The sequence below is a fragment of the Rhodanobacter sp. ANJX3 genome (assembly GCF_014200755.1).
Taxonomy (GTDB): domain Bacteria; phylum Pseudomonadota; class Gammaproteobacteria; order Xanthomonadales; family Rhodanobacteraceae; genus Rhodanobacter.
In genome coordinates this window covers 286,785-344,455 of the sequence record NZ_JACHCM010000004.1, presented here as the reverse complement: position 1 = coordinate 344,455, position 57,671 = coordinate 286,785, and the positions used below count along the sequence as shown (strand labels likewise).

Sequence of the window (57,671 nt, the reverse complement as noted above, 5' to 3'; positions counted from 1 at the left end):
CGGGCTCGGGCGATGCGGGATCGTCGGTCAGCGCGACCGCGCTCAGGCCTTGAGCCAGGCGCGCCGAGGCCGCGGTCCACGCGCGCAGCAGGGCGACCACGTCTACGCGTTTTTCGGTTGTTAGATCGAATGCAGCGAAATACACGTTGGCTTGTGGCATCGTGGCCACACCCGCTTGGTGCAGGCCGAAGAACGGCTCCCTGTCGCCGCCGCTCTCGCTTGAGCTTGAGCTTGACGATGTTGCAGCGCGCCCGTGCGCCGCCGCCGCAACCGGTGCCGTGGCGGCCACCGCCGCCGCTGTCGCCGCCGACGCCAGAAAACGGCGTCGACTGCGCAGCTTGGGATCGTCTGATTCGCTCATTTTCCTGCTCGCATCAAGGTGTTCATATCATCTTCGACGTAATAAAAGCCGGCGCCATCCGGCGTCATCGCGATGCCGAAAAGATCGCCATTGCCCGGTGGCGACTGTGCCTGGTCGGAGTCGATCCACTGGCTGTAAATCTGCTTCCCGGTGCTTGTATCAACCTCGACTACTTGGCCGTCTTTGCCGTTGCAGGCCAGCAGGTGCCCGGCCGGGGTGTAAACCATCGCCAGCGGCCAGTTGAGCAGGCCGCCCTGAGTGACGACCTTGCCGGTGCCTGCGCTGGATGTGCGGCTAAGCGCGTCGGGTATCGCGGTGATGATGTTGTCCAGGCCATCGGTGACGTACAGGGTGTGGTCGGGCCCCAGTGCGAGACCGGTGGGCCCGAGCAAAAAGTTGTCGCGGTCGGCGCGCTGCGAGAACCCGTCGCCCACGACCGTCTGGCTGACCAGCACTGGCGGCTTACCCTGCGGAATCTGCAGCTCCAGGCGCAGCACGGTGGCTTTCTTGATCCTTACCGGAAACTTGGTGGCAGGGTCGATCACGTCCGGGCTCTGCAGCCCGAAACCCGCCATGCTGATAAACAGCGTGGCCGTATTGCCGTTGTCGACCACCGCCATATTGCCCCACGGGTCGTTGATGTTGGCACCGGACCACGTGGCCGCGACCTGGCCGTTGGGGTCCAGCACGATCACGCAGCCATCGCCTTTGGTGGCCGTCGTGCCGTCGGTACTTGGCGTGCTGCCGACAATGATCCAGCCGGTTTTCAGCATGGTCATGGCCGTGGTCAGGCCCACACCGCCGGGACACTGCGGCAGATTTTGTGGCAGCTTGGCGAATAGGGTGGTCTGCTTGGTCGAAGGCCGGTAGTCGACGATCGTAGTGCCGGTGCCCTGCAGGTTGGACAGGTTGTTGAAGTTGTCGACCAGCACGTCGTCTTTGGCGATTTTGCCCGCCGATACCGGCGCCACGACGATGGCATAGGGGTTGAGGTCGCCGTTGTCGGTGACGGTGGAGGCAAGCGTCACGTGGCGATGCACGGTTTCGAGGAAGCCGATTGGCGCCTTGTCGGCGAGGGCATTGCTCACACTGAGAACAGCAACGGTAGCAACAAGCGCGCGGGCGGTCAGGCGGTGGATCTTATTCATGGCGTGGCTCATGTCGATCACTATCAGAAAAGGATATTGGTGCGCAGGCCGAGCACGAGCTCGTTGCCCACGCGTCGGTTGGGCTGGTTCGGATTGAAGATGCCGCCGCCGGGGTTGAAAACGTATTGCAGGTCAGGTTGCAGCTGCCACCACGGGCGCAGCTGATACTGATACGTGGTCTCTACATACGTTTCGGTGTGGCGCACGATGTTGAGACTGCCCGGGTCGACAATCGCGGCAAAGCTCGCGGTATCGCGATCGAGCCCCGACACATTGCTGCCGACCTTGACGTAGCCCATGCCCACGCCAAACGTGTCATCCGCGCGATTGACGAACGGCTCGTGGTACACGAAGCCGGCGTTGGCGCTGAAGCGGATAAAGTTGCGGTCGTTTTGCGGCGTACCCATGACACGCACAAAGCCACTCAGCGAGTTGTTCGGGTCGTCCTTGTTGCGCCAGAGCATCTGGTCGGCCACCGCGTATAGCGAGAAGTCGCCGCGATGATTAGCCGGTACGCCGTTGCTTGCCGGGTTGGCCAGCGACAGGCCGTTGCTGTCGTAGCGCTGGTCGGCAAAATTTTCGGTGTCGTACCAGGCGCCCAATTTATAGGTGCGTGATAGCGGTGCCGATTCGCCGGGATAGACCATGCTGCCCAGCGAGGGATACGCATACTGCAACTCGGCCATGATCAGCCGGCCGCCGCCGAGCGGAAAGTCAGTCCCGTTGTGGTCGCTTCGCTGAGGATCACCTTCATTGCTGCTGGCCGGGCTGCCGTTGAAAACGCCGAGCAGCAGATTGATCGAATCGACCGGCCGATAGCGCAGGCGGACGCCCACCGCCGACAGGGGATACGCCGGGCCACCGCCGGGCATGTCGTAAGAAGGCAGCGCCGGCCAGCCAAACATCGTGTTGACGAAGTAGGCGGCGTTGGTGCTGACCATGAATTCCTGGTCGACGCTCTGCTGGCCGACCTTGATGTCCAGCCGATCTTCGTCCAGAAATTTCTGGTCGTACCAGAGCTCCCATAGACGCGTTCCGCGGTCGGCCTCGATGCCGCTGGAGGTCTGGATGGTCGACAGGTTGTCGGCGCTGAAATTCTGGCCGTGGATTTGCAGCGCGCTGATGTTGAACAGGCCGCCGTAGAGGCCGAAGGCACGCTGCGTATTGAGCTGCATGATGACCTGCGTGAGCCCGTCGTACTGCGCGCCTTTTTGCGTGCCACCCTTCGGGTTGCCCAGCACCTCGCTGGTTTCCTGCGCGACCAGCGTGATGCCGTACTTGCTCAGAAACGTACGCAGGCCAAACATGTCACCCAACAAGTAATTGCTGCGCCGGAGATTGGTCAGAAACGTGGCCTGATCGGCAGGCTGGCCATCGGCAGATTGCTGGCTGACGGGCACCGCGATGCGCTGCGCGGTGGCTTCTTCCGCAGGAGCGGCGAGCAAGGCCAGGCCGACTGTCAGCGCAGCAGCAGACACTCCACAAAAACCGCGCCGAGATTTTCGGTGGCGATTCATTTCCCTTTTCATAATGACCCTTTGCTCAGATGGTTGGGCGCGTGGCGTCATGAACCGAGACAGTCATGAGTGGCTGGCTGAGCAGATATGATGATGCGAATCATTATCAAAAACAATCAGGCTATGGGTCATCCGCCGCCGGGCAGTGGCCGGTGCCCGGGGTTATCGATCGCGCTAAGCGTATTATATTTCGAAAAAGATTTTTATTTTCTTATAAATCATGGGTATTCAGTTTTCCAAGCCGGAACTAATCGTAAGTAGATGCGCCTAAAGTCGCGTTCGGTTGGCGCTGGGGTACCACGCGGTAAGAAATCTCCGTTTCATCGCGAGCCCAACAGCACTATGCGCGAGAGTCCGACGGTCGCGCGAACTAGTGGCTGGAAAGCTTGGCTGCGTCCGGCGAGCTTCGCGATTCTGAAAGTGAATGGCGGCGGAGACGATCCGTCCCGTCGAATGCTTTAACAACATACAGAATGGCCAAACCAGTCAAGCTCGCCCTTTGATGGTTCGCATGGCCTTTGCGACATGGCCGCCTCGGGGTAACGCGTGAAACGACTTCTTCCCCGTCCCAGGGCAGATGCCATACCTGGCAACGAGATCTATCGCATCCTGGTTTGCCGCCCGAATCATCGGCTCGGCAATATGATTTTGGTGACGCCGCTGATCGCCGAGCTGGAACGGCTTTACCAGGGCGCCGAAATCGACATCGTCGCCGAGGGAAACGCGGCAGTCGACGTTTTTCAGACATTCTCCAGCGTTCGACATATTTATTGTTTGTCGCGCCGAGGCTTTAAGCATCCCTTCGTTTTTCTCTCGAAAATACTGAGAATTCGCAGAACGGATTACGATTTGATTATCGATCCTTGCCTGGGTTCCGGTTTCAGCCGCCTGCTGGCACGATTATTTAAGGGGCGCCGCAAGCTTGGCTTTGACGACGGGGCGCGCCGTAGCCGCGGCATGACGCATCTCGTACCAGCCTCGATGGCGCCGCATCACATGGCAAAACGTTCGGTGATGCTGGTGCGCTGGTATGCATCGCACCAGATTAACGAGGCCGAAGATTTTCCCGCGCTGGACCTGCGCCTGACCGCGGCGGAGAAACAGCACGGTGAGCAGCTGATCCGCCGCCTCGTCGTGGCGTCGGACCAACCCTGCGAGGGTGGCGTGATCGGACTGTTTGCCGAGGCGACGGGTAAAAAGCGCTATTGTCAGGCGTGGTGGAACGATTTTGTCTCGGCCGTTCGGCTGGCGATTCCGGAATGCAGCCTGGTTGAAATCATTCCCGCGCATGGCCGCTCGATGCTGGATTCAAAATGGCCCGGCTACTACTCCACCAGCATTCGTCGGATGGCGTCGGCGATGGCCGGCGTCGACATGATGATCAGCGCAGACTGCGGCGTGATGCATCTGGCGGTAGCGTCCGGAACGCCGACGATTGGTATGTTCTCGGTTACCGATGCGAAGATCTACGGACCCTATGGATCGCACAACGCGCATGTGGCCACGCAAGGCATGAGCCCGCAGCAAGCGGCGAAACGAGCGGTCGCTCTCTACCGAGAATCGTTCCGGCTACGAAGCATGCCGCAGGCCAGTCATCGACTAGAAGCCGCGTTGCTATGAAGTGGGCCAGCGGCTTTCGCCCACGGCCAGCGCAAGCTTATTTGGAAGATTCGTCCCGTCGAACAGCCGGACGGTTGGCCGCGGCATAGGCCTGCGCGGGTGCGGAATGAAGCGTCACCACAGCCACGTCGTCGACGATGCGCAGGCTGTAGCCGCTGGTCGTGCGGACGAATGATGTGTGGCTGGCCCTAGCGATAATGCCCGACTGAATCCGCAAACTGGCCGGATCGGTGTGCCGGCCCAGGTTGTCGACGCCATCGACGTAATACATCAGGAAATCGGTGGTGTGGAACCGATCCCCGGATTCGATATACGGCGATATCAAGAGCTTGATCATGGGAAACTCGTCGGCCACATGCTGGGTGATCGGCGAGAAGCCGATCGCGCCGTCGAGCAAAAAGTGGCGAACGCCATGACTCGCCTTCAGTTCGAGCAGGTCGTCGGCCAAGCTGGAGGCGATATGGTCCTCGTAGGCTTTTTGCTCGCCCAATGCATTGCCGTAGGCGCTCGCCAGTACGCACATGCCCAAAGCGAGCATGCACGCAGCAACAAGCGTCCAGCGCGGTGAGTAACGCCACTGCGTCAAGGCAGCCCGCATCAGGATCAAGCCGGCCACAAGCAGCGCGCCGACGCCCATCATCACTCGCGGCTCAAGCTCGGGAGTGAGCAGGATGAGCATGGGTCCGGCCACGCACAGCACGGCGAGTAGCGGCAACAGAACGCCCGCGAGTACCAAGGCCGTCGTCATCCAGCGTGGCTGTCGCAAGCGTTGCCCCAGCGCGTAGCGAATACCGACGATGATGGGAAACGCCGCCAGCACGAGCAGCAGCGGCAGAAAATAATTCCACCACTGCCGGTCGAAGCAGCTTTCAATGAACCGATAGAAGCCGGCAATATTGGTCGCCACCAGCGGCAACTGGCTCAGGCTGTGGATCTTCTGGCTCTCGCGGCCGACCCAGCCGTGGATATGGATGCCGATAATCAGCTGATACGCGAGTATAGCCACGCCGATCTGCAGAACGCGCAGAAAGAATGCCTTCAGCCATGGACGAAGCGGCTCGTCCTGCAGCTGCGCCAGAGCCACATCCAGCAGCACGAATATCAGATACAGGTTGATCGCCGGCTGATAGAAACCAAGGCTGCCGAACAGCGCCAGTACGCCGAGCCACCATCCGCGGCGGCTCTGCCCGATGCTGAGCAGAGGCAGCAGTGCCAGCCATATCGCCACGCTCATGCTCAGCGCGTCGAATTTGTACGACAGGTTTTCCAGATAGAACGGCTGCGCGCCGAGCGGGAAGACGATCAATGCCGCCAGCCACGGCGAACGCAACGTGTAGCGCCGGGCGATCAGTACGCCGACCCAGGCCAGCACCGCGACTGCGCCAATCTGCGTCAGCGGCGAGACGTCGACCAGCGCGCTGTCGTAGCACTGCAGCAGCCGCATCAGCAGGGTGGTCAGCGGTCGGCCGTTGGAATCCCAGCCGGTGTGGCCGATGAGCGCGCGCTTCAAATCATCGTTGTAGTAACGATTGGCCCGCAGGATCGGGTACAGAATCAGAAAATACAGCGCCAGCAGGATGGCGAAGAGTTTGCTATCGCCGCGTCCCGGCAGTGCTTGTGTTTCGCCATCGAGTTTGTGCTGGAATGGCGCGGTCACGGGGTCGAGTCTCTGGCATGCGCATCGGCATCGCGGCGAATCGCCATGCGTCCCCGAAGAACAACGCGCGTAGGCGCCTGTTGGAGGACAGAGGCGAAAACGATCGTATCGGGCTTGGCAAGTAGCGGGAGCAACGGCTATGCCCCTGCTCGGCGACTGACACGTCGAACGTGGTCAGCGACGAGCCTGCGGTCGCCGTGCGCAAGCAACGGGTCGCCATACGCGGCAAGCCGAACGCACAGATGGCGCGGGATAAGGCATGAGCGACGCATCAGCGGATTCCAGGTAGCCGAACCTGAAGAGATTCAGCTCCTTATCGTGCTGAGGCAATCTTACGATTTGCTTTCAATCGGAGAGAGCCTCATCCGACCTTGCCAGACATACCGAGCGGCACTAGCGGTTTGCAGGGGCTGACTCGGCAAGCGCCGGTGCTAGCGTCGACTGCCGCGCAGGCTGTCGACCGAAAAGCTGGCGATTTCGCCGCCGTCGGTACCGCGGCGGCCTTGTCCGGGCGGCGGCCCCCAGGCATGGGCGGTAACGACTTCCCAAGTGGCGGGGATGCGCCCGTCAATGCGCATGCTTTCGTAGGCGGCGAGCATGCGCTTGTAGCGCGCCTTGCCGGTCAGGCCGCGCTCACGTGTCTGGTCGGCGTTGGTGGCGCCCAGACCCTGCAGTTCCTCCAGCAGCTTGCGCGGTTCGCTGTAAGTCAGCGTGTAGCGGTGCACGTCGAGTACCGGATCGCGCAGACCGGTGGCGAGCATCGCATCGCCGACGTCGTGCATGTCGAGAAAGCGGCTGACGTGCGGCTGTTGATCCGCCTCAGCCCAGGAGGCACGCAGTTCTTTCAGCGTGTCTGGACCGAAGGTGGAGAAGGCGAGTAGCCCGCCGGGCTTCAGCACGCGCACGCACTCGCCGAACAGAGCCTGCAAATCGTCGATCCACTGAAAGCAGAGGTTGGAGTGCAGCACGTCGACGCTGTGATCGGCCAGTGGCAGCGCCGTGGCTTCGGCGCAGACGCGCTGAAAGGGTTTGAGCCAGCTCGCGTGCTGCTTGGCGGCGCGCAGCATCGGCAAGGCAAGATCAACCGCAATCACCTCGGCTTTGGCATAGCGTTTTTTCAGCAGCGCCGTACCGCGGCCCGTACCGGCGCCCACATCCACAATACGGCCAGGATCGGCCGTATAGAAGTTCAGACGTTCGAGCAGCGTGGACTGCACTTCCTGCTGCAGCACGTCGTGTTTTTCATAGCTGGTGGCGGCGCGGCCGAAGTTCTGCCGCACCTGCCGCTTGTCGAGATGAAAATCGCTCATGGAATTCGCTCTAAAGTCTGTTGTAGCAACGGCTCGAGCGCCTGTATCAGCGCGTCGACGTGGCCGAAAAACGGCGCATGCCCGGCATGTTCGATTTCCGCAAAGCGGCCGCCGCACCGATCGGCCGACCACTGCATGGCGCGCGGTGGAATCAGCCGGTCGCGGCGACCGGCAATCCATGCGCTGGGTATGCCGAGATTGGGCAGGTCGGGGCGCCGGTCGCCTTCTTCGAGAATCCGAATGCCCTCCTGCAGTACGCGCAGATCCGGCTCGCCGCGGTCGAACACCAGCGTGCGCAGATGCCGAAGTTCGGCGCGCGGATCGGCGCTGCCCATCGTCTCCAGCGCCATAAAGCGCTCCAGCGTGGCGTGATAGTCGGTTTCCAGATCGGTCGCCAGATGACGTACCTGCTTGGCGTCGCTGCCGTAAGGCCAGCTGTCGTCGCGCACGAATTTCGGCGTCGCGCAAAGCATCGCCAAGCTGAGTACCTGCTGTGGCAGCTCCAGCGCTGCCGTGAGCGCGATCAAACCGCCCATCGACCAGCCCAGCCACATCGCCGACGGCGTCGCTGCGGCAATCGCGGCAGCGCTGGCGCGCGGCTCCAGCGGTAGCGTGCAATCGCGCGAATAGCCGTGCCCCGGGAGATCGACCACGTACATGGTGCAACGTTCCTTCAGCGCATCGACCAGCGGCGACATCACGCCGCCGTGCATGGCCCAGCCGTGCAGAATGACCAGCGGGATCGGGCCGTCGCCGACGACGTCCATGTAAAGCTCGGTCATGCCGAAACGTCCTTCTCATTGTCGAAGAGAAGACGCGCAGGCTGCAGCGACTTGTCGATCGCGCCGCGCTCGTCGAACACGAAGCAGTCGCCGTGCCAGTGTGCACCGTCGGTCTGTTCGAGATATTTCAGGATGCCACCTTCGAGCTGGTAGACGTGCGGTATGCCGAGGTCCTGCATATGCAACGCGGCCTTTTCACAGCGGATGCCGCCGGTGCAGTACGACACCACGGTCTTGCCGTCGTAGCGTTCGCGATCGGCGGCGACGGCAGCGGGAAAGCCGGTAAAACTGGTCAGCCGGTAGTCCACTGCGTCGTCGAAGGCGCCGACTTTGGTTTCGTAGTCGTTGCGCGTGTCGAGCATCAGCAGTGCGCGGCCGTCGTCGTCGTGACCCTGCGCCAGCCAGCGCTGCAGCGTGGGCGCGTCCACTGCCGGCGCGCGGCCGCCTTCGGGGCGGATCGTCGGCAGCCGCATGGTGATGATTTCCTTTTTCAGCCGCACGCGCATGCGGCCGAACGGCGGCGCCTCGGACAGCGATTCCTTCGGCGCGATATCGGCGAAGCGATGATCGGCGTGCAGCCATGCGATGAAGCCCTCGATCGCTTGGCGCGTGCCGGCCAGGAACAGGTTGATGCCCTCCGGCGCCAGCAGCACGGTGCCCTTCAGCGCCAGTGCGGTGCAGCGTTCCAGCACGCGCTCGCGCAGCGCGGGCAGGTCATCCAGGCTGATGAATTTGTAGGCGGAGATATTGACAGTGGACATGCGCGGTCAGGGTTGGAGCAGCGTGTAATTATACGGGGCGTGTTGGTGGCGCTCTTGCGTCAGCTTGTCGCCGGCGGCAGCCGCAGCGCTTCCAAGGCGTCGAGCAGCTTGTCGACGTGCGCGTCTTCGTGCGCTGCCGACAGCGTGATGCGCAGGCGGGCACTGCCGGCCGGCACCGTCGGTGGTCGGATCGCGGTAACCAGCAGGCCGCGCCATTCCAGCGTGTTGGCGGCGTCCAACGCGGCCTGCGCGTCACCGAGCACGATCGGTTGGATCGCGGTCGTCGACGATGACAGCGTGAGCCCGAGCTGGCCTGCGCCCGCGCGAAAACGTGCGATCAGCGCGTTGAGTTTTTCGCGGCGCCAGGTTTCGGCCTGCGCCAGCTGCGTGGCGACCAGCGCCGCCGCGGCCAGCGCCGGAGGCATCGCGGTGGTGTAGATGTACGGCCGCGCAAACTGCATCAGGCCCTGGATCAGCGCATGCGAGCCGGCGACGAAGGCCCCGGCGCAACCGAGCGCCTTGCCCAGTGTGGCCATCAGCACCGGCACCTCGTATGGGTTCAGCGCGGACGCTTCGAGGCTGCCGCCGCCGCTGTGGCCGAGCACGCCAAAGCCATGCGCATCGTCGACCATCAGCGTCGCGTGCTCGCGCGTGCAGAGCGCCGCCAGCTCGCGCAGCGGCGCCACGTCGCCGTCCATGCTGAAGACGCCATCGGTAGCGAGCACAGTGGCGGCGCTGTCGTTGCTGGTCAGCTGGCGCGTGGCGGCGTCAACATCGGCATGCGGGTAGCGCTTCAACTCGGCGCCGCTCAGCCTGGCGCCGTCGATCAGGCAGGCGTGGTTGAGCTTGTCTTGCACGCAGACGTCGCCACGTGCCAGCAGCGCCTGCATCACGCCTAGATTGGCCATGTAGCCGGTGGAAAACAGCACGGCGCGCTCGCGGCCGGTCCAGGCCGCCAGTGCCTCTTCGAGCTCAGCGTGTTCGGTGCGGTGACCGCAAATCAGATGCGCCGACGTGCTGCCTACGCCGCATTCCGAGGCCGCGCGGCGCAGCGCAGCGATCAGCTGTGGGTGCTGCGCGAGACCGAGATAATCGTTGCTGCAGAACGAGAGCAGGCGCTTGCCGCTGATGTCCAGCCAGGGTCCGTCGGCCTGATCGACGGTACGAACGCGGCGCAGCAGGTTCGCCCGTTCGCGTTCGGCCGTCTGGGCGGCCAAACGCTCGAGCAGATCAGGCCGCGGCGGTGCAGCCACAGCCTTGCCCGCAACCCGCTTGCGCAGCTTCCGTTTCGAGAATGTCGGCGTGCACGGTGCTGTCGGTCTCGACGATCTCCAGCGGGTGCAGGTCGAGCCGGCGGAACAGCGCGCGGTCGTCGGCCACGTCCGGGTTGCCGGTGGTCAGCAGTTTTTCGCCATAGAAAATCGAGTTGGCCCCGGCCAGGAAGCACAGCGCCTGGATGCCGTCGCCCAGCTGCTGGCGGCCGGCCGACAGCCGCACCATCGAGGCCGGCATCAGCAGGCGCGCCACGGCGATCGTGCGCACGAATTCGAACGGGTCGAGCACCTCGGTGCCGGCCAGCGGTGTGCCTTCGACCTGCACCAGCTGGTTGATCGGCACGGACTGTGGATGCTCGGGCAGGTTGGCCAGCGTCTGCAGCAGGCCGGCGCGCTGGCCGCGCGATTCGCCCATGCCGACGATGCCGCCGCAGCAGGTTTTCATGCCGGCCGCGCGCACGTGTTCGAGCGTGTCCAGGCGATCCTGATACTGGCGCGTGTGGATCACCTCGCCGTAGAACTCCGGCGCGGTGTCGAGATTGTGGTTGTAGTAATCCAGCCCGGCCGCCTTCAGCGACTGCGCCTGGGTGTCGCTGAGCATGCCCAGCGTGGCACAAGTTTCCAGGCCCAAGCCCTTCACCGCGCTGACGATTTCGGCGACCTTGACCACGTCGCGATCCTTCGGGCTGCGCCAGGCAGCGCCCATGCAGAAGCGGCTGGCACCGGCGGCCTTGGCCGCCTTGGCGCGCTCCAGCACCGCCTCCACGCTCATCAGCTTCTGCGCCTGCACGCCGGTGTCGTAGCGCGCGGCCTGCGGGCAGTAGGCGCAGTCTTCCGGGCAACCGCCGGTCTTGATCGACAGCAGGGTCGACACCTGCACCGCGTTCGGGTCGTGGTGCTCCCGGTGCACGCTTTGCGCGCGGTGCATCAGCTCGTTGAACGGCAGGGCGAACAGCGCAGTCACTTCTTCGCGGGTCCAGTCGTGGCGGATCACAGCTTCGGCCATGGAAAACTCCCATCAGTAAGCCGGGAAGTGTGTGAGCGAACCGGCCACCAGTCAACCGCGCAGGCTGATTTCGAGTTGACGTGACCCCGCGCAGCTGCTGCGGCTACCATCGTGTATTCAAAGAATGGGAGCTATAGACATGAGTTCTGGACAAGGTAGCGGCGGCAACGTGCTGGCGGCGATCTGCAGCTTTTTTATCCCCGGCCTCGGCCAGCTGGTGCAGGGACGACTGCTGAAGGCCCTGCTGATGTTCGTGCTGGCCGGCTTGTTGTGGATCGTCTGGATGGGCTGGATCATCCATATCTGGTCGATCATCGACGCGGCGATGTTCAAGCGCTGAGGGCGGACCATGACCACGCGCAGGGAGGCGCTTTCGAACCTCGGCAGGCGGCTGCAGCACTGGCTGTTGCCGCTGCGTTGCCTGCTCTGCGGCGCGCCGGGTAGCAATGGCATCGATCTATGCGCTGGATGTGTCGCCGACCTGCCGCGAAATCGTTCCTGCTGCGCACGCTGTGCCCTGCCGTTGGCCGTTCCCGCAGCGCTGTGCGGGGAATGCCAGCGTCGGCCGCCGCCATGGGACGCCGCGTGGGCACCGTTCCGCTACGCCTGGCCGCTGGATCGGCTGGAATCGCGCTACAAGTTCGGCCGCGACCTCGCCGCCGGTCGCGTATTGAGCACACTATGGCAGGCCGAACCAAGAGCGGTGCTACTGCCCGATCTGATCGTGCCCGTGCCGCTGCATCGCGGTCGCCTGCGTCGGCGCGGCTACAACCAGGCGCTGGAACTGGCCAAGCCGCTGGCCAAAGCGTTGGGCATCCCATTGCGGCACGATCTGCTGCAGCGCCAGCGCGCTACCCCAGCGCAGACCGAACTCGATGCCGTTGCCCGGCGCCACAACGTACGCGGCGCCTTTGCCGTGCGCTCGGCTGTGCCGCTGCCGAAGCACGTAACCATTCTCGATGACGTGATGACCACCGGCGCCACTCTGGCCGAATGCACCCGCGTCCTGAAGCGCGCCGGCGCAAAGCGCGTGGATGTATGGGCACTGGCGCGGGCGCCGTCGCCGCGCGGGCAACCCTAGCTGGGTGCGTCGATCGTCCGTAGAAAGTTCGACACGTCTCGCGACAGCTGGCCCAGCGCAGTGAAGTGGTTCTGATCGAAATGACCGGAGTTCTGCTCGATCTGGATCAGTTCAAAACCGGCTAGCGTCTCGCGCTTCAGCTTGTCGTAGAGATCGACGGCTTCGGCGACCAATGGACGATGGGGTTCGGGCACCGCCGTCAGTTCGTAGTGACGCACCTTGCTGCCGCTGTAATAGTCGCCGGCGTGCGGCAGTGGCGTGGCCAGCCAGCTTTCCAACTTTCTGAAAGTGGCCGGCTCCACGGCTTCATGAAAAACTACCTCGACGTGCGGCAGGTTGCGCAATACGCGGAAGAACAGCTGCACAACCACGAAATAGCCTTTAATCACCTCGGCATACGTCGATACCGTGCCGCCGTTGAGTTCGGCCAGACCACGCGTCGACATCAGCACGTCCAGCGGGTTGCGGAAGGTGAAAAGGTAGCGCGACGCGTAGAAGTGACGGCAATGAAAGTCGAAAAGTTCGCTCGCGCGATCTTCAGCCTCCAGAGGATTGATCACGATCTTGGACCCGACGTAGCGATACGTCTGGGCCAGGCGCGCAAGATATGCATACCAGCTCGCGTCTTCTTCAAATAGCGGCGGGCAATAACTGCTCTTGTTTTCCTGATTGCCCCAGCTTCGGTGCATGGCGTTGTAGCGTGCTGCGAAATCCTCACTGTCGCCTTCGTTATGAAAGGCGGGTTCGCCGAAGAGAAAAATCGCGTGCGAATCGTTTAGCGCATTCTGCAGAATCGTCGTTCCGGTGCGCGCCGCGCCGATGACGAAAAGCCCCTGCGATTCGATCCGGCGGCAGACGCCAGCGAGCGACATATCCGGCATCGGTACCTCGAAGACTTCCGCGCCAGCCGATGCCAAGTGGATACGCTGCCGTAGCTTGTCAATGATGGAAGGCAAGGCGCAGGTTCACTCAATGCTTGATTGGGCGGATCCAGCGGGTTGATCCGGACGCCGCAGTCTCGCATGGTCAGCCGAAACGTGCAGGCTCGGACTCGAACTCGCCGCCCACCGATCACGGAGCGGGCGTCATTGCGCGGCAGGTTCGCCGCCGGTTCCGGCAAGGATAGTCCCCGGCCTTACTGCCCGCTTCACCAGAGCTTGAAACGCCGCCAGCGGGCAGACGTCCGACGGCGGGCAACCGGGCATGCGCAAGGTGGCCAGATGCATGGCGCCGGCGCCGCTGACGTCAGCGGCGCGCAGCGCGGCGAGCGTGGGCAGAGCGACCTGCAGACGCACGCCATACTCACCGTGCGTTTCGACCAGCTGAAAAATCAGCGCGCCGCCGGGCGGATAGTCGTCTGGCTGTGTGGTGTTGTGCCAGTCCAGCCCGAGCAGGCCGGCCTGGCTGGCCAGATCGGTGTCGTGGCCGAGCAAAATCAGCGCCCGGGTATCGGCCGGTGCCAGCGGCGGCAGCTTGGGCGGCTGTCCGGCCGCTGCGGCCAGCGTGGCCGCGATATGGGCCAGCATATTGCCGCCGCGGGCATTGGCGGCGGCGGGCGTCTTCTTGGCCAGCGCAAACTGCAGGTTGTGCAGGGTGATTATTTTTCCTACGCCGGTGGCATCGAGCCGGCCCCAGCCGACCTGCGCCGCAGGAAAATCCTGGGCGTATTCCAGCATCAGGTTTTCCGATAGCGTGCCGGCGCTCTTCAGCGCCTTGGCCGGGGCCGTGCCGAGCAGCAGTTTCTTGCCGCTGGCCGCTGCCTTGCCGAGACAGGACTCGTCGTGACAGCCCAGCAGCACCTGCTGCAGATCGGTCAGTGCGGGCATGGCCGGTGGGTTGGTGACCGGCGTATCGGCGTCGTCATCGCCGTTGCCGCGAAACAGCGGGTCGGGCTGATTGGCGGCAAAGGCAAAGTAGCCGCGCGCACACGACGGCGACAGTCCGGCCTGCATGGCGGCGGCACTGTCGCGATTGCGAGGCGTGCTGTCGGCAATCAGCTTGATCCTGGCCGGCGTGTCGCAGGCGCCTGTCGTGACGCCTTCGGACATCAGCCGCTGGCGATACCAGCTGCCCAGCGAATGCATCAGCTGGGCACCGTGCGGCGTGAGCTGCCCCGGTTCGACCGGCCACGCCGGCCACGGTTCGGACGCATAGACGGCCAAAGCATCCGGCGAAGCCGTGGGTGAACGGATGCCGTGGCGGATCAGCACGATCTGCTGCACGATCCGCTCCGGCGTCGCCGCGTGCGCGGCCTCGGCATAGGCAGATGCGCCGCCCGATGCAGCAAGCAGCGCCAGCGCGATGCCATAAAAACGGCTTGAGCGAAAATAGCTAGTCATAGGATTTCCTGAGTGCGGATCGCGATCACGGCGAGGTAGCCTGCCCCGTAGAAAGGCCGAAGGATGGCGCATGCTAGAGCTTCATCGATAGATCGAGAAACACGCCGCGGCCGGGCAGGCCGAAATACAACGCATTGCCGCTGACCGACTGCGTGCCCGCGTAGCCGGTCAGCTTGTGCACGTTGAACAAGTTGTTGACGTCCACGCTGATCGAGTAGCCCTTGTTCGACACGCCGCCGTGCTCGGAGCGAAAGCCCAGCGCCGCATCTACCGCGACATAGCCACCCAGTCGCTGGCCGTTGGCGAATACCGTATCCCCGTTGGCGTCGGTGGTGTTGTCCAGTCCGTACTGTTTGCCGATGAACTTGCCCATGAGTGAACCGAAGTAGCCGCTTTCGCCGCTGTAGAGCAGGCCCAACGCCGCGGTGACCTTGGGCGTGGCCGCTACCTGCACGCTACTGTGCTTGTAGGTGGCCTCGTTGTAGCTGGCGTTGCCGTACAGGCTCCACTCGTGGTTCAGCGCGTAGGTGCCCTCCACTTCGGCGCCCTGGTAAATCGCGCCGCCGCCGTTGATATAGGTCAGCTCGTTGCCCTCGGTCGTGGCTACCTGAGTTTCGGTGAGATAGTTGGTGAAGTCGATGTAGTAGACGTCCGCGCCGAAGGTGAAGCTGCGGGAGGCGAAGCTGGTACCGAGCTGATAGTTGGTGGTCTGTTCCGGCTTGAGCCCGCGCGAGGCATTGGTTTCGATCACGTCGATCGGTGGCGCCAGAAAACCTTTCGCCGCCTGCGCGTAGGCCGCCCACTGATCGCTCAGTTGGTCGTGCACGCTGAGCGAGGGCAGGGTGGAGTGATAGGTCGCCTCGGCATCCAGTGGCACTGGCGTTGTCTTGTTGATCGCCGCGTTGATCGAACGGGTCACTTCCGAGTAGCGCAGGCCGGGGCTGACCGTAATCTGGTCGCTGACCTTCCAGTCGTATTGCAGGTAGGGCTGTACGGTGTCGGTACGATCGCCGAACAGGTAGTTGTCGAGATAGCCGTACTTGGTGCCTGTCTGTTGGCCAGTCGTGAGGTCGAGCGGATATTGGTAGCGCGCGTCGATGTTGCGCTCCAGCCACGCACCGGCCTGCACGGTGCCCGGCCCCAGATCGCGGCTCAGCCGCAGTACGTCGCCGAATGCATGGAAGCCGGCGTCGGCGAGCTTGCCGGGCACGTCATTGGCGGCCTTGCCGACCTTCTTGCCGGCGGCGTTGTAGAAGGTCACGCCGTTGTCGGCGGAGTTGTTGTCGCTGGCATCGGTGGTCTTGCGCGACCAGTGATCGAAGCTGTTGTAGTAGACCTTGTTGTCCACGCTCCAGTCGCCGATGCGGCTGGTGAGGCCGAGGTAGTTGAAGCTGGAGTAGTACGCGGCGTTGTTGTAGCCGCTGTAGCTTTGAAGCGCGGGGTTGTCGGACAGGCCGTAGCGCCAGCCGAACTGCGCGATCTCCTGTTTCGTCGCGCCTTGCACGGTATTCTGGTGTTCCTCGTTGTAGCTGGTGACGAAGGTCAGCGCGGTGTCGGCGCCAAGGTCGGTGATTGTCTTCAGGAAAATATGGTTGCGCTGATCGTCGGTGCCGTTCAGATAGGTGTCGCTGGACTCCTTGGAGACGTCGGCGAATACCTGGGTGTGTGCGCCGAGCTGACCGTCCGCGCTGATGCCGCCGGCGCGCGTGTTCCAGCTACCCAGCGTGAGATACGCGGTGACGCCCGGTACGCTGCTGGGATCGCGCGAGCGCAGGCCCACGGTGCCGCCGAAGGTGGCGTTGCCGATCGTGCTGCCGCCGCCCGGGCCGCGGTCGATTTCGGCCTGCCCCAGCACGTGGTTGTTGAAGTACGCCGAGGTGGTGTGGTGCAGATCGCTGGCGTCGCCGAAGGGAATGCCGTCGAAGGTGATGTTGAACTGGCCGTCCTGAAAGCCGCGGATGCTGATGCCTTCGTTCTTGCCCAGGCCCGGGCCTTCGGGTGATGTCACCGTCACGCTGGGCGCGTACTTGATGATGTCGTCGAAGTTGGCGTTGAAGCGCAGGCCGTCGCGGATAAAGCGCTCGTCGATCACCGAGGTGGGCTGGATGGCGTCCAGCGGTGCGGCGCTCGGCGCCAGCGTATCGACCGCATTGGCGCTGACGCTGACCGGTGCCAGGTCATGCGGAACATTGGCCGCAGCCTCGATCGGCGGAATGCTGCGCGGCGCCCGCGCGCTTGCGGCGGGCGCGTTTCCCGCCGTGTGCGCCGCCACGATGGTCACCGTAGTCGGTGTGACGAAGCGGTAATCCAGTCCGGTGCCTTTCAGCAGCAGATGCAGCTGCTGCCTCGCACTCAGGCCTGCCGCCGCACCGTTGCTGCGCACCGTGCTGGCAACCTCGGACTGATAGACCAGCTGCAGGCCACTGCGTCGGGCCAGCACGTCCAACGCTTCGGTCAGCGGCATGGCGCCGATCGCTTGGCTCTGGCGCGAATCCGCCGTCTCGGCTGGCAGGCTCTGCGCCGATGTAAGAATGGGCAGCGCACTGCCGAGCAGTAGCGCGATATGGATGGCGAGTTGTCTACGCATGGCGGTGACCCTTGATGGTTGAATGCATGGCTGGCGACAGCGCGCGACGCGCGGCTTGCCGCCACATGACCATCTACGAGTGCCCGGCCAGCGAACCGGGTACCGCTGATTTGATGAATTTTTTCTTACAGCCGACGGTGTCAGCGTTTCGACGAAGCGGCCGCGACCACCCGTACACGGGCGCCATCGCGCTTCACTTGCACGCCGTGCAGGCTGGACAAGTACGCCAGAAAGGCATCGACATCGTGCGCGTGGAAGCGGCCGCTGATCCGCATGCGGGAAACCTGCGGATCGTCGATCATCAGCGCAGTGGTGGTGTACGCATTGAAGCGGCGCGCCACGTCGCCCACCGTGCTGTTGCGGAACTGGATATCCGCCGGAAGCCACGCCGTGGCCCGATCGATATCGGCGCGTTTGTTCGAGGCGATCACAGCACCGTCGGCGGCAACTACGGCCTGCTCGCCGCCGCCGAGATTCGCGACCACGTGGTTCGGCCCGGACGAACGGCCAAGCCGGCGCGCCAGCGCATCCAGCCATGGATGGGTGGGCGAGAGCACGTCGACCCGCCCGCTGATGACCGTCACCGCATTGCCGGCATCGTCGCGGCGCACTGCGAACACGGTACCGATATCCCGCAGCATGCTCGCGCCCAGACGTACCTGCAAAGGCCGCGAAGGATCCTTGCCTACGTCGAAGAGCGCATTGCCGTGCAGCAGCTCGATACGGCGCAAGCTTGGGCCGAAGTCCACCGCAATAGCGCTGTTGCGGTCCAGCTGCACGAGAGTGCCATCGGGCAGTTCCAGGCTATGCCCCTGGCCATTGGTCGAGGCGTAGACATCGCCGCTTGGCCGGCCGGGCGTAAACAGCAGCGCACCGCTCGTGAAAAGTCCTAACGCAGCGATGCCTGCGGCAGCCAGCCAGCGTTTTGATCGACGACGGCGAGGGCCCTCGCCGCGCGTCCTTTGCTTGGCCGGGACGCACGGCGTCTTGCGTTCGCCGTGCAGCGTGACGACCGCCGGCTCGCTCGCCGCCAGCGTGCGCAGCTCGGCGGTATCCATCGTCTCCATCGCGGCGGCGCCGCGCAGGTCGCCGTGCATGCGGGCGATGGCGAGGTATTCGCCCACATGCAGGGGCGACTGCTTCAGCCAGAGCAGAAATGCGAGCTGCTCGGTTGCCGACAATCCTTGGCGTTGATCCAGATACCAGCTGGCCGCCTGCTCGGTCGCGCGGCGCATATCGGCGCCGGAGACATCCCGTGTGGATCGATCAGTCATAGCGGCCCATTCCCTGACGGCACACGGCAAGCGCCTTGACGATATATTTCTTCACCATGCTGGCTGAAATGGACAGCTGCTCGCCGATTTCGCGATAGCTGAGTTCGTCGCGGTAATGCATCACCAGGACCGCCCGACATTTCGGCGACAGCCGTCCGATCAGTTCGCCCAGGCGCTGTCGTCGCACCTCGCGATCCACACCGGCGGCCGCGTCGCACGGCGTGGCCAGTCGCTCGATGATGTCCTCCAGGCCCTCAGTTCCCACGGGCGCACTGCGCCGCATCACCGCATGTTTCTTCATCAGGTTGGCGGCGATGGTATAGAGGTAGGCTTCGGGATTGCGGATGCTTTCCGCGCCGTGCTGATCGGCGGCGAGCAAGCGCAGATAGGTTTCCTGTACCAGATCCTGCGCGTCCCACGCGTGCGCCGTGCGCTTGAGGAAATAGCTGTTCAGCGGCGCGCGCTGTTCGGAAAACAGGCGCGAAAAGCCGTGGGCATGGTCCAGCTTCAAAGGCATGTCCACAGGGGAGAGATCGACCGGCAACTGTTTCCGAATCCACAAATCTAATGAGCCTTCATGACAGCGCCATGAAATAGCCGCCGACACACGCTCGAACAAGGTGCGATCTTGGTGGCGACAGTCGACAAGCGCGCAGATGCCAAAGGCCGCGCCGTGTGTTGTCCAAGCATGCGCGGGCGGCCTGCCACGGGTTCACGTCCTTGCGGTGGGGCATGGTCCCAAGTGGTTCAGCCGAACCTGTTCGCAATCGTTCAAGGCTTCAGTATGCTGACGAGCGAATTTACAGATTCGCGCTGTGTATGATGCTGTTTCTCTCGGCGGAATCGTTGCGAGCCGGCAGCGGATTGATTCCCTGCAGGGGTCCGTTCGGAACATTCACCGAACAATCCATCGGAACGACCGACGTTGATGAAAGTACAACTATCTTTTGACGCAGAACAAGAGCGGGTCGTGCAAAAACTGGCGCTTGTCGCCGCTCTGACGGGCGCGATCGTTTTCACTCTGCTGCTCGATCCGTCGATTGTCGATCCCTTCCGGATTGGATGGCTGGCCAGTGGCGACCCCGCGCAAAGTTATCTGGGTTGGCTGTTTTTTCGGCACGAGCCGTGGTCGCTCCCGCTGGGCCTCACGCACACGATGGGTATGGAGCAAGCCGGTTCGATCGTCTATTCCGATTCCATCCCGCTGCTGGCTATCACATTCAAGTTGCTGCGTGCATGGCTGCCGGAAGCATTTCAGTATCACGGATTGTGGCTGTGTGCCTGCTATGCCCTGCAGGGCTATTTTGCGCTGCGCCTGCTGGCGTTGTTTACCAGCCGTCGATCCGTGCTGGTTCTAGGCGTTCTGCTTTTTCTGCTCAGCCCGATCATGCTCTTCCGGGCGCAGTGGCATCTGGCGTTGACGGCGCACTGGTTCATTGTGGCGGCGCTCTATCTCTACTACGCGCCTCCACAAGGACGGCGGACCCTGCATTGGCTCGCCTTGCTTTGGCTGGCGCCATTGGTACACGCCTATCTTATGTTCATGGTGTACGCGATCTGGGCAGCTTACCTGCTTCGATACGGCGTGCTGGATCGCCGGTGGTCGATCGGCCGCGTGGCAACGGCGGCAGTCCTTTCGGTCGCCGGTTCGGTCTCGATCATGTGGCTGGCCGGCTATTTCCTCGACATGGATGTATCGAGCGGCGGCTTTGGTTATTTCTCGATGAATTTGCTTGCGCCCTTCTCGTGGATAGGTGCGGGGCCGGTTCTGCCGAACTCGCCGCAGGGCGCCACCTCGGGCCAGTACGAGGGTTTCAACCATCTCGGTATGGGTATCTTGATGGCGTTGATGCTTGGGATTTTTCATGCCATCGCCACACACTTTCGGCAACCCGGCAGCGCGGCGGGAAACTGGCAAAAAGCACCGGAATTGGCGCTCATCCTCAGCTGCGCCGTTCTGACATTGCTGGCGATAAGCAATGAAGTGACGTTGGGCTCCCGCGTGCTTTTTGTCTTGCCGATGTCCGCGAAAATCACATCGGCGATGAACGTATTTCGGGCGTCGGGAAGGTTGTTCTGGCCCGTTTACTATCTGTTGATGCTGGCTGCCGTACGAAGCACGTTGCGCTTTTCACGGCCTGTCTGCATCCGTGTATTGCTGTTGTTTTTTGTCGTACAGCTATTTGACCTGTTTCCTTTTTATCATGCGATCAATCGTGCTTCCACAGCCACGGTGGCCAACAGTAAATTTCCTGTCTTTCCGTCGGCGTTCTGGGCGCAGGCCCGATCGCGCTACGCGAATATCTACGTGATCCCCGGGCAATATAAAGACGGCGAGAATATTGCTTATGAGTCCTTGGCAGGCGCACATGGCTTTGCCATCGATACAGCGTATGCCGCGCGGCTACCTGCCGCCGCGTTGCAGGAGCCTCGTCAGATCCGACACGAACGGTTTTTCGAGGGCCTACTCGATCCCAATGGTCTTTATCTGATGCAATCATCAGCCCTTGGGTCGCTGAAAACAGCGCAGCGGTTATTTCCGCCAGACACCGGCATGGGGCTGATCGACGGAATGACGATCGTTGCTCCCGGCTGGTTCAAAAACGCGTCAGCCCCTTATCTGCATCGATTCGACATTAACGATTTTGCCGATGCCGCGATCGGAGAAACCTGCGTATTCGGTAAAGACGGCAATGGCATACCGTATATGCTGGCCGGATGGGGCGAGCCAGGGGATGACGCTACCTGGTCGGTGGGACCATCGGCAATTCTGGCTTTTCATGTGCCGCCGGGCGATGCTGACTTGAAGATTGTTCTGAATGTGGATGCCTATCTGCCAGAGGCTTTTCCACACCTGACAGTGAACGTGGACATGAACGGGCATCGTCTTGCGCGCTGGCAGTTCGAGCGAGGCAAGCCACCGCCGGATACGACCTTGCCGCTGCCGAGCGCCCTGAACCAAACGGACGGCAACATCGCATTACGCTTCACGTTCGACCAGGCCCGATCACCTTCTGAAAGTGGCGAGAGTGTCGATGCGCGCAAACTTGCCCTGCTGTTGCGCAGCGCCTCCATCCAGCGCAAGTGATCCTGATGCCGCGAAGCGTCTACGTGGCCGCTGTGTTGGCCGAAGATCAGCGCACGGCCAGCGCCAGCACGATGCCGATCCACAGCGTCACGCCGAGCCAGTTGTTGTGACGAAAGGCCGCGAGGCAGGCGTCCCTGGCGCGGTGGCGGATCAGCCATAGCTGGTAGCCGAATAGGGCGGCAGCGATGAGCAGCCCGACCCAGTACGGCCACCCCAGCGCGGCGCGCTGGCCGACAAACAGCATGGCCAGCAGGAAGGTGCCCATCAGGATACCTAGGATGGGCAGGTCGGCATCGCCGAACAGGATGGCGGTGGACTTCGCACCGGCCCGAATATCGTCCTCGCGATCGACCATTGCATACTCCGTGTCGTAGATCACCGACCACAGGATGTTGCCGATGAATAGCAGCCACGCCACCGGCGGCACGGCGCCGGCAACTGCGGCGAAGGCCATCGGGATCGACCAGCCGAACGCGGCGCCGAGCACCACCTGCGGCATGTGCGTGTAGCGCTTGGTAAACGGGTAGGCCGCCGCGAGCGCAGCGCCGATGAACGACAGTTTGATCGTCAGCGCATTGGTGAAAAGTACCAGCACGAACGCGAACGCGAGCAGCGCGACGAAAACGATCAGCGCCTCGCGTGGAGTGACGCGACCGCTGGCGATCGGTCGCCCTGCCGTACGAGCGACCTGCGGATCGAGCTTGCGGTCCGCATAGTCGTTGATGGCGCAGCCGGCCGCGCGCATCGCGAACACGCCGAGGGTAAAGACGATCAGCGGTTTCCACGGCGGAAAATCGCCGGCGGCCAGCCACAGCGCCCACCACGTCGGCCACAGCAACAGCAGCGCACCGATCGGCCGATCCATGCGCGTGAGCACGAGATAATCGAGCGCCTTCTCACGGTAGCGCGGCGGCAGCTTTTGCAAAAGCCAGTTCAGTACGCGCGTGGCGCGCGTCGAGCTGTCGGCCGGCCGTGGTGGTTTCTTCTCTATGGGCCTCGGGGCGCCGGGCCGCGTGCGCGGCGTGGACGAAGGTGCGGCTTTGCGCGGCTGACGTTTGCGGGGCGGTGGCGACATACCGACAGTCTAACGTGAGGCTTCGGCCTGTCGATGCCCGAGTCGTCGACCTGGCCGTCCGTGGCCAGTGCGACCCCGAGCAGAAGCTCCCGCGGTGGCGCGGAGTTAACGATAGCGTTGAATTAATTCAGGCAGCTCAATCCTCATCGCTCTGATTGGGCTGCCCAAACGGATGAAGCGTACGCGGCAGGCCTAAGGCGTGCCGCCGATCGCCTTAGAGAACGTCGTCGTCGCTATCCGGCTCCAATGGATCCGGATCAGCGTCGACTTCAGGATGCGAATGTCCCGGACTGTCTATCTCTCGCTCCGGCAAGCCTTTGCCGGGCTCGGCGAAGGGCGGTTGCGGATTCATCGGATTGCCTGGCATGAAACGGTGCTCCACGTTGTCTGGGAGCTCCAAGACTGGCGACGCGCACGTTAACGGCATGCGATTGCACAGTGAGGATAGCGATGACTACCGTTCGATAAGCCGGCTAAGTGCCGTTTACGATGGCAGTATCGTTACCGAGCAGCAGCCGATAGGCCGGATTTTCGCTCTCATCGGAATGCGGATAACCCAGCGTGCCGAGAAACTGCTGAAACATGGCGCGCTCGTGCGGCGGCACCTGGATGCCGACCAGGATGCGGCCGTAGTCGGCGCCGTGGTTGCGATAGTGAAACAGGCTGATGTTCCAGTCCGGGTGCATGTGTTCTAAAAAGCGCCGCAGCGCGCCGGGCCGCTCGGGAAATTCAAAGCGGTAGATTTGCTCGTCGCGGGCCAGCGCGGAGCGTCCGCCGATCATGTGACGCAGGTGCAGCTTCGCCAGCTCGTCGTCGGTCAGGTCGAGCACGCCGAAACCCTGCTCCTCGAACGCCTCGCGCAGCGCCTCGCGGTCGGCGCGAATGCCGATCTGCACACCGACAAAAATATGTGCCGAGGCGGCATCGCCGATGCGGTAGTTGAACTCGGTGATACTGCGCTGGCCCAGCGCGGCACAGAACCGCTTGAAGCTGCCGCGCTCCTCCGGCACGGTGACCGCGAATACCGCTTCGCGCTGTTCGCCGATGCTGGCGCGCTCGGCGACGAAGCGCAGCCGATCGAAATTCATGTTGGCACCGGAGACCACCGCCACCAGCGCGCCGTCGCTAGCGCCATGCGTGGCGACATACTGCTTGAGTCCGGCCAGCGCCAGCGCGCCGGCCGGCTCCGCCACGCTGCGAGTGTCCTGATAGATGTCGCCGATAGCCGCGCAGATGGCGTCGGTGTCCACCCGCAGCACGCTATCCACATGGCGCCGGCACAGTTCGAAAGTGTGCGCACCGACCTGCTTGACCGTGGTGCCGTCGGCAAACGGACCGACTTCCTCCAGCGCGACCCGTACGCCGCTTTCCAGCGATTGCGCCATGGCGTCGGAGTCGGCGGCCTGCACGCCGATCACCTTGATCCCCGGCCGCAGCGACTTGATGCAGGTCGCCACGCCAGCCAGCAGGCCGCCGCCGCCGACCGGCACGAACACTGCGTGCAGCGACTCGGGATGCTGGCGCAGGATTTCCAGGCCCACGCTGGCCTGTCCCGCGATCACGTCGATATCGTCGAACGGATGCACGAATACGCTGCCGAACTCGCGCTGCAGGCGCGAGGCCTCGACCTGCGCATCGCTGTAGGAATCGCCGACCAGCAGCACCTTGACGAAGGCACCGCCGAAGCGATAGACCGCGTCGATCTTCACTTGCGGGGCGGTGACCGGCATCACGATGGTGGCCTGGATGCCCAGCTTGGCCGCCGCCAGCGCGACGCCCTGCGCATGGTTGCCGGCGGACGCGGCGATGACGCCGCGCGCACGCTGAGTTTCGTCGAGTTTCACCATGCGGTTATAGGCGCCGCGCAGCTTGAACGAGAAAACGGTCTGCTGATCTTCGCGTTTCAGCCAGACGTCGCTGCCGGTTTTCGAGGACAGCAGGGGAGCGAATTCCAGCGGCGACTCGCGCGCCACGTCGTAGACCTGCGACGACTGCGCGCGACTGACCATCTCGCTGTCGTTGGGTGTATCGACAACCTCGACTGGCTGCGGCGTTGCCGCGATGAGGGATTCAACGCGGGCATTCACGAGTGTGAGGGTACCGCGGCAAGTCGTGCGCTCTCGCTCTCGCCGTCCTCAGGCATGAGCGTGATCACGTCGAGCACGTCGATCAGCTTGCGCGTCTGCCGCACGATCTGCTCCAGCGTGGCCTCGTCGCCGTGCAGCACCAGGGTCAGCTGGGAGATCGCCGGGTCGATGGTGGCGGCGACGTTGAGCGCGTCGATATTGACGTGGCGCGCGGCAAACATGCCGGCGACGCGGGCGAGCGCGCCGGATTCGTTCTGCAGCAGTATGGAAAGCGTGTGGCGCATGGGTTCGGGCCTCAAAACATGTCGACAAGCGGCGTGGACGTCACGGGCGGCGCCGCACTGGCATCGCGCGCCGCGATGTGTTCACCGGTGATCATCTGTGCATAGGTGGCGCCGGGGCCCACCATCGGATAGACGCCGGCATCGGGGTCGATCATCACTTCGAGAAAGGCGGGGCCCTCGAAGCGCAGGAAGTCGGCGACGGTGCTCGCCATGTCCTGTGGATGCTCCAGCCGCTTCGCCCACTGGAAGCCGTCGGCCTGGGCGGTCTTGACGAAATCCTTGGTGCGCAAGCTTTTGTCCGAGGCGGCGAAGCGGCCCATGAAATACAGCTTCTGCCACTGCCGCACCATGCCGTCGCCGAGGTTGTTGAACACCAGCACTTTCACTGGCAGGTTGTAGGTGGTGCAAACCTCCAGTTCGCCGATATTCATGCGGATGCTGGCGTCGCCGTCGATGTCAATCACCAGCGCATCGCGCCTGGCGAACTGCGCGCCGATCGCCGCCGGCAGGCCGAAACCCATCGTGCCCATCGAGCCCGAGGTCAGCCACTGGCGTGGTTCGCGAAACGCCGAGTACTGCGCTGCCCACATCTGGTGCTGGCCGACGCCGGTGCTGATGATGGCGCGGCCGTGCGTAGTCTTGTTGATCTCCTCGATCACCGCGTACGGCTGGATCAACGCGCTGGCGCGGTCGTAGTTCATCGCATGCACGCGCTTGAGTTCGGCGATGTGCGCGTGCCACGTCTGCAGTGAGGGCCGCTTGCCGTGCGTTTTGCCGTATTGGGTCAGGCGTTCCAGCGTGCGCACCATCGGTCCGCAGTGATGCCACTGGATCGCCTTGACCTTGCCGAACTCGGCCGGATCGATATCGATCTGCGCGATGAACTTGGCGCGCGGCGCGAATTTGTCCGGCACGCCGGCCACGCGGTCGTCGAAGCGGGCGCCCAGCGTCAGGATGAAATCGCAGTCCTCGACCGCGTAGTTGGCGTAGGCCGTGCCGTGCATGCCGAGCATGTGCAGCGACAGCGCGTCGCCGGTGTCGAGCGCGCCCAGTCCCATCAGCGTGGTGGTGACCGGCAGCCCGAAAGCATCGACGAAGGCGCGCAGCGCCTGCGAAGCTTCGGCGGCAATCACGCCGCCGCCGGCGTAGATCAGCGGCCGCTGCGCCGCATCCAGCGCGGCGAAAAAAGCGGCGCATTCCGCATCGTCCAGCCGCGCTTCTTCCACCGCGCGCAGGCGCGCACGATAGCCCGGAATCGGCAGCCGCGACTGGCCGTCGAAAGTCAACGCGGTGTTCTGCACGTTCTTCGGAATATCCACCACCACCGGACCCGGCCGGCCGCTGCGCGCAATTTCAAAGGCCGTGCGCAGCGTCGCTTCCAGCGCCTCGGCTTCGGTGACCAGGAACACGTGTTTGGCACAGGCGCCCATGATGTTGCTGACCGGCGCCTCCTGAAACGCGTCGCTGCCCAGCGAGGTGGTGGCGACCTGGCCGCAGATCACCACCATCGGCGTGGAATCGGCCATCGCGTCGCGCACCGGGGTCACCATATTCGTGGCGCCGGGGCCGGAGGTGACCACGGCCACGCCGACCTTGCCCGAGGCGCGTGCATAACCCGACGCCATGAAGCCCGCGCCCTGCTCGTTGGCAGGCACGATCAGCGGCATCGGCTCGCTGCCATCGGCGCGCAGGTGCTCCGCGTTGTAGCGGTACAGCGCGTCGTAGACCGGCAGAATGGCACCGCCGGAATAGCCGAACATCACCTCGACGCCCTCGTCGGCGAGCACCTGTACTACCACGTCGGCACCGCTCATCGGCGTGCCGGCGAGCGGATGCCTTGCGTCGTCGATGGCGATGGAGGGTATCGGCTTGTGCGCTTTCAGCGTTTGCGTAGTCACGTGAATTGTCCTGAGTCAGCACGTATCGGCTGTGTGCGGAATATCGGCTTGCTATTGGCGAGCCCATTCGGAGCGTCGATCGTTTGGACGTCTAGTTGCGGATGAGCTCGAGCGCATCCATGTCGATATTGACCATGGCGTAGGTCGGTTCGCCGTAGATCGACTCGATCAGCGCCTCCTGATCGGTGACGGAAAAATTCTCCCATTCGATCCCGTTGGGGTCTTTGGAAATGGTGAAGCCCTTGGCTTCGTCGTCCTCGAAGCCGATATGCCGGACCTGGCCGGCCTGCTCGGGCATTTCGTTGATCGAGAAATTCAACTGCCGGGTGCGCCACAGGGCGTACTTATCGCGTACGACCAGCTGCGGTTGCTGGCCGAGTCGCGCGCTGTAATCGGCAATGGAGTCATCGAGGTTGCGCACAGCCAGAGCGATATGGAAACGTTTCATGAGCATTCCTTGATGAGATGTTGCGGTTGGGTGTGACGGCCGCCGCGCGGATGGCATCGCTCGGCGGCCGTGGTGCTTAGCTTCAGCCGACTTTCTTCAGCGGCTCGGCGGCCGGTGCCGCCTTGCTCGACTGCAGCCACGGCATGCGCGCGCGCAGCTCCTTGCCGACCTTCTCGATAGGATGATCGAGATCGGCCTGCTTGAACTTCTTGTAGTTCGGCAGGCCGGCCTTGTATTCGGCCGTCCAGTTCTTCGCGAAAGTGCCGTCCTGGATGTCGGTGAGCACGTCCTTCATGCGCTGCTTGGTGGCGGCATCGACAATGCGCGGGCCGCTGACGTAGTCGCCGTACTGCGCGGTTTCGGAGACAAACTCGAGCATGCGGGTGATGCCGCCCTCGTAGAACAGGTCGACGATCAGCTTCAGCTCGTGCATCACTTCGTAATAGGCGATCTCGGGCTGGTAGCCGGCTTCGACCAGGGTTTCGAAGCCGGCGATGACCAGTTCGCTGGCGCCGCCGCAGAGCACGGCCTGCTCGCCGAACAGATCGGTCTCGGTTTCTTCCTTGAAATCGGTCTGGATCAGCATGGCGCGACCGCCGCCGATGCCGTCGGCATAGGCCTTGGTGGTGGCCTCGGCGTGGCCGCTGACGTCCTGATACACCGCCCAGATGCACGGCACGCCGCGACCGCGCTCGTACTCGCTGCGCACCAGCGCACCAGGGCCTTTGGGGGCGACCAGGATCACGTCGATATCGGCGCGCGGCTTGATCTGGCCGAAGTGGATATTGAAGCCGTGCGCGAACAGCAGCGCAGCGCCGGGCTTGATATTCGGCTCGATCACGTCCGTGTACAACGTGGGCTGCACCATGTCCGGCGTCAGCACGGCGACAAGGTCGGCACCTTTCACCGCTTCGGCAGGCTCGACCACGGCGAAGCCGTCGGCCTCGGCTTTTTTCCAGGTCGGACCGCCGGGGCGCAGGCCAATCACCACATCGAGGCCGGAATCCTTCAGGTTCAGCGCATGGGCGCGGCCCTGGCTGCCGTAGCCGAGCACGGCGATGCGCGCCTTGGCGAGAGTGTCGTTGGTGGTGGCGTTGCTCATGCGGTGGCTCCTGGGTTCGATGGGGTAGGCGTTGTTGGGGTGGAAGAGGTTTTGGACGTCTGAATGGCCGGACGGCTGGAGGCATTGGACGGTTGGGTCGTGGCGCCATCGGAGGCGGAGCCGACCAGCAGCGCGTACTTGGCCAGCGCGCCATGGGTGACTTTGGGTGCCGGCGGATGCCAGTCGGCGCGGCGCTTGGCCAGATCGACGCTGGTGCGCAGCTCGCGCTTTTCGGCGTCGATGATCACGGCGTCGCCTTCGCGCAGCAGCGCAATCGGGCCACCGCGAGCGGCTTCCGGTGCGATGTGGCCGACCATGAAGCCGTGGGTCGCGCCGGAGAAACGGCCGTCGGTGATCAGGGCCACGTCGTTGCCAAGGCCGCGTCCGATCAGCGCGGCGGTGACGCCGAGCATCTCGCGCATGCCGGGCCCGCCGGCCGGGCCTTCGTTGCGGATCACGATGACGTCGCCGGCGTGAATCTGATCGCCCTGCACGGCGGCGAAGGCTTCCTCTTCACTCTCGAAGACGCGTGCCTTGCCCTCGAACTGACCGCTGTCCTTGCCGGCCAGCTTGAGGATGCAGCCGTCCGGTGCGAGGTTGCCGTACAGGATGGAGTACCCACCGCGCGGCTTCAGCGGGCTACTGACCGGATGCACCACGTCCTGCTTGTCGGCGCGCGGTGCGGCGGCGGCTTCCTCGAACAGGCTGCGGCCGGTGACCGTCGGCGCATCGTCCAGCATGTCGACGGCGATCAGCTCCTGCGCCACGCGGCCGCTGCCGCCGGCACCAAAGAGTTCTACCGCGGTGTAGCGGCCGGCCGGCAGCAGGTCGGCAATCACCGGCGTGTGCACCGAGGCCGGCTCGAAATCTTCCAGGTTCCATTCGATGCCGGCTTCGCGCGCGATCGCCAGCAGATGCAACACCGCGTTGGTCGAACCGGCTGTCGCCGCGACCATGCGCGCGGCGTTGCGGAACGAAGTGCGGCTGAGCAGGTCGAGCGGTTTGCGGTCCTCCCTGAAACATTCCATCACTAATTCGCCACAGCGGAACGCCGCGTGCCCCTTGGCGGGATGCGTGGCTGGAATATCGTTCAGGCCCATCGGCGACAGGCCCAGCGTGGTCAGCACCATCGCCATCGTGTTGGCGGTGAACTGGCCGCCGCAGGCGCCGGCGCCGGGACAGGCGTCTTTCTCCACCGAGGTCAGCTCGGCGTCGCTGATCTTGCCGGCGCCGTGCGCGCCGACGGCTTCGAACACCTGCTGGATGGTGATCGGATGGCTGTCGTGCGTGCCGTGCGCGATGCTGCCGCCGTAAAGCGCGACGGCAGGGATGTTGAGTCGCGCCATCGCCATCGCTGCGGCGGGAATGGTCTTGTCGCAGCCGCACAGCACCACCATCGCGTCCAGGCAGTGGCCGTCGACGGCCAGCTCGATCGAGTCGGTGATGACCTCGCGGCTGATCAGCGAGGCGCGCATGCCCGAGGTACCCATGGCGATGCCGTCGGTCACCGCGATGGTGTTGAATTCGATCGGCGTACCGCCGGCGGCGCGCACGCCGGCCGCGGCATGTTCGGCCAGTTCGCGCAGGTTGAGGTTGCACGGGCTGACGTTGGACCACGTATGCACGATCGCTACCAGCGGCTTGGCGATCGCTTCATCGTCCAGTCCGGTAGCGCGCAGCATCGCGCGGGCGGGAGCCCGGTCGGGGCCGGTTTTTATCTGATCACTACGCATGAAAGATTCCAGAAGTTTTAAGTGACGCCGGTAAGAAACGCCTCTGCCGAAACGGCGGCAGAAAAAAACTGGACATGTCCGTATGTCCAATCGGGGAACTGCAAGGATGTTGCTGCGAGGACCTCATGCGCTGGCACCGGCGAACGAGGCGTCGGAGGTTTCGACGTGATGCTCGAGTGCGCGCAGCACGGCATCGCGCACTGCTTCAGTGCCCGCATCGCCGCCGATGTCGCGGGTATGCGGGCCGTCGCGCAGCACCTGGCTCACGGCAGCCTCGATCGCGGCCGCCTCGGCGTCCAGATGCAGCGAATGACGCAACAGCATCGCGGCGGAAAGGATCGCACCGGTCGGATTGGCGATTCCCTTGCCGGCGATATCAGGCGCCGAGCCGTGGATCGGTTCGTATAGCCCGTTGCGCCCGTCGCCCAGCGATGCCGACGGCAGCAGGCCGAGCGAACCGGCAATCGCGGCTGCTTCATCGGTGAGGATGTCGCCGAACAGGTTCTCGGTGACCACCACGTCGTAGTGCGAGGGCTGGGTCAGCAGCAGCATCGCCATCGAATCGACCAGCTGATGCTCGACGGTGACGTCGGCATAGTCCGGCGCGATGCGCTGCACCGTGCTGCGCCACAGTCGCGAGGTTTCCAGCACGTTGGCCTTGTCCACCGAGGTGAGGTGCTTCTTGCGGCCGCGCGCCAGATCGAAGGCGCGGCGCACCACGCGCTCGATCTCGTGCACGGTGTATTTGCACTCGTCGGTGGCGGTGTCGTCGGTGCGCGTCTTGGCACCGAAGTAGGTGCCCCCGGTGAGTTCGCGCACGAACAGCACGTCCACGTTTTTCAGCTTGTCGTTCTTCAGCGGCGACAGGTTGGCCAGCGACGGATGCACCTGCAGCGGACGCAGGTTGGCGTACACGCCCAGCGCCGCGCGCAGCGCCAGCAGGCCCTGCTCCGGGCGAACCTTGGCGTTCGGGTCGGACCACTTCGGACCACCGACCGCACCCAGCAGCACCGCATCGGCGCGCCTGCACGCGTCGAGCGATGCAGCCGGCAGCGGCTCGCCGAACGCATCGATGGCGCTGCCGCCGATCGCGTGCTCCTCGAACTGGAATTCGTGGCCGCCGTGTTTGGCGACCGCTTTCAGAACGGCGACGGCCGCTGCGGTGACTTCGGGGCCGACGCCGTCGCCGGGCAGGGTGACGATATGCGCCTTCATGCGGCGACCTCCTGCCGTTCGTGCTGACGTTCATAAGCGCTGATGGCCTCGTCCTGCTGAAGCAGGTAGCCGAGCTGATCGACGCCGTTGAGCAGGCAGTGCTTGGCGAAGGGTTCGAGCTCGAAGCCGATGCGGCTGCCGTCGGGCAGCTCGACGAACTGCTCGCGCACGTCGATGCTCAACTCGATGCCGGGCTGCTCTAGCAGACGCCGGTGGGCATCGGCCGGCAGCACGATGGTGAGCAGGCCGTTCTTCAGCGAATTGCTGCGGAAGATGTCCGCGATCTCGGACGAGATCACAGCCTGCAGGCCGAAATCGAGCAGCGCCCACGGCGCGTGTTCGCGCGACGAGCCGCAGCCGAAGTTGTGGCCGGCCACCAGAATCGCGCAGCCTTTCGTTTCCGTTTTGTTGAGCGGGAAATCGGGGTTGTCGCTGCCGTCGGCCTGGTAGCGCCAGTCGTTGAACGCGTACTTGCCCAGCCCCGAGCGCTCGGTGGTGGTCAGAAAACGCGCCGGGATGATGCGGTCGGTATCGATGTTCTCGAACGGCAGCACCGCGGTGCGCGAGCGGATTTCGGTGACGGGCTTCATGCGGCCTGCTCCAGAAAGGCGGATGGGTCGGTGATTTGGCCGGTGACCGCAGCGACCGCCGCCACCAGCGGGCTGGCCAGCACGGTGCGTGCACCCTTGCCCTGCCGACCTTCGAAGTTACGATTGCTGGTGGACACCACCAGCTGGCCCGGCTGGGCGATGTCGCCGTTCATGCCGATGCACATCGAGCAGCCGGCTTCGCGCCATTCGGCGCCCGCGGCGCGGAACACTTCGTCCAGGCCTTCCGCCTCGGCTTCGCGCTTGATCAGCACCGAGCCCGGCACGATCAATGCGCGCACGCCGGGGGCGACTTTACGGCCGCGCATCACGTTGGCAGCTTCGCGCAGATCGGATAGGCGCGAATTGGTGCAGCTGCCGACAAAGACCACGTCGACTTTCTCGCCGGTCAGCTGCTGGCCGCCGCTGAACTGCATATAGGCCAGCGCTTTTTCTTCCTGCGCATCGCGGGCGGCGGGAATCGCCGCGCCGATCGGCGTGACCATGCCCGGATGCGTGCCGTAGGTGATGGTGGCGCCGATGTCGGCGGCGTCGATGAATACCTCGTTGTCGTAGCGCGCGCCCTCGTCGGTCACCAGGGTTTTCCAGTGCTTGACGGCGGCGTCCCAGGCGGCGCCCTGCGGCGCGCGCGGACGGCCCTTGAGCCAGGCGAACGTGGTTTCGTCGGGGGCGATCAGGCCGGCGCGGGCGCCTGCTTCGATCGACATGTTGCAGACGGTCATGCGCTGTTCCATCGACAAGGCCTCGATGGCACTGCCGCGGTATTCGATCACCTGGCCGGTGCCGCCGCCCACGCCGATGCTGCCGATCACATGCAGGATCAGATCCTTCGCGCCGACGCCGGGCTTGAGCTTGCCGCTGACGTGGATGGCCAGCGTCTTGGGCTTGCGCTGCAGCAGGCACTGCGTGGCCAGCACGTGGCCGACTTCGGTGGTGCCGATGCCGAAGGCCAGCGCGCCGAACGCGCCGTGCGTGGCGGTGTGGCTGTCGCCGCACACGATCGTCATGCCCGGCTGGGTGGCGCCGTACTCGGGCCCGATCACGTGCACGATGCCGCGGTGATCGCTACCCCAGCCGTTCAACTCGATGCCGAATTCTGCGCAGTTGGCCTGCAGCATGTGCACCTGCTGTTCGGCTTCGGGTGTGACATAGGTGTAGTGGCCGGCCGCATCGGCGGGCGTGGTCGGGGTGGAATGATCCAGTGTCGCCAGTACCTTGTCGGGCCGGCGCACGGGCAGGCCACGCTGGCGCAGTTCGGTGAATGCCTGTGGTGTGGTCACCTCATGGATCAGGTGCAGATCCACATAGAGGGTTGCCGGAGTGGCCTCGGTTTCGGCCACGACCTCATGGGCATCCCAGACTTTTTCGAATAGCGTTTTCGCAGTCATCCGATGATCTCCAGAGTGGATGGCTCGTGGTGAGGAGTGCGGCCATGGATGGCCGCTTCTTGATCTTCGCGGTCAGGGACGACCGCACTAACAGGCGTCAACCAACCTCTGGTGTCTTCGGTACGCCCATCGAACAGGCCGAAGAAGGCCTGCTGCAGCGACCGCGTGATCGGGCCGGGTTCGCCCTTGCCCACCGGCTTGCGATCGACCGAGCGCACCGGCGTGACTTCCGCGGCGGTGCCGGTCATGAAGATCTCGTCGGCCGAGTACAGCGCCTCGCGCGGCATGTCGCGCTCTTCCACGCGCAGGCCCATCTCTTCGGCCAGGGTGATGATGCTGTCGCGGGTGATGCCGGCCAGAATGCCGGCGCTGGTCGGCGGGGTGAACAGCCGGCCTTTTTTCACCAGGAACAGATTCTCGCCGGCGCCTTCGCTGAGCAGGCCGTTGTGGCCCAGCGCGATGCCTTCGTCGTAGCCGCCACGGCGCGCTTCAAACGCGATCAGCTGGCTGCTGAGGTAATTGCCGCCGGCCTTGGCCCAGCTCGGGAAGGTGTTGGGCGCGGCGCGATTCCACGACGACACGCAGACGTCGGCACCGACCTCCAGCGCATCGCCCAGATACGCACCCCAGTCCAGCGCCATGATCGACACGTCCACCGGCGAACCGTCGCGCGGCAGCACGCCGAGCCCACCGGCGCCGCGAAACACGATCGGTCGCACGTACGCCGAGGCCATCTCGTTTGCGCGGATCAGTTCGATGCAGGCGGCGTTGATCTCCTCTTCGGTGTAGCCGATGTCGATCTCGTACATGCGGGCCGACTCGAACAGCCGCTGCGTGTGATCGGCCAGACGGAAATACGCCGGTCCGCGATGCGTCGCGTACACGCGCTCGCCTTCGAACACCGAGGAGCCGTAATGCAGGGCGTGCGCGCTGACGTGGACGGTGGCCTCTGCCCAGGGCTTGATGCGGCCGTTGTGCCAGATGAAAGGTGTAGTCATGACGAGTTCCGAAAGAAGTGCGGTGCGTGTGATCAGAGATGTGCGACGGCAACGCGCTGCGTGGCCGGCGTGTGTCGTTCGATACGGTTGACGATGTCCAGCGCCGCCAGCGCGGTTGCCTCGACGATGTCGGTGCTGATGCCGTGACCGTGCCAGTCGCGCTCGTTGTGGCGAGCGGTGAGCTGCGCATGGCCCTGCGCGTCGCCGCCTTCGCTGACCGAGCGCACGGAGAAATCGGTCAGCTTCATTTCACTGCCGGCGGCACGCTCGATCGCGCGCAATACGGCGTCGACCGGACCATCGCCGATCGCCGCTTCGCTGGTTTCGCGGCCGTCGTCGTGCGCCAGCTTTACCGATGCCGAGGCGCCGCCACCCAGATGCGTGGCGCTGGTGAGCTGCACGATCCGCCACGGCCCGGCCATGTCCGGATCCAGACCCATGGCGATCGCTTCCAGATCTTCGTCGTGGATTTCGCGCTTCTTATCGGCCAGCGTCTTGAAGCGCGCGAAGATGTCGTCCATCGCGGTTTCCTCCACGGCGTGGCCCAGGCTTTCCAGACGCTGGCGTAAGGCTGCGCGGCCGGAGTGCTTGCCCAGCACCATGCGCACTTCGGGAATGCCGACATCTTCCGAGCGCATGATTTCGTAAGTGCCGCGGTGTTTCAGCATGCCGTGCTGGTGGATGCCCGACTCGTGCGCGAAGGCGTTATCGCCGACGATGGCCTTGTTGCGCGGCACGTGCTGGCCGGTGATCTGGGTCAGCAGGCGCGAGGTCGGATGCAGCTTGCGCGTGTCGATGCGCGTGTCAACGCCGAAATAGTGCCCGCGCACCTTCAGCGCCATCACGATTTCTTCCAGGGAGGCGTTGCCGGCGCGCTCGCCGATGCCATTGATGGTGCATTCCACCTGACGCGCGCCGGCGCTGATCGCGGCCATGCTGTTGGCCACCGCCATGCCCAGATCGTCGTGGCAATGGCTGGAGAGCACCACCTTGTCCGCGCCCTTGACGTTGTTGCGCAGGTAGGTGAACAGCTCGAAGATTTCCGACGGCGTGGTGTAACCGACCGTATCCGGCGCATTGACGGTGGTGGCACCGGCCGCGATGGCGGCGCTGAACACTTCCACCAGGAATTCGGGTTCAGTACGTAACGCGTCCTCGGCGGAGAACTCCACCTCGTGGCAGAGGCCGCGAGCGCGCTCCACTGCCATCACGGTAGCGTCCAGCACCTGCGCCTTGCTCATGCGCAGCTTGTGCTCGCGATGCAGCGGGCTGGTCGACAGGAACACGTGGATGCGCGAACGCCATGCTTTTTCCAGCGCGCGGCCGGTGGTGTCGATATCGCCGGCCTGGCAGCGCGCCAGGCCGCAGACGGTCGTGGTCTTCAGCAAGCGGGCGATGTCGGCCACGGCCGCGAAGTCATCCGGCGAGGCCTGCGGAAACCCGGCCTCGAGTACGTCGACGCCCAGCGCTTCCAGCGCCTGCGCCATGCGCAGCTTGGCACGACGGTCCATCGAGAAGCCGGGCGCCTGTTCGCCGTCGCGCAGGGTGGTATCGAAAATTCGCACGTGATCGGCCGCTACGTCGCTAATGCCGTCGTCAGATGGTTGATTTGGATTTTTCATCATGGCTCCGCTGTGTTGTGCGTTGCTGGAGGCAAAAAAAACCCCGCTCCGTTGCCGGTGCGGGGTTTTTGGGAGTCTTCAGGTTTGTTTCTATTTACCTGGACACATGCCCTCAGCCCGCACCTCCGTTGGTAATAAGGAGTACGAGTACAAGGGTAAGAAGAAGCTTGCCACGCAGCTGCAGCAGCGCATCAATCGCGATGAGTGGGCGGGTCTGGGTGTTGCTGCGGTGGCTTGTGCGTTGCGACATGTCCCTGACCGTAAGGCACCTTGCTAAAGCCTGTCAACCTTTTTCTGAGGTAGTTTCGTTAGAAACTTTTTTCGTGCCACCGAATAGTCGTTTGGACGGCTGGGCGTCCAGATGCTTTTGTAAGCGTGTGATTCAAAGCGAAAATGTGAATTAGCGAGTCTTCTCGTCGCCGCGCGCTCGATTGATGCAACTGGTTTGCGTTAAGTAAGCGCGTTCATCGGTGCATAGAGCACGTTTACTGCCGGGTATCGTTGTTTTGCGCTCCATTTGGCGCAGAGACGATGGCCGATTGCTTGCCGAAAAAGACAAGCATCCAAGGCACATCATTCCTCGCCGATGATCCGCTTTGATAGGTGCCCGGGGTAATAACCAGGCCACCGCTGATAGGTCCAGGCACCGCTTGTTCTATTTGCATAGAGGATCCGGCGGAGCGACCGGATCGCCAAGTCTGGTTATCCGCTCGCCACGTTTCGGCGTAGCCAAGATATTCCGTTTTCAGTTTCGGGATGGCTACCGCCAATGGAATCAGCATGGAACAGACCAGAAGTATTCCGGCGTGCCGGCGACCGCGAATCGGCCAGCGTGCTGCCATATAGCTGGCTATCGAACCGATAGTGATAAAGACGTACTCCTGGCGCATCGTGGCATGCCGCTCGCAGCAGGGAGATCCAAAATTATAGAGCGCAGCAGCGAGCGTCAGCACAGCTGTCGCAATCGCTGCGATGGCGAGAATCAGTCTTAGCTTCTGGACTCGCGGAGCAAATTTCCCCCTCGCGGATATAACGATGTAGACGCCGCAGAAAAATAAAAGCTTTGTGACCAGGCCCGAAATGAGGAGTGTGAATGCGTGATGTCCGCTATCACCTTTCAAAAGCTCGAAAAGCAAATGCTTCGCGACGGCTGACATGGTCGCGACCGGATGGTGCGCGACGGATGGGTCACCGAAAACCTCGCCACCAACCGCGACACGCCCAGTGAATTGCAAGTAAAGCACTGCAGCCGAAAGCAACAATGGAATGGTGAAGATCAGGCAGCGATAACCGTCTTCTACGCTGCGGATGGCAAACAGCAGTACGACGTAGATTGCCGTAAAAAGCGCCCCAACTTCGGAGCTCGCGGCAGAAACCGTCAGGGCCAGGAAAATCCACGCGTTGCCTGAAGGACCTTCGATTTGACCGCCCCAGTCGAGGGTCAGCAGAAGTAGTGCGGCTGCGACCGTCGGCAAATAGGCGACCGTCGCGAAGGGCCAGTAGAAAACTTCGGCGACCGGGTGACCCAGTAAAAGCAAAGCCACCAGTACCGATGCGCACAGGAAGCCTTTGCCGTCGTGCAACACCGGCCACAGTGCAGCGGCCACGAACATAAGCCAGAAGATCGCCAGAAATTCGGCAATTAGAGGTGAGTCAACACGGTAGACGGCCAGACCGTACATGTAGGCGAAAAATTCAGATAACGGACGCGGGCTCCAATGCAGCAGGCGCTCGCCAAGGTATGCGATGCCGGATTCGTGAAAATGGTAAAGCGTGAAATATTCATCGTGCCAGCGGCCCAGAGGGATGAGGCCGGCGAAGACCAAAAGTGTGGCAAGACCAAGGGCTGTGGCGAACTTGGCGCTCAACGTCATCTGATGTATTCCATAGTGTTTAGCGCAAAAGGCTAGCAGACAAGCCGGCTTTGCCTGTCAAGCTGCCTACAATCACGTGACGAATTGAGCGTCAGCGCCGCAAGTACATTTTCAGTACGTCATCATCTGCTGCCATTGGATCGGCCGTCGCCCACCGCTCTAGCATCGCGGCGAGAGGCGCCGGCACATCGACGGCATGCCCGATCAGCGGCTCGACCACGCTATCGAACTTGGCCGGATGAGCAGTGGCGACCACGGTCCAGGCGTCTGTGTCGCCGGCGGCGCGCAGTTGGTCGAGCCGGTGCATGGCGGTGGCGGTGTGCGGGCAGAACACTTCGCCGTGCCGGCGCGCATGGGCGGTGATGGTTTGTCGAATGGCCTCATCGCCGACGCTGCGTGCTTGCAGCAGTTGCCGTAAAGCGCGCTCGTCGGGGAAGGTCCAGCGCAGACGCTCGACGTTGCTCGGCGCACCCACGTCCATCGCGTTGGCAAGCGTGGTGATGGCGGCGCGGGGCTCGTACTCGCCGCCGGCAAAATAGTCAGGCAGCGTCGCGTTGGCGTTGCAGGCCAACTCTACCTGGCCGATCGGCAGACCCATCTCGCGCACCCACAGGCAGGCCATCGCGTTGCCGAGGTTGCCGGTCGGTACGATGACATTGAGCGGTTCGCCCCGTTCGCGCCACCAGCCCAGCGCCGCATGCGCGTAGTAACTCATCTGCGGCAGCAGGCGACCGAGGCTGATGCTGTTGGCCGAGGTCAGCGGCACGGCGGCCTGCAGTTCGGCATCGCCCAGCGCCGCCTTGGCCATGCGCTGGCAGTCGTCGAAGCGCCCGTCGATGCGCAGCGCGTGCACGTTGTCGCCGAAGCAGCCCAGTTGATGCGCCTGGCGCGGCGACACCTTGCCGTCGGGGTACAGGATCACCACCCGCAAGCCGGGCTGGCGATGGAACGCTGCGCCGACCGCGGCGCCGGTATCGCCCGAGGTGGCGACGAGTATCGTCAGCGGCCGCGCGTCGGCACGGGGGAGGCGCCGCATACAGGCGGCGAGGAAGCGCGCACCGACGTCCTTGAACGCCGCCGTGGGGCCGTGAAACAGTTCGAGCACGTGTGCCTTGGCCTGCGGCAGGGCCCGCAGCGGAATATCGAGATTCAACGACTCGGCGCAGATGGCGGGCAGCTCACTGGCTAGCGCATCGCCGACAAAAAACGGCGCCAATAGCGTTGCGGCGGTATCGGCCAGTGCGCCGCCGGGATCGAATGCGGCAGGATCGAGCCGTGGCAGCGTTTCGGGAACGTAGAGTCCGCCGTCGGGCGCAAGGCCGGCGGCAATCGCGGCGCTGATCGATACGGCGGGGCTGCCGGCGCGCGTGCTCACATACCGCATCGGCGAGGCAGCGGCCTGGGTTTTCAAACTCGCTGCGGTCATGCGCCCTCGCCAGCGGGGGCGTCGGCCCAGGTCTTTTCATCTATGGCATCGATCAGTCGCGCGGCGGGTCCATCGACTGGTGCGACGTAGGTGTCGCTGTCGAGGCCCGCTTCGGCGAACGCGGCGCGCATCGCCGCGGCGGCGGCCTCGGCCTCGCTGCGGTGTTCGTACCAGCCGAACACGCTGGGGCCGGCACCGGAGATGCTGGCGCCCAGTGCGCGATGATCGAGCGCGGCCTGCTTGACGCGGGCGAAGTTCGGCACCAGTGAGGCCCGCCGCGGTTCGACCAATACGTCCTTCAGGCCTTCGCGCACCAGCGCGGCGTCGCTGAGATAGCAGCCGGCCAGGACCAGGGCGAGGTTGGCGCTCTGCGCCACGAAAGCGCTGAGCGGGTAGTCGCCGGCCAGCGCCGCGCGCGCCTTGCGCGTCTCCAGCACGAAGTGCGGATGCACCAGCGCGCAGTGCCAGCTCGCCGGCACCGGTATACGCAGCAACCGATCGTGAGTGGCCAGTACCAGGCCACCGAGCAGCATCGGCCCCAGGTTGTCGCCGTGTCGGCTGCCGCTGGCCACCGCTTCGCCGTCGAGGGCAAAGCCGTACAGCGCTTCGTGCGGCAGTGGCTTTTCCAGCAGCGCGTTGGCGGCCACCAGCGCAGCCACGCACGAGGCGGCCGAACCGGCCATGCCCGACCCCAGCGCAATGCCCTTGTGCAGCACGATGTCGAAACCGTGGCGCAGGCCGAGCGCCTTGCGCAGCGAGATCAGTGCGGCGCCGGCGGTGTTGCCCAGCGCGTCGGTCGGCAGGTCGACCACGCTGCCGTGGATTGCCGAGATGCGCACCACCGGCTCCTCGATGCGGCGCACGTCGGCGCGGTCGCCGGCGCCGGCCATGCTGTGACCGAGGATATCGAAGCCCACGCCCACATTGCCCACACAGGCGGGGGCAAAGGCGAGGGCGCGGCGGGCGCGTGGCGGAGCGGACTTCATGACTTCCTGAGCGGGGCTTTTGACGGATGCAATGGTTGAGGACAGGGTGCTCATGCGTGTACCTGCAGCGATTCGGCGATGCGCAGCAGATCGGCAAACACGCCGGCTGCCGTCACTTCCGGCCCGGCGCCCGGACCTTGTACCAGCATCGGATTATCGCAGTACCGACGGGTACGAAACTGCACCACGTTGTCGGTCAGCCGCGTATGGGCGAACGCATGCGACGCCGGCAGCACCATCAGGCGCACGCTGGCATGGCCGGCGTGGTCCAGATGGGCGACGTGGCGCAGCACGCCGTGGCAGGCGCGCGCCTCCGCCAGCTTGGCCGCCATCGGCGAATCCAGCTCGTCCAGCCGCTGCATGAATTCGTCGCGCGGCAGCTGGGCCAGCGCTTCCGGTACCAGGCTTTCCACCGAGACGTCGTCCAGCGAGAGCGACCAGCCGGCCTCGCGCGCCAGGATCACCAGCTTGCGCGCCACGTCCATGCCGGACAGATCGTCGCGCGGATCGGGCTCGGTGTAGCCGAGCGCATGCGCCTCGCGCACCAGCGCGGAAAACGGCTGGGCGCCGTCGTGGCGATTGCACAGCCAGGCCAGCGTGCCGGAGAACATGCCTTCGGCGGCCAGCAGCTCGTCGCCGGTATCGAGCAGGTCGCGCAGTGTCTGCACGACCGGCAGCCCGGCACAGACCGTGGCCTCATAACGGAAGCGCGCGCCATCGGCGCAGGCGCGCTGAATCGCCTGCCAGCGCTCCAGCGGACCGCTGCCGGCAAGCTTGTTCGGCGTCACCACGTGCAGGCCGGCCTGCAGCCAAGCGGGATAACGCGACACGATGGCGTCGTTGGCGCTGCAGTCGATCAGCAGTGCATGGCGCCCGCTGTTGCGCACGTGCTCGGCGAAGGCATCCAGATCGTTCGGTCGCCAGGTCTGCGCGCCGCCGTGGCGGCCGTTGAGCTCGGCGTCGTCGCAGTCCAGCCACATGCGCTTGCTGGCGACCACGCCGCGCAGCTGCAGGGCTAGCCCGGTATCGCGCTGCAGCCGCGGCTGTGCGACGCGCAGCTGGTCGAGCAGGGCGCTGCCGACGCGGCCCGGTCCGATCAGTCCCACCGACAATACGCGCTGGCGTAACGATGGCGGCGCCAGCGGAAAGGCCGCGCGGCGTTTGAGCGGTTGTTCGGCGAGTTGGGGTGCACAGATGTTCACAGTAGCCTCCGGATGAGGCTCCGACTCCCTGGCGGGTCGGACTGTGCCGGCTCGCCTCTTGGAGGGCGGAGCCGTTGCGCGTTTGTTGAAACCTATTCGCGCACCGACTCCCAGCCCGTACCGGTACCGGTCGTGCTGGTAATCGTAATGGTGGACGAGGAAATGCCACTCGACAAGGTGCCTGCCGGCAACAGCAAGGCGCCGGCGTTAACCGGTGCAAAGTGCGTGCGGGCGGGCAGCAAGTTCGATGACATGAGTCGAACATAGATGCGATGCAGCAATGGCGTCAATAGGTGCAATTGAAACTTTATTCGCAGATAAAGCCTGCTTCCAACCGCTTGGATTTTGGAAAAAGACTTTAAGAATGAGGTGCGAGGAAAAGCGCGGGTCGACTGCCGCCTTTAGGGATATTTATTTAGGAGCCCCCAAGTGGCGTCACCAGATGCAGCCCCTGATCGGCAAGAGAGACGCTTCCATCCGGAAGTGCATCTATATCGCGATCCGCTATCCGGCTTTGGCTATACCAAGGATTTTGTTCCACGGGGCCAGGCACGTAGATTTCCCACTTGCCGTACTCGGGTGTCGGACGCTCAAGTGAGTCCGCAAAACTAAAGTTTATGGGTACTCGTGCGTACCAGTAGCCATCCGTGGAATGGTCGTTTGATCCAGGGCTACGGAATGTCCATTTGCGAACGGCCTCAAGAGAGGCATTGGCAAGGAGGGCTCTCCACCTTTTCATAGTCGACTCAGAAGGCATACCCCCTGGTTGGGCATCAAGGTTGACTTGTTCGGCAAAGGCATCGACCGCCTGCCCCTGCTTATTCACTCGAACTAATAAATACACCGAGCCGGCAACATGATCCCGGATTGCCGAAGCAGGGTACGTTGGAGGAATTCGGTTTGCATGTAGGGAGTCCTTGGCATTCGTATTTTGATCGAATTGGGCTCCGCTCATCCGGAGAACGTAATTTCCGTTGTCTTGAGGCTGGGCAATAATGCGGACGCTCATTCTTGCCGCTGCGGCGACTGGCTGGCCGTCACGCTTCGTCTGCGCAAATCGCCATGACGGAACGCCCTTATTCATCAGATCCACAACAGCGCTGGGAAGCTTGCTGGTTTGGTCCAACGTAAAGCTGCTAACGGTCCCGTCGGGCGCCACGACAATGGAGCCGGTAACGAGCATGCTCGCCTGGAACTGCTTTTGTGAGCTAGCTGCTGCGGTGAGTGCTGTGCAAGACAGAACAGCGAGAAAAAGCCAAGACGTTAAACGATTCATCCCTGATCTCCCCTGTGACTTACTTCAAGTCTATCCAGTTTCTCTTCGCATTTGGGTTAAAGCCGACGCAGGATGGATCTTGGCCAATAATGGACTTTTCGCAAACGGTCTGTCAGCGCGCCAGGCCGTAGCTCAACTAATTCGATAATTAAAAAGCACTTGGGCAAATGCTGTGCGGTCGTTGTGCCCACTCGATGAGAGCCACTTTCGATTGGATGAGAGGCTGTCTCGCCTCAGTAAGTGGCATTGGCTACTCTTCTCGTGTGCCACAAGTGCTGGTCCGATGAAAGGCACGGATGTTACGTCTGTAATTTTGCTGCGTTACTGCAACGAACGACGCAATCTTTTTGCCATCCATCAAAGCTTCGCCGAAAACGTCAGCTCGTAGCTGCGCGCCGGTATCGTGAAATACAGCGGCGTGTTGTCCTGGGCGGTGTAGCCGGAAAGGTAGTAGACGCTCTTGTTGTCGAAGACATTGTCGACCTGCACGCCGATCTTGACGCTCTTGAGCGCTCCGAAACCTTCGGCAAACGTATAGCTGGCGGCAAAGTTGGTGGTGGCGTAGCCGCCGAACGGCTGCTGCAGACCGGTATCGCCATAGCGGTGACCGACGAATTTGTCGATCAGCGAGGCATACAGCGGTCCGCTGTTGTAGATCATACCCAGCGCGGCGGTCTTGCTGGGCGCGTTGGGCAGCCACTGGTTGGTGGCGTTGTCGATGGCACGATTGAGCGAGCCGTTGGCGTACACGCTGAAGCCGTCAGCCAGCAGATAGGTCGCCTCTCCCTCCAACCCTTTGTAGACCGCGCCGCCGGCGTTGTAGAAGGTGGTGATGGCGCCGACCGTGCGGCTTTCGATCTTGTTGTTGAAGTTGATGTAGTAGCCGTCCGCCGACAGCGTGAGGCGGCCGTCGGACCATGTCGTGCCGAGCTGCTTGTTGATGGTCTGCTGCGGTTTGACCGTATTGTCCTGCGGTGCGCTGGTGTAGAAGGTGTTGAGGTTGGGCGCCAGGAATCCCTTGGCCAGCTGTGCATAGGCGGTCCAGCTGTCGCTCAGCTGCCAGTGCAGCGCCAGTGACGGCAGCACCTTGCTGTAATCCTTGGAATACACCAGCGGCTCGCCGGTTTTCTGGTTCACCAGGGCATTGATGTCGCGCTTGAAGTCGGCATCTTTCACGCCGCCGGTCAGGGACAGCCGGTCGGTGATGTTCCAGTTGTATTCGAGATAGGGCTGAAAGGTGGTCAGCGTATCGCGCATGTCGCGATCGGTGGCGGCCAGCTGGGTCGGCGCGTTGTAGGCGTAGTTGAGATTGGCGTCCACCTCATAGAGCGTGCGCAGGTTGCGCTGGTGGTCGTACCAGAAACCGGTGCGCAGCTCGCCGGGCCCCAGTTCCTTGCTCAGGCGGAAAATGTCGCCGTACGACGTGTAGGTATTGCGCAGCGCCTGGGCCGGCACGTCGAGCGGGCTGTAGATGGTGCCGTTCGGCGTTTCGCCATTCGGGTCCTCGCCGTTCCAGCCGAAGTGGTTGTACGAATAGGTGTAGGCCTTGTTGTCGATCGTCCAGCCGTCGAACGCCGAGTGCAGGCCGACGTAGCTCATATAGGTGTCGATATTGTCGATGTTGTAGCAGTAGTAGTCCTGGCTGTACGGATCGTTGTTCAAGCCATAGTTCGGGCCGTATGCCTCGATCTGGGCGCGCGTCGCGCCCAGCGGCACGTTCTGGTGGATGTTGTTGTACATGCCGACAAACGTCAGCGTGGTGTTGTCGCCGATCGGCTGCACGATCTTGGCGAAAACGTTCTGCCGGCGCTGCCCGGCGTACGTCAGATAGCCATCCGACCGGACGTTCTCCAGGTTGATCAGCGCCGTGGTGCCGCCGGTCTGCTGGATCGCACCGGTATCGAGCTGAGCGCCCTCGACCCAGGTGCCGAAGCTGCCGAAACTCAGATAGGGCTCGATACCCGCGGTATCCGACGGCGTGCGTGAGCCCACCGCAATGGTGCCCCCGAACGTGGCGTTGCCCAGCGTGCTCGCGGTGCCCGGGCCACGATCGACCACGATGCTGCCGGTGTCCTGGGTGGTGAAGTACGAGGTCGAGTGATGGGTGAAGTCGTTCGAATCGCCCCACGGAATGCCGTCGAAGGTGACGTTGTACTCGCCGTCCTGGAAGCCGCGCATGGTGACGCTCTGCGCCTCCATCAGGCCCGGACCGTTCGGCGCGACCGTGGAGATGCTCGGCGCGATGGAGATGGCGTCGGTGTAATCACCGGTCGGCGCCACGTTTTCGCGTAGGTACTGCTCACCGATGATCGACTGCGGCTGGATCGCCATCATCGAACCCTGGGTCGGCGCGATCTTGTCGACTGTGATGGCGGCACCGGTCACCTTCACCGCGTCGAGATTCTTCACCTTCTTGGAAGAGTCTGCGCTGGCGTCATTCGTCGCTGTCGCCGGGATAGCGGCTGTTGGCGTGGCATCGCTGGCGTAGCTGGCAAACGGCAGGTTGGCTATCAGACAAAGGGCAAGCTGAGTGCTCGTGAAAAGAGTCGTGCGACTGATCCGCTTCATGATTATCCAGAAAATAGGGTCGTTAATGACCATCTATTTCTATTCATGAACTGTGACATTTTTATAACCGAAGATGGATTATCGATATTATTTTTCAAATGCAGAAATAATCATTTAAACTAAGCGAAAACTAAGTATTCGTAAGAACTGGAGCGCAAAGGTTTACGCTGGTGCCGATGCCGATATCACCCGAGGTTTTCGGACTAGAATATCGCGGAAAATGGCTGATTTCCATAGCTGCATCGCACTTCGGGCGAAATTGCAGAGTATCGGTTAAGGCCATTTGATCAGGGGCGAAGAATGCAGCCCGATCGAAGGGTCGACTAGTGCTCATTCGCCGATCGGAAAACATGGTCAGATGTAATGCAGGATTATCTGGCGACCCCGTGTATCGCCGTGGATTCGTTTTGGCACCGTTGAAACGCGCGATCCATTTTTTGATTATCGGCACTTCGACACGCGACGGCCCCGGCCTGCGCGCAGCTCGGGGCCGTCGTGATGGTTATCAGTCGCGGCGTTTCAACGTAAACCCGATCAGCATCGGCATCACCAGCAGCACCATCGGATACTGCAGCATCAGTCCGGCGATGATCGCGATCGCCAGCGGTTGCTGCAGGCCTGAGCCCTGGCCGATCGCGAGCGCCAGCGGCAACAGGGTGAGGATCGCGGCCAGCGTGGTCATGGTGATCGGCCGCAGGCGGTCGACGCTGGCCTGACGCAGGGCCATCCGCGGCTCCACGATGTCCGCCAAGCTCACGTACTCGGAGACATAGAAAATCGCCATCTCGGTGCCGATGCCGATGATCATGGTCATGCCCATCATGGCCGTGATGTTGAGATCGACGCCACTCAGCCATAGCGCAATGAAAACTGCCGTGGTGGAGAACAGCGAGCAGCTCAGCACGATCAGCGCCAGCCACAGCCGCTGGTACAAAAACATCAGCAGGATGAATTCGGCCACCAGTGCGGCAGCGAAGACCTCGCTCAAACCGACGAAGGCGATCTGCTGCTGCTGGTAAAGGCCACCCAGCTCGTAGCGCACGCCCGCATCCAGCATGCCGGGTTTGGCCAGCAGCGCTTTGACATCGGCCACCGCCGCGCCGATGCCACGACCTTCGATGCGCGCCGTCACGGCGACCATCGGCTGCAGATCCTCGCGCGAGATCTGCGGTTGTCCGCTGACCGGCTCCAGCGTGGCCACGCGCCCGAGTGGAAACACGTGGCCGTCCGGCGCGCGTATCGGCAGACGCGCGAGCTGCGGAATCTTCAGCTGCATCGCGCCGGGAATCCACACGCGCACGCCCACGCTTTTGGTCAGCTGCGGCAGCTGCGTGGCGACCGTGCCGGAAACGGCCTGATCGACGGCCTGCGTGATGGCGTCGACGGTCATGCCTTCGAACGCGGCACGCGCTGCATCGATGTTCACGTTGAGCGCATCGCCGGCGAGCTGCACGCCGCTTTTGATCTCGACCACGCCGTCGATTTTTCCGATCGCCTTGGCGACCTTGTCGGCCTGATCGTCCAGCTCACCGGGGTTGGTGCCGTAGAGTTTTATCTCGATCGGCTGCGGCACGGCCGTGAGATCGCCGATGAGATCTTCCATCAGCTGCGCCAGTTCGATCTCCACGCCGGGCACTTCGCTTTCGATACGGGTGCGTACCGCGCTCATCACCTCCTCGGTGGCGCGCGCGTGATCGGGCTTCAGCTTGACGAAAAAATCGCCGTGATAGGACTGTCCGAGATCGCCGCCGAGGCCGGTGCCGAGCCGGCGCGAAAACGTGTCGACCTCGGGTTGGGCTCTGAGAATGGCCTCGATCTGGCCGACCTGCCGCGAGGTTTCCGGCAGCGATGTGCCGGGCGCGGTGTAGTAGTCCATGACGAAACCGCTTTCGTCGACCGTCGGCATGAAGCCGGTGGCGACCTTGGTGTAGGCGACGTAGCCGAGCACCAGCAGCGGCACCAGCACCACGGCCAGCAGCCACGGCCGCCGCGTCAGCCCGTCGTAGAGCGGCCCATGCGCGCGCCGCAGCCAGCCGCGCGGGTTGCTGCCGGGGTCCTGCCAGCGCTGAAAGTTGATCAGCTGGCGCGCCAGCAGCGGCACCACCAGCGCGGTCACCAGCCAGGACACGATCAGCGCGCTGGCCATGGTGATCGACAGCGCCTTCGAAAACGCGCCGGTCACGCCGTCGAGGAAACCCAGCGGAATAAACACGATCAGCGTGGCGAGACTCGATCCCGACAGCGGCGCCATGAATTCGCGCGCCGCCGGCAGCACCGCATCGGCGCCGACCGCGCCGTGCGCCTGGGTGGGCGCGGCGCCGGCGCGGCGCGCGATGTGTTCGATCATCACGATCACATCGTCGATCACCAGGCCCACGGCGGCTGCGATGCCGCCCAGCGTCATGATGTTGAAGCTCAGCCCCAGCACGCTCAGCAGCAGCACCGTCACCGCCAGCGTCGCCGGCACCACGATGACGGTGATCAGGGTCACGCGCAGGTTGCGCAGGAACAGCAGCATCACGATCGCGGCCAGCACCAGGCCGATGATCACCGCATCGCGCACGCTGTTGGCCGACTCGGTGACCAGCTCGCTCTGGTCGTACCAGTTGCGAATCGTCACGCCGCGCGGCAGCGCGAAGCCGGACAGCTTGTCGCGTACCGCCTGCGCGATCTGCACGGCGTTGCCGTCCGGCTGCTCGTAGACGTTGAACAGCACCGCCGGCTTGCCGTCCTCGGCGACCTTGATCCACTGCGGCAGGTAGCCGTTGCGCACCGTCGCCACATCGGCGAGTTTGAGCCAGCCGGTCGCATCGCTTTTCACCACGACGTTGCGCAGCGCATCGATCCCTTTGAGCGAATGATCGGCGACGACGAGATACAGCTTGTTGTGATCCTGCACGCGGCCGACCGCTTGCCGCGCATTGGCGCCGGACAGCGCGGTCACCAGGTCACTCAGCGCCAGGCCGTGCAGGGCCAGCTTCTGCGGATCGGCCTCCACTTCGATCTCGGCCGTCTCGCCGCCCTGCACGTCGACGTGCGAGAGCCCGGGCACGGCGGCCAACAGCGGCACGATCTGATACTGCGCGAGGTCGCGCAGCGCGACTGGCGACAGCGTGTCGGAGCGCAGGGCGTACGAGATGATCGGAAACACGGTCGGGTCCATCCGACGTACGCCGTACGTGCTGCCCACAGGCAAGGTGGGCAGCACGCGCGCGATCGCCGCGTCCACCAGTAGGGTCGACGAGGTCATGTCGCGGCCCCAGCCAAAATCGATCGACACCTGGGCCGATCCGCGCGTGGTGTCCGAGCGCAGGCTCACCACGCCTGGCACGGTGCGGATCGCTTCTTCGACAGGGCGTGTCACCAAAAGCGCGGTCTGATCGGCCGGTCGATCGCCGGCATCCAGATCGACCACCACGCGCGGAAACGACACTTGCGGAAACAGGCCGACCGGCAACGACAGCGCGCTGAACAACCCGGCCAGCATCAGCGCCAGCGCCACGATGATCAGCGTTCTGCCGTGACGCGCGAGCCAGTCGGGGCGCCTTGATATCGGCTCGCTCACTTCACCGGCTCCGCCGTACGGACCGCCATGCCGTCCTCGAGCTGGGTATTGCCGACGACGACGAGCGGGCGTTGTGCATCCAGCGTGCCGCTGACCACCGACACCGTATCGGACTCGCCAACGAGGGTGACCGGCACCTTGACCGCCTTGCCGCCAGCGACCTGAAACACTTGCCACGCCGTACCGTCCTCGACCAGCGCATCGCGCGGTATCAACCAGCCATGCCACTGGCCGACGGTGATGTCGGCGCGATAGCCCATGCCGGCGATCACCGGACTGTCGGGCGCGATGTCGGCGTTCTGCAGATGCGTGTGCGGGTCGAGCATGCCGGCCACGCGCTTTACCACACCGGTCACCGGCGCACCGGCGCCCAGCGGCACCAGCGTGACCTTGTCGCCGGGCACGGGTGCATGCTGCGGATTCATCTCGAGGCCGACGCTCACCAAGACGCCGCCGCCGCGCGCCAGCGACAGCAGCGCTGCGCCGGGCTGCAGCGTATCGCCGCGGGTCACGGCGATGCTGCTGACGATGCCGTCGAACGGGGCGAGCAGCTCCATGGTGCGGCCGTCGCCCTGCTGTTTACGCAGCGCATCGAGTGCCGAGCGCGCATCGCTCGCCGCCTTGTCGGCTTGCGCCAGCTGGTCGCGCGTGGCGAGCTGGTGGGCCAGCAGTTGCGCAGTGTGTTCGCGTGCAGCCTGCGCTACGTTCAACGCCGTACGCGCCTGCTGGTAAGCCGCCGCTGCCGTTGGCGACAGCGTGAAGGTGAGTAGGCGCTGGCCGCGGTGCACGGCGGTGCCGGCCGTGACGTCGAACTGTGTCACCGCCCCTTCGGCCTGAATGCTCAGCGTCGAGGCCGCATCGATCGCGGGTGCCGCCGTGCCGTAGGCGCTGACGACGTCGGGCAGGCTGCCTTGATGCACGGCCTGCGTGATGACGGCGGCGCTGACCTTGTCACTGCCGCCGGCGTCCGAATCGGCGGCGCTGCCCCCGCAGCCAGCCAAGGACAGGGCGACGAGCGCAAAAATGCATCGGCATAGACGCGTGTTCATGGCGCAATGACATCCTGGGGAAGGGAATCGGGCATGCCGGTGCCGAGCAGCGTATCCATCGCCACCTGCTGCTCCAGCACGGTTTGCTGCAGGGTGATGGCCGCGGCCTGGCGGCTTTGCGCGGCGACCAGCAGATCGACGTAGGTGCGCAGACCGATCAGCCCCTGCTGCTGCGCGGTGGTTGCCTGATCGGCGTCATGCACGGCCGCGGGCAAGGTTGGCAATAGGTCGGCCAGCTGCGCACGCGCCAGCGCCTGTTCGGTTAGCAGTGCATCGATGTCGCCGTGCGCCGACGACAGCCGCGCGGCGTATTCGTCGCGCAACTGCTGCTGGGTCGCTTTGGCGATCGCGATAGTGCCCTGGTTGCGGTCGAAGATCGGCAGGTCGAAGGTGATGGACGGCCCGCCGTTGCGCACGCGGCTGTTGTCCTGCGATGCGGCGTAGCCCAGCGAGAACATCGGAAACTGCGCCAGCACGGCGGCGCGCAGCGTCGCTTCCTGTGCCTGATAGCCCAGCTGCAGCGCGACGAGGTCGGGACGCCGTCGTTCGATGTCCCGCGCGCTGGCCCGAATGCGCGCGTCGTCCGCCGCGGGGATTTCCAGCGCGGCCGGCAGCGCAATCGCGGTATCGGCCGCCAGGCCAAGTAGCGCGGCCAGATCGTGATGCTGGCTGAGCAGGCGACGCTGCAGATCGTCATAGGCAGTTTGCGCGTCCGCCGCGGCGACGAAATCCGGTGCCGCAGCGGTAAGGTCGGTATTACCCTGATTGACGCTTTGCCGCAGCTGCCGGTTGCGCTGCGCCAGCTGCTCCAGCGTGTGGCTCTGCAGCGCGCGTAGGCGCTCGCCCTCGACCAGATCGACCACGAGCAGCCGCACCTTGCCGATCGTCTGCCATTCCTGCCACAGCAGGCTGGCGTCGATCTGCGCGGCGGCAGCTTTCGCCGCCTGCCGTCGCGGCGACAGGGTGATCAGCGCGCGGATGTCTTCGCTGAAGCCTGCCGTCCACGCGGTGGCATCGCCTACGCCGGAGATCAGATAGCCGATGCTGCCGTTGATCGCCGGGTTGGGCAGCAGCCCGGCTTGCAGCATTTGCGCCTGCGCCGCGTCGTGCTGAGCGCGCGCCGAGCGCAGGTCGGGATTATTGAGTAGTACGAGACGTTCGATCGTCGGCAGATCGAGCACGCGCCCATCGCTCGGTGCGCCCTGCAACCGCGCCACGTCATGTGGCAGTTCAACAGCGGTCGGCAGCGGCGCAGGGCGGTAAGTGGCGCATCCTCCGAGCATGCTGCTACCGATCCAGCATAGTCCGATGATCAGGGCGCGCGACCGCGCAGCCGAAAATATCGGCAGCGCGTCATCGGTCTGCTTGAGTACTGATCGCGACAAGCTGCGCTCCGGCCATGCTGATGTGGCGCCCTACGTTAGCTGGCACGGCTTAGTAGGAACTTTGTGGAGCGTGACACTTTGACTTAATGGATGAAGGGCGGCGGGGCAGGATCTTGCGCGCTGTCACTAAGGTGGCAGTAAGGGGATGCTTTCATGCTGACACGCGATCGATCTCTCCCTCATTCGTCAGGACCGTCTCATGCACAAACTTTTCCGCCACGTTCTGCCTGCGGCGCTCGCCCTGTCAATCGCCGCTCCGTCCATCGCAGCCGACGCCGGACATGCCGGCAGCGGCTACCAGGTGATCTCGCGCATGGATCTCGGCGGTGACGGCGGCTGGGATTACCTCAGCTTCGACGCGCCGCGCCATCACCTGTTCGTCAGCCGCGGCGATCGCGTGCTGGTGATCGATGCCGTAAAGGACAGGCAGGTTGGAACCATTGCTGATACCCAGGGCGTGCACGGCATCGCCGTGGCGCAGGATCTCAAGCGCGGCTTCACCAGCGACGGCAAGGCGGCCACGGTCACGGCATTTGATCTGGATACGCTGAAGACCGTGGCGGTGATCAAGGGCACTGGCCTCAACCCCGATGCCATCGTCTACGACGCGGCTTCGCATCACGTGCTGACCCTCAACGGCAAAAGCAGCAGCGCCAGCGTGATCGACCCGGCAACCAATGCCGTGATCGCCACCATCGCCCTGCCAGGCAAGCCGGAGTTTGCGGTGTCCGATGGCGCCGGCCACGTGTACGTGAACATCGAGGACAAGTCCGAACTGGTCCAGATCGATTCGGCCAAGAACACCGTACTGAACACCTGGCCGCTGGCGCCGTGCGAATCGCCCAGCGGTCTGGCGCTCGATCGCCAGCATCATCGGCTCTTTTCGGTGTGCGACAACCAGAAAATGGCCGTGCTCGACGCGAACAACGGGCATCTCGTCGCCACGCTGCCGATCGGCGACGGTCCCGATGCGGTGGTGTTCGACGATGCGGCCTCGATGGTCTACAGCTCCAACGGTCAGAGCGGAACGGTTACCGCGATCCACGAGGACGACGCGGATCACTACACGGTGAAAGACACCATCGCGACGCAGGTCAGCGCGCGTACGCTGGCGCTCGATCCGTCGTCGCACCGGCTGTATCTGTCGGCGGCAAAGTTCGGAGCTACCAAGCAGGCGAATGGACGTCCATCTGTCGTACCCGGCAGCTTTACGGTGCTGGTGGTCGGTCGACACTGATCGGTTCGATCAGCTGACGGGGCGGCGTCTTGCAGAGCTGCCCGGTTAGTCGGCCAGTGGCATGGCGACCCGCACGCGCAGGCCGGTGCCGAACGGCGAATCGAGCAGTTCGATCGACGCGTTGTGCAGCTCGGCCGCGCGCTGCACGATCGAAAGGCCCAGACCGTAGCCTTCGCCGCGGCTGGATTTTTCGCGATGAAAACGTGCGAACACGGCGGCGCGCTGTTCGACGGGAATGCCCGGGCCGTCGTCGATGACGTCGATCGTGGCTTCCTTCTCCGCCTGCCCGATGATCAGCTGCACCTGGCCGCCTTGCGGCACGTGGCGTAGCGCATTTTCGATCAGGTTGCGCAGCAGGGCGGCCAGCGCGGCCTCGTAACCTTGCACGACGACGTGTGGATGGAGCCGCATGAAGTCGAGCTGCACACCACTTTCGGCGATGATGGTGGTCAGCTCTTCGATCACATCGCTGGCGACCTCGACCAGATCGATTGTCGTGTGCTGGCGCGCGGCGACGCCGGCTTCGAGTCGCGCCAGGGCGAGCAGCTGTTCGATCCGCCGCGCCAGTGCGACCACGCTGTGCTGCGCGCCGCCGAGACTGTCCTGCGCCTCTTTCAAATCGTGGGTGGCCAGCGCGCTCTCGAGATTGATCATGATCGAGGCCAGCGGTGTGCGCAGCTCGTGCGCCACGTCCGCGCTGAAGCGCCGCTCGCGCTCGAGCGCATCTTCCTGACGTTCGAGTTGGGCGTTGAGCGCGGCCAGCACCGGCTGCAGTTCCTGCGGTGCTTGATTCAGATGAATCGGCTGGCGGCTGCCCGGCTCGCGCGCCGACAGCGCCTGCGCCAGCGTCGCCAACGGGCGCAGGCCGCGCGTCACCGCCCAGCCGACCAGCAAGGCCAGCAGCGGCAGTCCCAGCAGCAGCGGCACGCCGTGGTCGAGCCAGAGCGCGCGGAGAATGCCGTTGCGGCTGTCGTAGCGTTCGGCGGTGCGGATCACCACGCCCTCGGCCGCATCGCGCAGCGTATAGACGCGCCAGAGGTAGTCACCGATGCGCAGGTCCTGAAAGTCCGCGTCGCCCAGCCTGGGCGCGGGCAGGCTCACCACGTTGGCGGTGGCCAGCGTGGGACGCTCCAGACGATCGAACACCTGAAAGCCGACCTCGGCCTCGTAGGTGTAGGAGTGTTTGCTGCGCGCCAGCTTAATGGCGGCTTCGTTCGGTACGGGCACCAGATCGCTGTGGCCGTCGGTACCACGCAGCGAGTCGATGCCGGCGTGCCCGATCAGTACTTCGAGCGTGCGCGCGGATTCGGCCAGCCGGCCGTCCATCAGCTCATCGACTTCTCGGATGGTGCGCTGAAAGCTCAGCACACCCAGCGGCACCAGCACCACGACCAGCACGATCACGATCAACCAGCGCAGCCGCGCACGCAGGCTGGTCGGCGTCATTGCGGTTCTCGCGGAATCATGTAGCCGAAGCCACGAACGTTCTGGATCGTCTCGAAGCTCAGCTTGCGCCGCAGCGCGTGCACAAGCACTTCCAGCGCGCTGCTGCCCACGGCGTTGTCCAGCCCGTACAGCGAGTTCTCCAGGCTTTCGCGCCGAACCAGTCGACCGGCGCGCTCCATCAGCGTCTGCAGCAGCGAAAACTCGCGTCGGGTCAGCTCGACACGCTCGCCGCGAAAGGTCACTTCGGAGGTGCCCAGGTCGAGGCTGAGCGCGCCTGCCTCGATGCGATTGGCGGCCAGACCCTGCACGCGTCGGGTCAGCGAACGGATGCGCGCGCCCAGCTCGTCGAGATGGAAGGGCTTGACCAGATAATCGTCGGCGCCGGCGTCGAGGCCGGCCACGCGCGCTTCCAGCGTATCGCGCGCGGTCATCACCAGCACCGGCGTCTTGATGTTGTTGCGTCTGGCTTCGATCAGCACGTCCAGACCATCCTTGCCCGGCAGGCCGAGGTCCAGCAGCATGAGGTCGGCGGTTTCATCGCGCAGCGCGGCCAGCGCCGCGCGACCGTCGTGCAGCCATGTCACCGTATAGGACAGACGTTCCAGCGCGCGCTGAATCGCGGCGCCGAGCGGTGCGTCGTCTTCCACGAGAATGATGTGCAACGTGCGCTCCTCCGGTTGTCGCTCCGCATGGTCTGTCGGAGCGGCATGGGACAAGCGCACAGTATTGCGCCGATCGCTTTCAAACGACTTAGAGGCGATGTGCGCTTACCCCTCGATCAGAGTCCGAACGACACGGACGCGAACCAGCTGCGGCCCGGTAGTACGTAATACGAGCCGGTGTTGCCGCTGACCGAGTTAATCACCAGGTTCTGACTGGCGAACAGGTTGTCCACTTCCAACCGCACTTTGTAGCTCTTGAACACCGGGCCGTTGAGGTTCTGGCCATAGCCGATGCTGGCCGCCGCCTGCCAGAAGCCGCCGCTGTGGATGGTCGAGGTGGCCGTGCTGGCGATGTCCGGATTGAACGTGCTGTTGTAGGCAGTCTGGCGGCCGGAAAACTTGTCGTAAAGCGACGCGGAAAAACCCTGGTCTTCATACAGCACGCCGATCGCCGCGGTGCGGTCGGGCACATTGGGCACGTCGAGCTTCGAGCCCTTGAAGGTGGCGTCCTGTGCCGATCCGTTGACGAATGCGCTGGTGCCGGCGCCTAAGTAATATGTGGCTTCGGCCTCGATGCCCTTGATGTACGCGCCCTTGGCCTCGTAGTTCAGCGGATCGGTGGTGCCGGGAATGGTGGTGGAAAACGCGTAGTTCTGGAAGTTGATGAAATAGACGTCCGCGTCGGCGTTGAAGCGATCGGTCTTGTACACCGTGCCGAACTGGTAGTTCTTGGTTTCCTCCGGCTTGATCTTGTTCTGGCCCGGATTGCTCACGTAGAACTCGTCGAGGTTGGGTGCCAGAAAGCCCTGCGCCACGGTGCCATAGATGCTCCAGTCGTCGCGCAGCAGATAGTTGGCGGTAAGAAAGCCCAACGTCTTCTGCGAGGTCTGGTCGTAGTACAGCGGTGTCTTGGTGGTCTGGTTGATCGGTGCGTCGATATAGCGCTTGAAGTCGACGTTCTTCACGCCGGGCGTAATGGTCAGCTTGTCGGCGGCGTGCCACTCGTATTCGGCGTAGAGCTGGGTCGTGCGCATGCGATCGTTCATGGTGTACTTGAACGGTCCGCTGTACACGCCCTTGGCGTTGAACGAGCCGTAGATCGGCTGGCCCGGCTTGACGTCGATGGCGCCGCCGCGGTTGTAGTCGATCGCGATGCTGCTGCGGTCGTTGCTGGTGAACTCGTACCAGCCGCCGGTGCGGAACTGGCCGTAGTCGTCGGTATGGGTCAGCTCGAACGTATCGCCGAAGGCACGGTATTTGTTGATCTTGATGTAGCCGCCGATATCCGTCGGCGAGGTCTTGGTGCCGACGTACGGGCTTTCGTGGCTGGTGTTGCTATAGGCGTAGGTATAGACCTTGTCGTCCAGCTCCCAGTCGCTGGGCAGGCGGCTGTGCACGCCGATGTATTCCAGATCGGTTTCCTTGGTCTGGTAGTTGTAGCAGGCGCAGTTGGTGCTCTTGGGGTCGTTGTTCAAACCGAAGTTGCGGCCGAGCGTGGCGATCTGCTGCAGGGTGAGCGAGCTGAGGTTGGGATTGTTGAAGCGGATGTAGTTGTAGTTGCTGAGAAAGGTGATCTCGGTGCTGTCGCCGATGGGCTGCACGTATTTCACGTAGCCGGTTTTGCGCGAGGATTCGCTGTCCGTCTTGGCCGTGTCGGTAGTGAGGTATTGCGCGCTGGCGATCAGCTTGCCGCCGTTGTCGAAGGTGCCCGAGTTGAGCTCCAGATGGGTCAGCGAGGTGCCGTAGCTGCCGTAGGTCTGCGAGGGGATGAACGAGAAATTGTCGCGGGCATCCTTCGAGCTCAGCGCCACCGTGCCGCCGAAGGTCGCCTCGCCGATCGTGCTGGCGTTGCCGGGGCCGCGATCGATCAGCACCTGGCCGATCATCTTGGCCGGGAAATAGCTGCTGGTGTGATGGCTGAAGTCGTTGGTGTCGCCGAACGGGATGCCGTCGTAGGTCACGTTGTAGCTGTTGTCATTAAAGCCGCGCAAGGTCATCTGCTTCGACTCGCCCAGGCCCGGGCCCGCCGGGCTGACGTTGGTGACGCCCGGCGCGATGGCGGCGATGGTGGCGTAGTCCGCGGTCGGCGAGACGTGGTTGCTGATCCAGTCCAGGCCGATGATCGACTGCGGCTGGGTAATGGTCAGGTCCGCCTGCGTTGGCGCCTGGGTCAGCGCAGAGGTGCTGGTGTTGCCGCGCACTTCCACTTCCTCGAGCTGCTTGGGCGGCGTGACGGGCAGGGCGGTGACATCCGCCGGCGCCGTCGCATTCGGTGCCGCATCTGTGGCAAACACGTTGCCGCTCAGCGACAGCCCCGTCACAAAAATCCAGCCCAGGGGTGCCATGCTCTGGCGCAGACTGCGGATCAAAGGGCGCAGCGCCAACGAGCGGGAGCGGTGCGGCAGAGCGCTGAATCGACTTGGCATACGAACCTGCACGGTAGTGGGAATAGTCCGCTAGCGTGATCAGGCCATATGACAGTTCTGCGGCAGCCGCGTGTAGCGCGACCACCGTTTTCTTAGTTTTGTCTTAGAGCGTGGGCTCAGGCACGAAAAAACGCGTGGCATGGTATCGGATGGCTCGCCACGGGCGACGTATCCACGCAAAAACTCGGATCAATCCGAGATCGCCAGAATGCACTCGCCCGCGCCAAAGCTGCGGCAGCAGACAGAAAATATCGAGATCTGGTGCGACTGCACAGCCGGCGTCAGCAGACCTTCCAGAAAGCCGCT

At 63.7% G+C, this 57,671-nt stretch carries 45 protein-coding genes (2 of these 45 cut by a window edge); 5 read left to right on the top strand and 40 right to left on the bottom strand.

All coding sequences use genetic code 11. From position 1 onward, the window contains the following. The 3 genes in view from efeB to HDE76_RS13220 are tightly spaced (at most 23 nt apart) and all read right to left on the bottom strand, a layout consistent with a single transcriptional unit that may run on beyond the window. Window positions 1-361, bottom strand: partial view of an iron uptake transporter deferrochelatase/peroxidase subunit gene (efeB, locus tag HDE76_RS13230; RefSeq protein WP_184508211.1) — the 5' portion only. Its footprint begins 938 nt before the window's first position; the window shows 361 of its 1,299 coding nt (coding positions 1-361); it begins with the start codon at window positions 359-361; its stop codon lies off the left edge, out of view. Then, window positions 358-1,509: a hypothetical protein gene (locus HDE76_RS13225; protein ID WP_184508208.1), complete on the bottom strand. Its 1,152-nt coding sequence runs from the start codon at window positions 1,507-1,509 to the stop codon at window positions 358-360. The genes efeB and HDE76_RS13225 overlap by 4 nt, the downstream gene beginning before the upstream one ends. 23 nt (window positions 1,510-1,532) lie before the next feature. Next, the gene (locus HDE76_RS13220) at window positions 1,533-2,987 is read right to left on the bottom strand and encodes a carbohydrate porin (protein ID WP_184508205.1); all 1,455 of its coding nucleotides are present in this window, start codon (window positions 2,985-2,987) and stop codon (window positions 1,533-1,535) included. Between the two features lie 585 nt (window positions 2,988-3,572). Between HDE76_RS13220 and HDE76_RS20955 the strand changes: the two genes are divergently transcribed. Further along, complete coding sequence (locus tag HDE76_RS20955) at window positions 3,573-4,646, top strand: glycosyltransferase family 9 protein (RefSeq protein ID WP_184508202.1); 1,074 nt, start codon at window positions 3,573-3,575, stop codon at window positions 4,644-4,646. A 37-nt stretch (window positions 4,647-4,683) separates the two neighbouring features. On the opposite strand, the gene HDE76_RS13210 is transcribed toward HDE76_RS20955, so the two are convergent. From HDE76_RS13210 to bioB, 6 genes are all read right to left on the bottom strand, one after another. Further along, window positions 4,684-6,303: a glucosyltransferase domain-containing protein gene (locus HDE76_RS13210; RefSeq protein ID WP_184508200.1), complete on the bottom strand. Its 1,620-nt coding sequence runs from the start codon at window positions 6,301-6,303 to the stop codon at window positions 4,684-4,686. Window positions 6,304-6,734: 431 nt separating this feature from the next. Next, window positions 6,735-7,613 (bottom strand): malonyl-ACP O-methyltransferase BioC, encoded by an 879-nt coding sequence (bioC, locus tag HDE76_RS13205; protein WP_184508197.1) that lies wholly within the window; start codon window positions 7,611-7,613, stop codon window positions 6,735-6,737. After that, on the bottom strand, window positions 7,610-8,395 hold the full coding sequence (gene bioH / locus HDE76_RS13200; RefSeq protein ID WP_184508194.1) for a pimeloyl-ACP methyl ester esterase BioH: 786 nt from the start codon (window positions 8,393-8,395) through the stop codon (window positions 7,610-7,612). Before bioH ends, bioC begins: the two co-directional genes overlap by 4 nt. Next, window positions 8,392-9,156 (bottom strand): sulfurtransferase, encoded by a 765-nt coding sequence (locus HDE76_RS13195; protein ID WP_184508191.1) that lies wholly within the window; start codon window positions 9,154-9,156, stop codon window positions 8,392-8,394. Before HDE76_RS13195 ends, bioH begins: the two co-directional genes overlap by 4 nt. Window positions 9,157-9,215: 59 nt before the next feature. Beyond that, window positions 9,216-10,409 carry an 8-amino-7-oxononanoate synthase gene (gene bioF / locus HDE76_RS13190; protein ID WP_343205707.1) on the bottom strand — a complete coding sequence of 398 codons (1,194 nt, stop codon included), beginning with the start codon at window positions 10,407-10,409 and terminating at the stop codon, window positions 9,216-9,218. Beyond that, complete coding sequence (gene bioB, locus HDE76_RS13185; RefSeq protein ID WP_184508188.1) at window positions 10,387-11,436, bottom strand: biotin synthase BioB; 1,050 nt, start codon at window positions 11,434-11,436, stop codon at window positions 10,387-10,389. The genes bioF and bioB overlap by 23 nt, the downstream gene beginning before the upstream one ends. A 139-nt stretch (window positions 11,437-11,575) precedes the next feature. Here bioB and HDE76_RS13180 point away from each other — a divergent pair, with 139 nt between their 5' ends. Both HDE76_RS13180 and HDE76_RS13175 read left to right on the top strand, forming a co-directional pair. After that, the gene (locus HDE76_RS13180) at window positions 11,576-11,776 is read left to right on the top strand and encodes a hypothetical protein (protein ID WP_179481044.1); all 201 of its coding nucleotides are present in this window, start codon (window positions 11,576-11,578) and stop codon (window positions 11,774-11,776) included. A 9-nt stretch (window positions 11,777-11,785) separates the two neighbouring features. After that, the gene (locus HDE76_RS13175) at window positions 11,786-12,517 is read left to right on the top strand and encodes a ComF family protein (protein ID WP_184508185.1); all 732 of its coding nucleotides are present in this window, start codon (window positions 11,786-11,788) and stop codon (window positions 12,515-12,517) included. Here the strand turns inward: HDE76_RS13175 and HDE76_RS13170 are convergent. From HDE76_RS13170 to HDE76_RS13150, 5 genes are all read right to left on the bottom strand, one after another. After that, window positions 12,514-13,473: a sulfotransferase gene (locus tag HDE76_RS13170; protein ID WP_184508182.1), complete on the bottom strand. Its 960-nt coding sequence runs from the start codon at window positions 13,471-13,473 to the stop codon at window positions 12,514-12,516. The genes HDE76_RS13175 and HDE76_RS13170 overlap by 4 nt on opposite strands. 129 nt (window positions 13,474-13,602) lie before the next feature. Continuing rightward, the gene (locus tag HDE76_RS13165) at window positions 13,603-14,856 is read right to left on the bottom strand and encodes a histidine-type phosphatase (RefSeq protein ID WP_184508179.1); all 1,254 of its coding nucleotides are present in this window, start codon (window positions 14,854-14,856) and stop codon (window positions 13,603-13,605) included. A gap of 73 nt (window positions 14,857-14,929) precedes the next feature. Next, complete coding sequence (locus HDE76_RS13160; RefSeq protein ID WP_184508176.1) at window positions 14,930-17,443, bottom strand: TonB-dependent receptor; 2,514 nt, start codon at window positions 17,441-17,443, stop codon at window positions 14,930-14,932. Window positions 17,444-17,583: 140 nt separating this feature from the next. Then, entirely contained in the window at window positions 17,584-18,717 is a 1,134-nt protein-coding gene (locus HDE76_RS13155) for a FecR domain-containing protein (protein WP_184508173.1), read from the bottom strand. Continuing rightward, entirely contained in the window at window positions 18,710-19,228 is a 519-nt protein-coding gene (locus HDE76_RS13150; protein WP_255481589.1) for a sigma-70 family RNA polymerase sigma factor, read from the bottom strand. The genes HDE76_RS13155 and HDE76_RS13150 overlap by 8 nt, the downstream gene beginning before the upstream one ends. Before the next feature lie 417 nt (window positions 19,229-19,645). On the opposite strand from HDE76_RS13150, the gene HDE76_RS13145 reads away from it, so the two are divergent. Then, complete coding sequence (locus tag HDE76_RS13145; RefSeq protein ID WP_184508170.1) at window positions 19,646-21,805, top strand: DUF6311 domain-containing protein; 2,160 nt, start codon at window positions 19,646-19,648, stop codon at window positions 21,803-21,805. A 46-nt stretch (window positions 21,806-21,851) separates the two neighbouring features. Here the strand turns inward: HDE76_RS13145 and ubiA are convergent, their stop codons facing one another. The 22 genes from ubiA to HDE76_RS13035 all read right to left on the bottom strand — a co-directional run bounded on the left by ubiA (window position 21,852) and on the right by HDE76_RS13035 (window position 51,594). Beyond that, window positions 21,852-22,880 carry a 4-hydroxybenzoate octaprenyltransferase gene (ubiA, locus tag HDE76_RS13140; protein WP_179481057.1) on the bottom strand — a complete coding sequence of 343 codons (1,029 nt, stop codon included), beginning with the start codon at window positions 22,878-22,880 and terminating at the stop codon, window positions 21,852-21,854. 473 nt (window positions 22,881-23,353) lie between these two features. After that, window positions 23,354-24,943 (bottom strand): threonine ammonia-lyase, biosynthetic, encoded by a 1,590-nt coding sequence (ilvA, locus tag HDE76_RS13135; protein WP_343205714.1) that lies wholly within the window; start codon window positions 24,941-24,943, stop codon window positions 23,354-23,356. A 20-nt stretch (window positions 24,944-24,963) separates the two neighbouring features. Continuing rightward, window positions 24,964-25,251 (bottom strand): acetolactate synthase small subunit, encoded by a 288-nt coding sequence (gene ilvN, locus HDE76_RS13130; RefSeq protein ID WP_184508167.1) that lies wholly within the window; start codon window positions 25,249-25,251, stop codon window positions 24,964-24,966. Window positions 25,252-25,262: 11 nt separating this feature from the next. Beyond that, window positions 25,263-27,065 carry a biosynthetic-type acetolactate synthase large subunit gene (gene ilvB / locus HDE76_RS13125; protein WP_184508488.1) on the bottom strand — a complete coding sequence of 601 codons (1,803 nt, stop codon included), beginning with the start codon at window positions 27,063-27,065 and terminating at the stop codon, window positions 25,263-25,265. 175 nt (window positions 27,066-27,240) lie between these two features. After that, window positions 27,241-27,597, bottom strand: coding sequence for a hypothetical protein (locus HDE76_RS13120; RefSeq protein WP_179481061.1), 357 nt, complete (start codon window positions 27,595-27,597; stop codon window positions 27,241-27,243). Between the two features lie 82 nt (window positions 27,598-27,679). After that, entirely contained in the window at window positions 27,680-28,699 is a 1,020-nt protein-coding gene (ilvC, locus tag HDE76_RS13115) for a ketol-acid reductoisomerase (RefSeq protein ID WP_184508164.1), read from the bottom strand. Continuing rightward, window positions 28,696-30,432 (bottom strand): dihydroxy-acid dehydratase, encoded by a 1,737-nt coding sequence (gene ilvD, locus HDE76_RS13110; protein WP_184508161.1) that lies wholly within the window; start codon window positions 30,430-30,432, stop codon window positions 28,696-28,698. The genes ilvC and ilvD overlap by 4 nt, the downstream gene beginning before the upstream one ends. 123 nt (window positions 30,433-30,555) lie before the next feature. Then, window positions 30,556-31,647 (bottom strand): 3-isopropylmalate dehydrogenase, encoded by a 1,092-nt coding sequence (leuB, locus tag HDE76_RS13105; protein ID WP_184508159.1) that lies wholly within the window; start codon window positions 31,645-31,647, stop codon window positions 30,556-30,558. Then, complete coding sequence (gene leuD, locus HDE76_RS13100) at window positions 31,644-32,237, bottom strand: 3-isopropylmalate dehydratase small subunit (protein ID WP_184508156.1); 594 nt, start codon at window positions 32,235-32,237, stop codon at window positions 31,644-31,646. Before leuD ends, leuB begins: the two co-directional genes overlap by 4 nt. Beyond that, window positions 32,234-33,643, bottom strand: a complete 1,410-nt coding sequence (gene leuC, locus HDE76_RS13095) for a 3-isopropylmalate dehydratase large subunit (RefSeq protein ID WP_184508153.1) — start codon at window positions 33,641-33,643, stop codon at window positions 32,234-32,236. Before leuC ends, leuD begins: the two co-directional genes overlap by 4 nt. After that, window positions 33,640-34,641, bottom strand: a complete 1,002-nt coding sequence (locus HDE76_RS13090; RefSeq protein WP_184508150.1) for a branched-chain amino acid transaminase — start codon at window positions 34,639-34,641, stop codon at window positions 33,640-33,642. Before HDE76_RS13090 ends, leuC begins: the two co-directional genes overlap by 4 nt. A gap of 32 nt (window positions 34,642-34,673) precedes the next feature. Next, a complete protein-coding gene (locus HDE76_RS13085) occupies window positions 34,674-36,263 on the bottom strand; it encodes a 2-isopropylmalate synthase (RefSeq protein ID WP_184508147.1) in 1,590 nt (529 codons plus the stop codon). 485 nt (window positions 36,264-36,748) lie between these two features. Further along, a complete protein-coding gene (locus HDE76_RS13080; RefSeq protein ID WP_184508144.1) occupies window positions 36,749-38,137 on the bottom strand; it encodes a hypothetical protein in 1,389 nt (462 codons plus the stop codon). Window positions 38,138-38,228: 91 nt separating this feature from the next. After that, window positions 38,229-39,521 carry a threonine synthase gene (gene thrC, locus HDE76_RS13075; protein WP_184508485.1) on the bottom strand — a complete coding sequence of 431 codons (1,293 nt, stop codon included), beginning with the start codon at window positions 39,519-39,521 and terminating at the stop codon, window positions 38,229-38,231. A 38-nt stretch (window positions 39,522-39,559) separates the two neighbouring features. After that, window positions 39,560-40,549 carry a homoserine kinase gene (locus HDE76_RS13070; RefSeq protein WP_184508483.1) on the bottom strand — a complete coding sequence of 330 codons (990 nt, stop codon included), beginning with the start codon at window positions 40,547-40,549 and terminating at the stop codon, window positions 39,560-39,562. Window positions 40,550-40,599: 50 nt separating this feature from the next. After that, window positions 40,600-41,691, bottom strand: a complete 1,092-nt coding sequence (locus tag HDE76_RS13065; RefSeq protein ID WP_221262421.1) for a homoserine dehydrogenase — start codon at window positions 41,689-41,691, stop codon at window positions 40,600-40,602. Between the two features lie 152 nt (window positions 41,692-41,843). Further along, the gene (locus tag HDE76_RS13060; RefSeq protein WP_184508138.1) at window positions 41,844-42,005 is read right to left on the bottom strand and encodes a hypothetical protein; all 162 of its coding nucleotides are present in this window, start codon (window positions 42,003-42,005) and stop codon (window positions 41,844-41,846) included. Window positions 42,006-42,166: 161 nt separating this feature from the next. After that, window positions 42,167-43,027: an energy transducer TonB gene (locus tag HDE76_RS13055; protein ID WP_184508135.1), complete on the bottom strand. Its 861-nt coding sequence runs from the start codon at window positions 43,025-43,027 to the stop codon at window positions 42,167-42,169. Between the two features lie 357 nt (window positions 43,028-43,384). Then, complete coding sequence (locus tag HDE76_RS13050) at window positions 43,385-45,595, bottom strand: TonB-dependent receptor (protein WP_184508132.1); 2,211 nt, start codon at window positions 45,593-45,595, stop codon at window positions 43,385-43,387. Window positions 45,596-46,100: 505 nt separating this feature from the next. Next, the gene (locus tag HDE76_RS13045; protein WP_343205706.1) at window positions 46,101-49,160 is read right to left on the bottom strand and encodes an efflux RND transporter permease subunit; all 3,060 of its coding nucleotides are present in this window, start codon (window positions 49,158-49,160) and stop codon (window positions 46,101-46,103) included. Continuing rightward, window positions 49,157-50,209: an efflux RND transporter periplasmic adaptor subunit gene (locus tag HDE76_RS13040; protein ID WP_184508129.1), complete on the bottom strand. Its 1,053-nt coding sequence runs from the start codon at window positions 50,207-50,209 to the stop codon at window positions 49,157-49,159. Before HDE76_RS13040 ends, HDE76_RS13045 begins: the two co-directional genes overlap by 4 nt. Next, window positions 50,206-51,594 (bottom strand): TolC family protein, encoded by a 1,389-nt coding sequence (locus tag HDE76_RS13035; RefSeq protein ID WP_184508125.1) that lies wholly within the window; start codon window positions 51,592-51,594, stop codon window positions 50,206-50,208. The genes HDE76_RS13040 and HDE76_RS13035 overlap by 4 nt, the downstream gene beginning before the upstream one ends. Before the next feature lie 199 nt (window positions 51,595-51,793). Here HDE76_RS13035 and HDE76_RS13030 point away from each other — a divergent pair, with 199 nt between their 5' ends. After that, a complete protein-coding gene (locus tag HDE76_RS13030; protein WP_184508122.1) occupies window positions 51,794-52,831 on the top strand; it encodes a YncE family protein in 1,038 nt (345 codons plus the stop codon). Between the two features lie 45 nt (window positions 52,832-52,876). Here HDE76_RS13030 and HDE76_RS13025 read toward each other — a convergent pair whose 3' ends face one another. The 4 genes from HDE76_RS13025 to HDE76_RS13010 all read right to left on the bottom strand — a co-directional run. Beyond that, on the bottom strand, window positions 52,877-54,277 hold the full coding sequence (locus tag HDE76_RS13025) for an ATP-binding protein (RefSeq protein ID WP_184508119.1): 1,401 nt from the start codon (window positions 54,275-54,277) through the stop codon (window positions 52,877-52,879). Continuing rightward, window positions 54,274-54,939 (bottom strand): response regulator, encoded by a 666-nt coding sequence (locus HDE76_RS13020; RefSeq protein ID WP_179480405.1) that lies wholly within the window; start codon window positions 54,937-54,939, stop codon window positions 54,274-54,276. Before HDE76_RS13020 ends, HDE76_RS13025 begins: the two co-directional genes overlap by 4 nt. A gap of 116 nt (window positions 54,940-55,055) precedes the next feature. Then, window positions 55,056-57,284: a TonB-dependent receptor gene (locus HDE76_RS13015; RefSeq protein WP_184508116.1), complete on the bottom strand. Its 2,229-nt coding sequence runs from the start codon at window positions 57,282-57,284 to the stop codon at window positions 55,056-55,058. Between the two features lie 270 nt (window positions 57,285-57,554). Further along, window positions 57,555-57,671, bottom strand: the 3' portion of a protein-coding gene (locus tag HDE76_RS13010) for a hypothetical protein (protein ID WP_184508114.1). Its footprint extends 849 nt past the window's final position; only the last 117 of its 966 coding nucleotides appear in the window; its start codon lies beyond the right edge, outside the window; the stop codon is at window positions 57,555-57,557.

Excerpts from the sequence above, each read along its gene's own strand:
- HDE76_RS13070 (WP_184508483.1), bottom strand. The coding sequence starts at position 40,549 with ATGAAGTCCGCTCCGCCACGCGCCCGCCGCGCCCTCGCCTTTGCCCCC.
- HDE76_RS13090 (WP_184508150.1), bottom strand. The coding sequence starts at position 34,641 with ATGACTACACCTTTCATCTGGCACAACGGCCGCATCAAGCCCTGGGCA.
- HDE76_RS13180 (WP_179481044.1), top strand. The coding sequence starts at position 11,576 with ATGAGTTCTGGACAAGGTAGCGGCGGCAACGTGCTGGCGGCGATCTGC.
- HDE76_RS13145 (WP_184508170.1), top strand. The coding sequence starts at position 19,646 with ATGAAAGTACAACTATCTTTTGACGCAGAACAAGAGCGGGTCGTGCAA.
- bioC (WP_184508197.1), bottom strand. The coding sequence starts at position 7,613 with ATGAGCGATTTTCATCTCGACAAGCGGCAGGTGCGGCAGAACTTCGGC.
- ilvB (WP_184508488.1), bottom strand. The coding sequence starts at position 27,065 with ATGAGCGGTGCCGACGTGGTAGTACAGGTGCTCGCCGACGAGGGCGTC.
- HDE76_RS13120 (WP_179481061.1), bottom strand. The coding sequence starts at position 27,597 with ATGAAACGTTTCCATATCGCTCTGGCTGTGCGCAACCTCGATGACTCC.
- HDE76_RS13165 (WP_184508179.1), bottom strand. The coding sequence starts at position 14,856 with ATGACTAGCTATTTTCGCTCAAGCCGTTTTTATGGCATCGCGCTGGCG.
- leuD (WP_184508156.1), bottom strand. The coding sequence starts at position 32,237 with ATGAAGCCCGTCACCGAAATCCGCTCGCGCACCGCGGTGCTGCCGTTC.
- HDE76_RS13160 (WP_184508176.1), bottom strand. The coding sequence starts at position 17,443 with ATGCGTAGACAACTCGCCATCCATATCGCGCTACTGCTCGGCAGTGCG.
- HDE76_RS13030 (WP_184508122.1), top strand. The coding sequence starts at position 51,794 with ATGCACAAACTTTTCCGCCACGTTCTGCCTGCGGCGCTCGCCCTGTCA.
- HDE76_RS13015 (WP_184508116.1), bottom strand. The coding sequence starts at position 57,284 with ATGGCACCCCTGGGCTGGATTTTTGTGACGGGGCTGTCGCTGAGCGGC.
- HDE76_RS13050 (WP_184508132.1), bottom strand. The coding sequence starts at position 45,595 with ATGAAGCGGATCAGTCGCACGACTCTTTTCACGAGCACTCAGCTTGCC.
- HDE76_RS13195 (WP_184508191.1), bottom strand. The coding sequence starts at position 9,156 with ATGTCCACTGTCAATATCTCCGCCTACAAATTCATCAGCCTGGATGAC.
- HDE76_RS13175 (WP_184508185.1), top strand. The coding sequence starts at position 11,786 with ATGACCACGCGCAGGGAGGCGCTTTCGAACCTCGGCAGGCGGCTGCAG.
- ilvN (WP_184508167.1), bottom strand. The coding sequence starts at position 25,251 with ATGCGCCACACGCTTTCCATACTGCTGCAGAACGAATCCGGCGCGCTC.
- HDE76_RS13225 (WP_184508208.1), bottom strand. The coding sequence starts at position 1,509 with ATGAATAAGATCCACCGCCTGACCGCCCGCGCGCTTGTTGCTACCGTT.
- HDE76_RS13155 (WP_184508173.1), bottom strand. The coding sequence starts at position 18,717 with ATGACTGATCGATCCACACGGGATGTCTCCGGCGCCGATATGCGCCGC.
- ilvD (WP_184508161.1), bottom strand. The coding sequence starts at position 30,432 with ATGCGTAGTGATCAGATAAAAACCGGCCCCGACCGGGCTCCCGCCCGC.
- HDE76_RS13025 (WP_184508119.1), bottom strand. The coding sequence starts at position 54,277 with ATGACGCCGACCAGCCTGCGTGCGCGGCTGCGCTGGTTGATCGTGATC.
- HDE76_RS13060 (WP_184508138.1), bottom strand. The coding sequence starts at position 42,005 with ATGTCATCGAACTTGCTGCCCGCCCGCACGCACTTTGCACCGGTTAAC.
- HDE76_RS13055 (WP_184508135.1), bottom strand. The coding sequence starts at position 43,027 with ATGAATCGTTTAACGTCTTGGCTTTTTCTCGCTGTTCTGTCTTGCACA.
- leuC (WP_184508153.1), bottom strand. The coding sequence starts at position 33,643 with ATGACTGCGAAAACGCTATTCGAAAAAGTCTGGGATGCCCATGAGGTC.
- bioH (WP_184508194.1), bottom strand. The coding sequence starts at position 8,395 with ATGACCGAGCTTTACATGGACGTCGTCGGCGACGGCCCGATCCCGCTG.
- ilvC (WP_184508164.1), bottom strand. The coding sequence starts at position 28,699 with ATGAGCAACGCCACCACCAACGACACTCTCGCCAAGGCGCGCATCGCC.
- HDE76_RS13040 (WP_184508129.1), bottom strand. The coding sequence starts at position 50,209 with ATGAACACGCGTCTATGCCGATGCATTTTTGCGCTCGTCGCCCTGTCC.
- HDE76_RS13085 (WP_184508147.1), bottom strand. The coding sequence starts at position 36,263 with ATGAAAAATCCAAATCAACCATCTGACGACGGCATTAGCGACGTAGCG.
- leuB (WP_184508159.1), bottom strand. The coding sequence starts at position 31,647 with ATGAAGGCGCATATCGTCACCCTGCCCGGCGACGGCGTCGGCCCCGAA.
- HDE76_RS13080 (WP_184508144.1), bottom strand. The coding sequence starts at position 38,137 with ATGACGTTGAGCGCCAAGTTCGCCACAGCCCTTGGTCTTGCCACACTT.
- bioB (WP_184508188.1), bottom strand. The coding sequence starts at position 11,436 with ATGGCCGAAGCTGTGATCCGCCACGACTGGACCCGCGAAGAAGTGACT.
- ubiA (WP_179481057.1), bottom strand. The coding sequence starts at position 22,880 with ATGTCGCCACCGCCCCGCAAACGTCAGCCGCGCAAAGCCGCACCTTCG.
- thrC (WP_184508485.1), bottom strand. The coding sequence starts at position 39,521 with ATGCGGTATGTGAGCACGCGCGCCGGCAGCCCCGCCGTATCGATCAGC.